This is a genomic window from Streptomyces sp. NPDC058051, from assembly GCF_042885475.1.
In the GTDB taxonomy this organism is placed as follows: domain Bacteria; phylum Actinomycetota; class Actinomycetes; order Streptomycetales; family Streptomycetaceae; genus Streptomyces.
The window spans coordinates 461,374-519,044 of the sequence record NZ_JBHVRW010000002.1 but is presented as its reverse complement, the minus strand read 5'-3'; the positions used below and the strand labels follow the sequence as shown (position 1 = coordinate 519,044).

32 protein-coding genes, 1 pseudogene and 1 CRISPR repeat array (2 of these 34 only partly in view) are annotated in these 57,671 nt (G+C 70.5%); of the genes and pseudogenes, 22 read left to right on the top strand and 11 right to left on the bottom strand.

Annotation, left to right across the window (positions count from 1 at the left end; translation table 11 throughout):
* The 4 genes from ACFVUT_RS05645 to ACFVUT_RS05630 all read right to left on the bottom strand — a co-directional run.
* Positions 1 to 913: the 5' portion of a hypothetical protein gene (locus ACFVUT_RS05645; protein WP_389647651.1), read on the bottom strand. 617 nt of this gene lie to the left of the window's left edge; the window shows 913 of its 1,530 coding nt (coding positions 1-913); the start codon lies at positions 911 to 913; the stop codon falls past the left edge of the window.
* A 260-nt stretch (positions 914 to 1,173) separates the two neighbouring features.
* The gene (locus ACFVUT_RS05640) at positions 1,174 to 4,830 is read right to left on the bottom strand and encodes a hydantoinase B/oxoprolinase family protein (RefSeq protein WP_389647648.1); all 3,657 of its coding nucleotides are present in this window, start codon (positions 4,828 to 4,830) and stop codon (positions 1,174 to 1,176) included.
* A gap of 171 nt (positions 4,831 to 5,001) precedes the next feature.
* The gene (locus tag ACFVUT_RS05635) at positions 5,002 to 6,420 is read right to left on the bottom strand and encodes a HEAT repeat domain-containing protein (protein WP_389647645.1); all 1,419 of its coding nucleotides are present in this window, start codon (positions 6,418 to 6,420) and stop codon (positions 5,002 to 5,004) included.
* A gap of 219 nt (positions 6,421 to 6,639) precedes the next feature.
* The gene (locus ACFVUT_RS05630) at positions 6,640 to 7,032 is read right to left on the bottom strand and encodes an ankyrin repeat domain-containing protein (RefSeq protein ID WP_389647642.1); all 393 of its coding nucleotides are present in this window, start codon (positions 7,030 to 7,032) and stop codon (positions 6,640 to 6,642) included.
* Between the two features lie 342 nt (positions 7,033 to 7,374).
* Here ACFVUT_RS05630 and ACFVUT_RS05625 point away from each other — a divergent pair, with 342 nt between their 5' ends.
* Positions 7,375 to 7,569: a hypothetical protein gene (locus ACFVUT_RS05625; RefSeq protein WP_389647639.1), complete on the top strand. Its 195-nt coding sequence runs from the start codon at positions 7,375 to 7,377 to the stop codon at positions 7,567 to 7,569.
* Positions 7,570 to 7,607: 38 nt separating this feature from the next.
* Positions 7,608 to 9,221: a hypothetical protein gene (locus tag ACFVUT_RS05620; RefSeq protein ID WP_389647636.1), complete on the top strand. Its 1,614-nt coding sequence runs from the start codon at positions 7,608 to 7,610 to the stop codon at positions 9,219 to 9,221.
* Positions 9,222 to 9,403: 182 nt separating this feature from the next.
* Here ACFVUT_RS05620 and ACFVUT_RS05615 read toward each other — a convergent pair whose 3' ends face one another.
* The gene (locus tag ACFVUT_RS05615) at positions 9,404 to 10,903 is read right to left on the bottom strand and encodes a PLP-dependent aminotransferase family protein (RefSeq protein WP_389647633.1); all 1,500 of its coding nucleotides are present in this window, start codon (positions 10,901 to 10,903) and stop codon (positions 9,404 to 9,406) included.
* A 103-nt stretch (positions 10,904 to 11,006) separates the two neighbouring features.
* Between ACFVUT_RS05615 and ACFVUT_RS05610 the strand changes: the two are divergent.
* The 4 genes and pseudogenes from ACFVUT_RS05610 to ACFVUT_RS05595 all read left to right on the top strand — a co-directional run.
* Positions 11,007 to 11,639 (top strand): annotated as a pseudogene (locus tag ACFVUT_RS05610) (YitT family protein); the annotation flags it as partial.
* A 203-nt stretch (positions 11,640 to 11,842) separates the two neighbouring features.
* Positions 11,843 to 12,607, top strand: a complete 765-nt coding sequence (locus ACFVUT_RS05605; RefSeq protein ID WP_389647630.1) for a glycerophosphodiester phosphodiesterase — start codon at positions 11,843 to 11,845, stop codon at positions 12,605 to 12,607.
* Between the two features lie 48 nt (positions 12,608 to 12,655).
* A complete protein-coding gene (locus ACFVUT_RS05600) occupies positions 12,656 to 14,029 on the top strand; it encodes an MFS transporter (protein ID WP_389647626.1) in 1,374 nt (457 codons plus the stop codon).
* Positions 14,030 to 14,294: 265 nt separating this feature from the next.
* Positions 14,295 to 14,669: an RNA polymerase-binding protein RbpA gene (locus tag ACFVUT_RS05595; RefSeq protein ID WP_007262928.1), complete on the top strand. Its 375-nt coding sequence runs from the start codon at positions 14,295 to 14,297 to the stop codon at positions 14,667 to 14,669.
* A gap of 339 nt (positions 14,670 to 15,008) precedes the next feature.
* On the opposite strand, the gene fxsA is transcribed toward ACFVUT_RS05595, so the two are convergent.
* The 4 genes from fxsA to ACFVUT_RS05575 all read right to left on the bottom strand — a co-directional run bounded on the left by fxsA (position 15,009) and on the right by ACFVUT_RS05575 (position 19,140).
* Positions 15,009 to 15,599: an FxsA family membrane protein gene (gene fxsA, locus ACFVUT_RS05590; protein ID WP_389647623.1), complete on the bottom strand. Its 591-nt coding sequence runs from the start codon at positions 15,597 to 15,599 to the stop codon at positions 15,009 to 15,011.
* 88 nt (positions 15,600 to 15,687) lie between these two features.
* On the bottom strand, positions 15,688 to 16,455 hold the full coding sequence (locus ACFVUT_RS05585) for a polyprenol monophosphomannose synthase (protein ID WP_389647620.1): 768 nt from the start codon (positions 16,453 to 16,455) through the stop codon (positions 15,688 to 15,690).
* A gap of 550 nt (positions 16,456 to 17,005) precedes the next feature.
* The gene (locus ACFVUT_RS05580) at positions 17,006 to 18,652 is read right to left on the bottom strand and encodes an amidohydrolase (RefSeq protein ID WP_389647617.1); all 1,647 of its coding nucleotides are present in this window, start codon (positions 18,650 to 18,652) and stop codon (positions 17,006 to 17,008) included.
* A gap of 47 nt (positions 18,653 to 18,699) precedes the next feature.
* Complete coding sequence (locus tag ACFVUT_RS05575; RefSeq protein WP_389647614.1) at positions 18,700 to 19,140, bottom strand: Lrp/AsnC family transcriptional regulator; 441 nt, start codon at positions 19,138 to 19,140, stop codon at positions 18,700 to 18,702.
* 203 nt (positions 19,141 to 19,343) lie between these two features.
* On the opposite strand from ACFVUT_RS05575, the gene ACFVUT_RS05570 reads away from it, so the two are divergent.
* On the top strand, positions 19,344 to 19,742 hold the full coding sequence (locus tag ACFVUT_RS05570; RefSeq protein ID WP_389647611.1) for a hypothetical protein: 399 nt from the start codon (positions 19,344 to 19,346) through the stop codon (positions 19,740 to 19,742).
* A gap of 467 nt (positions 19,743 to 20,209) precedes the next feature.
* Here the strand turns inward: ACFVUT_RS05570 and ACFVUT_RS05565 are convergent, their stop codons facing one another.
* A complete protein-coding gene (locus ACFVUT_RS05565; RefSeq protein ID WP_389647608.1) occupies positions 20,210 to 21,382 on the bottom strand; it encodes an acyl-CoA dehydrogenase family protein in 1,173 nt (390 codons plus the stop codon).
* Between the two features lie 373 nt (positions 21,383 to 21,755).
* On the opposite strand from ACFVUT_RS05565, the gene ACFVUT_RS05560 reads away from it, so the two are divergent.
* The 3 genes from ACFVUT_RS05560 (at position 21,756) to ACFVUT_RS05550 (ending at position 27,803) form a co-directional block, all read left to right on the top strand.
* Entirely contained in the window at positions 21,756 to 23,030 is a 1,275-nt protein-coding gene (locus tag ACFVUT_RS05560) for a glycoside hydrolase family 18 protein (RefSeq protein ID WP_389647605.1), read from the top strand.
* A gap of 214 nt (positions 23,031 to 23,244) precedes the next feature.
* Positions 23,245 to 26,568: a right-handed parallel beta-helix repeat-containing protein gene (locus ACFVUT_RS05555; RefSeq protein ID WP_389647602.1), complete on the top strand. Its 3,324-nt coding sequence runs from the start codon at positions 23,245 to 23,247 to the stop codon at positions 26,566 to 26,568.
* 71 nt (positions 26,569 to 26,639) lie between these two features.
* A complete protein-coding gene (locus ACFVUT_RS05550; protein ID WP_389647599.1) occupies positions 26,640 to 27,803 on the top strand; it encodes a S8 family serine peptidase in 1,164 nt (387 codons plus the stop codon).
* A 139-nt stretch (positions 27,804 to 27,942) separates the two neighbouring features.
* On the opposite strand, the gene eccCa is transcribed toward ACFVUT_RS05550, so the two are convergent.
* On the bottom strand, positions 27,943 to 31,872 hold the full coding sequence (gene eccCa / locus ACFVUT_RS05545) for a type VII secretion protein EccCa (RefSeq protein WP_389647733.1): 3,930 nt from the start codon (positions 31,870 to 31,872) through the stop codon (positions 27,943 to 27,945).
* Positions 31,873 to 32,167: 295 nt separating this feature from the next.
* On the opposite strand from eccCa, the gene eccD reads away from it, so the two are divergent.
* The 12 genes from eccD to cas3 all read left to right on the top strand — a co-directional run.
* The gene (gene eccD, locus ACFVUT_RS05540; RefSeq protein WP_389647596.1) at positions 32,168 to 33,568 is read left to right on the top strand and encodes a type VII secretion integral membrane protein EccD; all 1,401 of its coding nucleotides are present in this window, start codon (positions 32,168 to 32,170) and stop codon (positions 33,566 to 33,568) included.
* Positions 33,569 to 33,585: 17 nt separating this feature from the next.
* The gene (gene eccB / locus ACFVUT_RS05535; RefSeq protein WP_389647592.1) at positions 33,586 to 35,172 is read left to right on the top strand and encodes a type VII secretion protein EccB; all 1,587 of its coding nucleotides are present in this window, start codon (positions 33,586 to 33,588) and stop codon (positions 35,170 to 35,172) included.
* Between the two features lie 150 nt (positions 35,173 to 35,322).
* A complete protein-coding gene (locus tag ACFVUT_RS05530) occupies positions 35,323 to 35,688 on the top strand; it encodes a hypothetical protein (RefSeq protein ID WP_389647589.1) in 366 nt (121 codons plus the stop codon).
* 203 nt (positions 35,689 to 35,891) lie between these two features.
* Positions 35,892 to 36,215 carry a WXG100 family type VII secretion target gene (locus tag ACFVUT_RS05525; protein WP_389647586.1) on the top strand — a complete coding sequence of 108 codons (324 nt, stop codon included), beginning with the start codon at positions 35,892 to 35,894 and terminating at the stop codon, positions 36,213 to 36,215.
* A gap of 13 nt (positions 36,216 to 36,228) precedes the next feature.
* Positions 36,229 to 36,669, top strand: a complete 441-nt coding sequence (locus ACFVUT_RS05520) for a type VII secretion system-associated protein (RefSeq protein WP_389647582.1) — start codon at positions 36,229 to 36,231, stop codon at positions 36,667 to 36,669.
* A 154-nt stretch (positions 36,670 to 36,823) separates the two neighbouring features.
* Complete coding sequence (locus ACFVUT_RS05515; RefSeq protein WP_389647579.1) at positions 36,824 to 39,445, top strand: AAWKG family protein; 2,622 nt, start codon at positions 36,824 to 36,826, stop codon at positions 39,443 to 39,445.
* Entirely contained in the window at positions 39,442 to 39,948 is a 507-nt protein-coding gene (locus ACFVUT_RS05510) for a YbaB/EbfC family nucleoid-associated protein (RefSeq protein WP_389647576.1), read from the top strand. The genes ACFVUT_RS05515 and ACFVUT_RS05510 overlap by 4 nt, the downstream gene beginning before the upstream one ends.
* Positions 39,949 to 39,955: 7 nt before the next feature.
* Positions 39,956 to 40,300: a hypothetical protein gene (locus ACFVUT_RS05505; protein WP_389647573.1), complete on the top strand. Its 345-nt coding sequence runs from the start codon at positions 39,956 to 39,958 to the stop codon at positions 40,298 to 40,300.
* Between the two features lie 22 nt (positions 40,301 to 40,322).
* Positions 40,323 to 52,424 carry a hypothetical protein gene (locus tag ACFVUT_RS05500; protein ID WP_389647570.1) on the top strand — a complete coding sequence of 4,034 codons (12,102 nt, stop codon included), beginning with the start codon at positions 40,323 to 40,325 and terminating at the stop codon, positions 52,422 to 52,424.
* A 23-nt stretch (positions 52,425 to 52,447) separates the two neighbouring features.
* Positions 52,448 to 53,098 carry a type VII secretion system-associated protein gene (locus ACFVUT_RS05495; RefSeq protein WP_389647567.1) on the top strand — a complete coding sequence of 217 codons (651 nt, stop codon included), beginning with the start codon at positions 52,448 to 52,450 and terminating at the stop codon, positions 53,096 to 53,098.
* Positions 53,095 to 54,516, top strand: a complete 1,422-nt coding sequence (locus tag ACFVUT_RS05490; RefSeq protein WP_389647564.1) for a hypothetical protein — start codon at positions 53,095 to 53,097, stop codon at positions 54,514 to 54,516. The genes ACFVUT_RS05495 and ACFVUT_RS05490 overlap by 4 nt, the downstream gene beginning before the upstream one ends.
* A gap of 98 nt (positions 54,517 to 54,614) precedes the next feature.
* Positions 54,615 to 56,229: direct repeats of the CRISPR family, unit length 29 nt; unit sequence CGGCTCACCTCCGCTCGCGCGGAGACCAC.
* Positions 56,230 to 56,400: 171 nt separating this feature from the next.
* Positions 56,401 to 57,671, top strand: partial view of a CRISPR-associated helicase Cas3' gene (cas3, locus tag ACFVUT_RS05485; protein WP_389647561.1) — the beginning only. The gene runs 1,600 nt beyond the window's last position; 1,271 of the gene's 2,871 nt are visible here — the first part of the coding sequence; it begins with the start codon at positions 56,401 to 56,403; its stop codon lies beyond the right edge, outside the window.

The window sequence follows — 57,671 nt, the reverse complement described above, 5'->3', positions numbered from 1 at the left end:
GGCGGGACTGCAACTGGGTGTGGCGGCGGATGCAGTCCTTGACGATGTCGACGAGCTCGGCTGCGCGCCGCTTGTGCTCGGGTTCCTCGGCCTCGTCGCGCGCCTTGCGGATGTTGGTGAGGATCGCGTTCTCGTGACGGTAGCGGTCGGCGACGTGGTCGAGTGCTTCGGCGATCATGTCGGGCACGGCGTTGAGCCAGTCGACGGCCCGGACGTTGCGACGGGTGGCCTCCAGCGTCTTGCGGAGGGTCTCGGCGTACTGCACGGTGCGGTAGCGGGCCTGCTCGGCGGCGAGTTGTGCGTCCGCGAGGCGGCCCCGGCTGATGAGGACCTCCAGCTTCACCTCGGCGGCGATCTGGGCGCTGGTGACGTCCGTGTCGAGGGCGCCGACCAGGACGTTGACCGCTTCGTCGGTGGCCCGGAGATAGACGGTCCCGCCGTGTCCCGGCACCTCTTCGATGAGTTTGAAGTCGTAATCGCGACGGACATACACCCCATCGGGGCCGAAAGTGCCGTACACCGCACGGAATCCGCGGTCGACGCTGCCGACATTGATCAGGTTCTCCAGCACCCAGCGGGCGACCCTCTCGTGCTCGGCGACCGGACGGTTCGGGGCCTGGGCTGCGACGCGGGGAAGCAGCCTGGACACTATCTGGTCGTGGTCGGCGCCCGTATCGAAGTCCATGTTGAGGGTGACGAGATCGATCGCGGCGAGTGCGACCTCGGCCATCGCGTAGATGGTGTACTCACCGGCCAGATTCGCCTTGCGCACATCGAGGTCGTGCAGCGGCGCCGTGCAGGCGAGTGCGCGCAGCCGCCGCGAGAGCCCCTCGTCGGCGGCCGGTCCCGGGGCAGGCCGCGGCCCCGCGCTGAGCTGGGGCGCAGCGTTGTCCGTGTAGGCAGGCGAAGTCACGCTGCACAGATTAGGTCCTCATACTGACAACGGTCGAAACGGCGCAGAAGCCACCCCGTCATCCGGGCCCGCCACTGCCCGTGTCACGGCCCTGCCCCGGCGACGCCGCAGCCGTTTCCCGGCGCCGCCGCACACACCCGGCAACCTCACGCACGCCCGGCAGTCCCACACACGTCGCACCGTGCGCCCGGCGGCGTCGACGCGTGTGGTCCGGAACGCCCGGTGACGTCAACGCGTGTCGCCCGGAGTGCCCGGCGGCGTCACGCACGTCGCGCCGCACGCCCCCTGGAGTCGTTCGGAGCCGGCTCCGGCGGTCCGTAGCCACCGCCGCCTGGTGTGCGGAGCACCAGGACGTCCCCCCGCTCCAGTTCGGCGGCGTCGCAGCCCCGCAGCGGCGTGACCGTCCGACCGTCCGAGCGCTCGATGTACTGCTCGCCCAGCGCGCCGGGTTCACCGCCGGCCATGCCGTACGGCCGGACCCGGCGATGGCCGCAGAGCAGCGTCACGGTGACCGGTTCGAGGAAGCGGATGCGCCGCTCCACGCCGCAGCCGCCGTGCCATCGCCCGCCGCCCCCGCTGCCGTCGCGTACCCGGAAGCTCTCCAGCAGTACGGGGTAGCGCCATTCGAGGACTTCGGGGTCGGTGAGGCGGGAGTTGGTCATGTGGGTCTGCACGGCGTCGGCGCCGTCGAAGCCGTCCCCGGCGCCCGAACCGCTGGCCACGGTCTCGTAGTACTGGACCCGTTCGTTGCCGAAGGTGAGGTTGTTCATGGTGCCCGAGCCCTCGGCCTGGACGCCGAGTGCCGCGTACAGAGCGCCGGTGAGGGCCTGGGACGTCTCCACGTTTCCCGCGACGGTGGCCGCCGGGTGGACGGGGGCGAGCATGGACCCCTCCGGAATTCTGACGTCCAGTGGTTCGAGGCAGCCGCTGTTGAGGGGGATGTCGTCGGCGACCAGAGTCCGGAAGACGTACAGCACGGCCGCCATCACCACGGATTTCGGCGCGTTGAAGTTGCCCGGCTGCTGCGGTGAGGTGCCGGTGAAGTCGACGACCGCGCCGCGGGCGGCCCTGTCCACGGTGACGGCGACCTCGATGACCGCGCCGTTGTCGGTCTCGTAGCGGTAGGAGCCGTCGTGCAGTTCGGCCACGATCCGGCGGACGGACTCCTCGGCGTTGTCCTGCACGTGACCCATGTAGGCGGCGACGACCTCGGGTCCGAACTGCCCGACCATGCGCCTGAGTTCGGCGATGCCCTTCTCGTTGGCGGCGATCTGGGCGCGCAGGTCGGCAAGGTTGGTCTCCGGGTCGCGCGAGGGGTGGGCGGCGCCGGCGAGCACCGCGCGTGTCTCGGCCTCGCGGAGCCTGCCGTCCCGTACCAGCAGCCAGTTGTCGAAGAGCACCCCCTCTTCGTGGACGGTGCGGCTGAAGGCGGGCATGGAGCCGGGCGTGATGCCGCCGATCTCGGCGTGGTGCCCGCGCGAGGCCACGAGGAAGCGCAACTGCGGCCTGTCGCGGCCGGTCTCGTCGAACACGGGGGTCACCACCGTCACATCGGGCAGATGTGTGCCTCCGTGGTAGGGATCGTTGACGGCGTACGCGTCGCCGGGCCGCATCGCGCCGTCGTTGCGCCGCAGTACCTCCTTGATGGACTCCCCCATGGAGCCGAGGTGTACGGGAATGTGCGGGGCGTTCGCGATCAGATTCCCGTGTGCGTCGAACAGCGCGCAGGAGAAGTCGAGCCGCTCCTTGATGTTGACGGAGTGGGCCGTGTTCTCCAGGCGCACGCCCATCTGTTCGGCGATCGACATGAAGAGGTTGTTGAAGACCTCCAGCATGACGGGGTCGACACGGGTTCCGACGGCCGTACGGTCCGGGCGCGGGCGGGCCCTGGTCAGCAGCAGATGGCCGCTGTCGGCGAGAACCGCCTGCCAGCCGGGGTCGACCACGGTGGTGGCATCGGCCTCGGCGATCACGGCAGGCCCGGTCACGGTGTCGGCGGCGTGCAGATCCTCGCGCCGGTGGAGGGGCGCGTCCTGCCATCGGCCGTCGGCGAACATCCCCACGGTGTCGCGTGGTTGAGGCGTCGCGTTCTTCCGGGGCGTGCGGGTGACCCGGCCCGGTGCGTGCGCACCCGCCGAGCCGACCGCCCCGACCGACACCGCTTCCACGACGAGGGGTTTGTCCATGGTGAAGGCGTACCGTGCGCGGTGCTCCGCGGTGAACGCCTCGGCCATGGCGGACGCGGTGTCCAGATCGACGGGGAGGCTGGAGTCCGTACCGGCGTAGCGCAGGAGCACACGGGCGTGTGTACGGATCGCCCCGTCGGGGATGGCGTCGGCACGCAACTCGGCGCGGGTGCGGGCGGCGAGTTCGTCGCACAGCTCGCCCACCGCGGTCCACGTCGCCTCGTCCAGTTCCGCCTCGACGGACTGTTCGCGCATCGCGGTGGCGTCGGCGAGACCGATGCCGTACGCGGACAGTACGCCGGCCAGGGGCGGTACGAGGACCGTGTCGATGCCCAGGGCGTCCGCGACGGCGCAGACGTGCTGGCCTCCGGCACCGCCGAAGCCGGTCAGGGCGTAGCGCGTGATGTCGTGTCCGCGCTGCACGGAGATCTTCTTGACGGCGTTCGCCATGTTGAGCACGGCGATCTCCAGGAACCCGGCGGCGACCTCGGCGCCGGTGTGCGGCGTTCCGGTGGCGCGCGCCACGTCGCCTGCGAGTGCGTCGAAGCGTGCGCGGACGACGTCCGCGTCGAGCGGAAGGTCGCCGCCCGGTCCGAAGACGGCCGGGAAGTGCGCGGGCTGGACCCGGCCGAGCATCACATTGGCGTCGGTGACGGTCAGCGGCCCGCCGCGGCGATAGCAGGCGGGGCCGGGGATCGCGCCCGCGGAGTCGGGACCGACCCGGTAGCGGTGGCCGTCGAAGTGCAGGACGGAGCCTCCGCCGGCGGCGACGGTGTGGATACTCATCATCGGGGCGCGCATCCGCACACCGGCCACCTGGGTACCCAGCTCACGCTCGAACTCGCCCGCGTAGTGCGACACATCGGTGGAGGTGCCGCCCATGTCGAAGCCGATGACCCGGTCGTAGCCGGCCTGCTCGGACGTGCGGGCCATGCCGACCACGCCTCCGGCGGGTCCGGACAGCACCGCGTCCTTGCCCCGGAAGTGGGACGCCTCGCGCAGCCCCCCGTTGGACTGCATGAACATCAGCCGGATGCCGTCGAGTTCACGGGCGACGTCGTCGACGTACCGGCACAGGATCGGTGAGAGGTAGGCATCGACGACGGTGGTGTCGCCGCGTGGCACGAGCTTGATCAGCGGGCTCACCTCGTGCGAGCAGCTGACCTGCGTGAAGCCGGCGTCACGGGCTGCCGCGGCCACGGCGCTCTCGTGTGCGGGGTGACAGTAGCCGTGCATCAGGACGATTGCCGCGCTGCGCAGGCCGTCGGCCCGGGCGGCCCGCAGCCGCTCGGCGACGGTGTCGCGGTCGAGCGGTGTCACGACGCGGCCCCGGGCGTCGATCCGCTCGGGGACCTCGATCACCCGCTCGTACACGGCCTCGGGCAGCAGGATGCGCCGGTCGAAGAGCCTCGGCCTGTTCTGGTACGCGATGCGCAGGGCGTCCCGGAAGCCTTCCGTGATGACCAGGACGGTCGGTTCACCGCGCCGCTCCAGCAGGGCGTTGGTGGCGACCGTCGTACCGATCTTCACCGTGCCGACGCGGTCGGCGGGAACCGGGTCGGTGGGGCCGAGGCCCAGCATCTCCCGGATCCCGGCCACGGCGGCGTCGCGGTAGCGGTCCGGGGCGTGGGAGAGCAGTTTGCGGGTGACCAGGTTCCCCTCGGGATCCCGGCCCACGACATCGGTGAACGTTCCGCCCCGGTCGATCCAGAACTCCCAGCGTCCTGTCATCCCTCCATACTGGCGCGCGGCAGGGAAGCGGGCCCGGCGCCCCGCCCGTTCATGCCGCGCCACACGCGTACGCGGCGCCGCGCCGTACCCGTCCGCGCCGCCCCGCCCGTTCGCGTCGAACCGCCCGTCAGTGGCGCGCGCCCCCGACGCGCGCCACTGGGCGCACTCCGGTCAGATCGCGGAGGTGTCGGGCCCGATCCTGCTGCGTACCGCTGTCTGCACCTCGGCCTCCTCGGCCGGATCCGCGGCGAGCCGGCGCAGTCGCTCCGCGACCCTGATGTCACCGGTCTCCGCGTGGAGTGCGGCGACCTCACGGGTGGTCTCCTCGCAGTCCCACAGGCATTCGACGGCGAAGCCGGTGGCGAAGGAGGCGTCGGTCGCGGCCAGTGCGCGGGCCGCTCGGCCGCGCAGGTGCGAGGACGACGTCTCCCGGTAGACATGGCGCAGTACAGGGGCCGCGCAGGCGATGCCCAGCCGGCCCGTGCCGTCGACGAGGGTCCACAGGAGTGGTGCGTCCGGGCCTTCGCCCCGGACGGCCTCGCGGAGCGCGCCGAGGACCAGTGGGGCGTCCTGGGCGCCGCCCCGGCAGGCGAGCACACCGGCCGCGGAGGCGCCGAGCGCGTCGGGCCGCCTGGCCCATCGCCTGGCCCGCTCCACCGCCGCGTCGCCGCACATACGCTCGAAGGCGGCGACGGCCGCGTCGGCGACGGCGCGCGAGGTGCCGGCCACGGCGCTCTCGATCAGGTCGAGCACGGCCGGATCCCCGGCCTCGGCCAGGTGGTGCAGGGCGGCGCAGCGTGCGCCCTCGGGGCCGCCGCGGGCGGCCCCGATGATCGTGGGCCGGTCCTCGGGGCCGGCGACGGCGCCGAGGCAGCGGGCAGCCGGGACATGGAGGGCGCTGCCGCGTTCGAATGCCTGTTGGGCCCAGTCGAAGACGGCCTGGACGCTCCAGCCCGGTCGGGGGCCGCCGGGCCGCATCTGCCGCTGCCAGCGGTCGAAGGAGCCCTGTTCCGAGGCGGCCCTGATCCGGGCTCCGACCTCTTCGCGCGGGTCGTCCGCCCAGAGCCGCCAGGGGCGGGGTTCGTAGGCGTCCCGTACGGCGGCGGCCAGCTCGGTCGCGCCCTCCGGGGTGGCCGGGAACCGGCCGAGCACGGGTACGGCGAGGGCGCGGAGTCCCGCGTCGTCGTCGCGCAGGGCGAGTTCGTCGAGGGCCCAGGCCCAGTTGGCGCCGGTCGCGGCGTACTGCCGCAGCAGGGCCAGGGCGTCGTCCCGTCCGTACGAGGCGAGGTGGCCGAGCACGGCGAGGGCCAGCCCGGTGCGTGCGTCGTCGGTGTCCAGGTGGTCGTCGGGATCACACAGGTGGCGCTCGATCTCTTCGACACCGCCGTCGAGGTCGAGGTACAGGCGTGCGTAGTAGAGCGAGCGGTTCTCCACCTGCCAGTCGTGACGCGGATCGCTCAGGACGCAGTGGTTGAGAGCCGCCAGGGCCTCGGGGCGCGGCGCGGCGAGCGCGTGGAGCGTGCCGTCGCCACGGCCCCTCTGCAGCAGACCGAGCAGGGTGCCGCTCGGCGCTATGAACGGATCAAACATGGAAAAAGCCTCACATCAAGCTGTCGACGCAACCGGGACTGTGCAGTTCCAAGTGCCGCGTGGGGCACTACGCCGCGCAGCAACATGATCGGCCGACCGCCGTCTTCTGCTTGGTGTAGACCATCTTCCTCTGCCTCTCGTCGGTGGCCCGGACCGGGCCCGCGACGTCATGATGACCCAGCCATTTCGCCACCGCGACCACATTTCTGGCGTACCCGGTCAGCGGGCGCCGAAGAGTTCCAGCAGGTCGGCCTTGCCGAACATGCGTGCCGTGTCCTGTGCGGAGGGCGTTCCGGCCGTCGGGTCCGCCCCTGCGGCGAGCAGCGCTTCGATCACCGCGTCCTCGCCCTTGAAGACGGCTCCGGCGAGCGGCGTCTGCCCCCGGTCGTTGGCGCGGTCGGGATCGGCGCCCCGCCCGACGAGGGCGGTCACCGCAGCGGCGTGGCCGTGGTACGCGGCGAGCATCAGCAGCGAATCGCCCCGGTCGTTGGTGAGGTTGGCGGGGACACCGGCGTCGACGTAGGCGGCGAGTGCCTCGGTCTCACCTCGGCGGGCCAGGTCGAAGACCTTCGTCGCCAGCTCGACCACCTCGGGATCGGGGGCTTCGCTCATCGGACGGACCGCCTTCCTTCGACCGGTTTCATCAGTGTGGACGTCCTTCGGTGTCGACGTGCTTCGGTGTCGACGTCCTGGGCCGTACGCCGTCGGGGCCGCACGAATGAATCGACAGGGTACTGCTCGACGGCGCGCGCGGTCCGGCCCGCCGACGGCGGAGGATCACGTCCGGTGAGCCGAGGACGGCACGCCGGTGGGTTTTCGGCTCTCCGAAACCCCCATGCCCGCCAATCGAGTGAAAATACAGACTTTTCACTCTAATGCGACTTTTATCATATAGATACTTGCGGTGAAGCTGGAAGGACTCATGGTGACTGTCCCCTCTACCAGGAGAACCTCATGATCCTGTCCATGTCAGGCGTTGTCATTCTCGGCATCATCGTCTTCCTGTTCTTCAGGAAGGACGGCCTCAAGGCATCGCACGCCGTCGTCACCGCCCTGTTCGGCTTCTACCTGGCGGGCACCGCCATCGCACCGAGCATCACCGCGGGCGGCGCGAGTCTCGCCGGCCTCCTGGGCGGGATCAAGTTCTGACCCTCCGCGACCACTCCCACCCCTTTCAGGAGACCGACGTGGCCCGGCGACCACTCCCCCGCATTCTGAGCACCGGCAGCGCCTCGATCACCCGCAGTCGCGAGTTCGCGCGCACGGCCGCGGACAACGCCACCGACGTCCTCCATCCGCTGATGGTGGTCGCCCGTGGACTGCGGCTGCTGGCCGGAGCCGGACGGCAGAGGTGGGCCGCGACGCCCAAGGACAAGCGTGGACCGACGCTGTTCTCCGTCGCGGCCTGCGTACTCGGGGTCGCGCTCCTCCCGTACGGGTCCGTGCTCGCCCTGGTCGCGTTGATGGGCGCGGCCGCGTGGAAGGGGCGGGAGCGGACCCCCGTGAAGACCGGCCCCGACGACGCGGAGACCGGGCGGCTGCGGTCGCTGTACGAAGCGCTCGTGCCGTACTTCTCCGTGTCCGACGATCCCAGCCCGCTGTTCGCCCACGGCGGTGACTGGGACAAGGTCTTCAGCGATTACGAGTTCGACGGCGACGGGCGCCTGACCCGTCTGCGCGTGACGTACCCCGCCTACTTCACCGACAGCGAGGCCGCCTCCCGCATCCGGATCGAGCAGCTGCTGCACACCAAGTCCGGCCGCGGCCGCGAGTACCACTTCGCCTGGGACGAGGAGGGCAACCAACTCGTCATGAACGTGCTGGACGCCCTGCCCACGTCGATCGGGGCCCAGCGCTTCGTCACCGCCCCCGGCGAGACCGTGCTGGGGTTCACCGACGGCGACGCGGTGCAGCGCACCGTCCCCGTGACCGACGGCGACGCCACCCGCGACGCGCCTCCCGTCGTCTGGCGGACCGGCGCCCGCTCCACCGAGCCGCACCTGCTGGCCGTCGGACAGCCGGACAGCGGCACCACCACACTGATGCGCTCCATCGCCCTGCAGGCCCTCCAGCACGGCGACGTCCTGATCGTCGAAGGGAGCGGAACCGGCGAGTACGCGTGCCTGACCGGGCGCAACGGCGTCCTGGCCGTGGAGTGCGGTCTGGCCGGCGCGCTGGCGACCCTGGAGTGGGCGGCCCACGAGACGGAGCGGCGGCTGATCGCGGCGAACCGGGCCCGGCAGTCCGGCCACTCCGCACCCGACGACACCAGGCGCCCTCTCTGGATCCTGCTGGACCGGCCCAGCGTCCTCGGCCATCTGGCGGCCGTCGACGACAGGCCGGATCCCCAGGAACTCCTCCAGGTGCCGCTGCGGCACGGCAGGGCGGCCAACGTCACCGTGGTCATGGCCGAGCAGTTCGACAGTCTCGACACCCTCGGCGAGACCGTACGGACCCACACCAGGGCCCGGGTCGTACTCGGCCACTGCTCCCGCGAGCAGATCGAGTCGGTGCTCGGCACGCACCCGCACACGACGCCGCCCCCGGACGTCCCGCCGGGCCGGGGGTACGCGCGGCTCGGCACCGGTCCCGTGCTGCGGCTCCAGGTCCCGGCCACACCCGATCCGCACGACGAGGCGACCGGCGAGGCGCAGCGGCAGGCGGTCCTCGGTCTGCTCCCCGGGAGGCAGGCGCCGGACGACGGGCGGGCCGCGGCGGCCGAGGCGAGCGTCCCGGACCCGGCGATGCCGCGCACCGTGACGGCGGCCACGGCCGTCGAGAGCATGGCGGTCGGCGACTGAACGCGACGGCACGGGGGTGACGCGTCGACCGACATGACAGCGGGGGGTGACACGTCGGCTTACATGACGGCGCGGGGGTGACACGTCGGCTTACATGACGGCGCGGGGGTGACACGTCGGCTTACATGACGGCGCGGGGGTGACGCGTCGGCTGACACGTCACCCCCGTGCCGTCGCGTCGGTCAGGCGACGAACGTCCTCGGCGCCTCCACGCCCGCGGCCGCCCCCGAGCCGACCAGCCGCGCCGCCGCCGAGAGCCGTACCGCCGCCTCGTCGGCGACCGGCCCGCCGACCGTGAACGGCAGCCGTACGTACCCCTCGAAGGCGCCGTCGACACCGAACCGGGGGCCGGAGGGCACCCGGACACCGACCCGCTCCCCCGCCACGGCGAGCCGGGAGCCGGAGAGGCCGCCCGTACGCACCCAGAGCGTCAGTCCCCCGTGCGGGACCGAGAACTCCCAGTCCGGCAGCTCCCGGCGGACCGCTGCGACGAGCGAGTCCCGGTTCTCCCGCGCCTGTGCGCGGCGGACCCGCACGGCCTCCTCCCAGCCTCCGGTACGCATCAGCCAGTTGACGGCGAGCTGCTCCAGCACGGGCGTCCCCATGTCGGCGTAGGCGCGGGCGGCCACCAGACTGCGGATCACGTCCGGGGCGGCGCGCACCCAGCCGATCCGCATGCCGGCCCAGAATGCCTTGCTCGCCGATCCGACGGTGAGCACGGTGGAACCCGCCGGGTCGAAGGCGCAGACCCGGCGCGGCATCGGCACGCCGGCGTCGAGGCACAGCTCGCTCATGGTCTCGTCGACGACCAGGACCGTACCGGCGGAACGGGCCGCTTCCACCAGGTCGCGCCGCCGGTCCTCGTCAGCCAGCGCACCGGTGGGGTTGTGGAAGTCGGCGACGACGTACGCGAGCCGCGGGGCCGCGTCGCGCAGCACCTGCCGCCACCGGTTCAGGTCCCAGCCGCCGAGCCCCTCCTCCATCGCCACCGGCACCAGCCGTGCGCCCGCCTCCCGCATCAGCTGGAGGATGTTGGCGTAGCTCGGGGACTCCACCGCGATCCGTTCGCCGCGGCCGGCGAAAAGGTGGCAGATCGCGTCGATCGCGCCCATCGCCCCGGTGGTGACCATGATCTGTTCGGGCATGGTCGGGATGGAGCGCTCGGTGTAGCGGTCGGCGATCATCTGCCGCAGTGCCGGCAGCCCGGCCGGGTAGTCGCCGTGGGTGTGGGCGTACGGTGCCAGCTCCTCCAGGGCGCCCTGGACGGCCCGGGTCAGCCACGGCTCGGGAGCGGGCAGCGAGGCGCAGCCCAGGTCGATCATCGAACCGAGCGACTCCGGGGGCAGCGGTTCCAGACCGCGAGCGGGCAGCGGATTGCCCGCGGGCACGGCGGTCCAGCTGCCGGCTCCCCTGCGGGACTCCAGGAACCCCTCGGTCCGCAGTGCCTCGTACGCCGCGGCGACCGTGGTGCGGCTGACGGACAGGGCGAGCGCCAGTTCGCGCTCGGCGGGCAGCCGGGCGGCAACCGGCACCCGGCCCTCCAGGACGAGCAGGCGCACCCCGTCGGCCAGGGCGCGATAGGCGGGCGGCCTACGGGCACCCGGCCCGACGGGGCGGGGCTGCTGGGCATGGAGCTGCCGGGCGAGCTGTGCCGCACCGACCGCCGAAGTCCACTGCGCCATAAAAATCAGTCCACCTTCCTCGGATTGGCCATATTCGACAGCCAATCCCCTGCCACAGAGTGACATGCGGCAGTCCACTACCACCACTCCAGGGGGCACTCTCTTGTCCATCACCCCCGTCCCTCGCGGGGCGCACCTGACCCGAAGGCTGATTCAGCTGTATGCCGGCCTCGCGCTGTACGGAGCGAGTTCTGCGCTCCTGGTCCGCGCCGGTCTCGGCCTCGAACCCTGGGGGGTTCTGCATCAGGGACTCGCCGGGCGCACGGGGCTGTCCATCGGTGTCGTCTCGATCATCGTCGGCGCCGCCGTCCTGCTGCTGTGGATACCGATCAGGCAGCGTCCCGGCCTCGGCACCGTCTCCAACGTCCTGGCGGTCGGCCTGGCGATGGACGGCACGCTGGCGCTGGTGCCCGAGGTGCACGGCCTCACCGCGCGGATCGCCGTGATGGTCGCCGGTGTCGTGGTCAACGGGGCGGCGACGGGGCTGTACATCGCGGCGCGGTTCGGCCCCGGGCCGCGCGACGGGCTCATGACCGGTCTGCACCGGCGTACCGGCCGTTCCATCCGGCTCGTCCGCACCCTCATCGAGGCAGCGGTCGTGGTGACCGGCTTCGCGCTCGGGGGCTCGCTCGGCGCGGGGACGGTGCTCTACGCCCTGGCCATCGGCCCGCTCGCCCAGATCTTCCTGCGCCTCTTCGCGGTCGACGGAAGGCGGGCGGCGCGGGCCGGCACCGCACCCGACGACGAAGGGGGCGGCGCACCCGGCGGCCGAACCACCCCGGCACCCGACATCCAGGCCACCGCGCGCGTCCGGACCGCCACCGCACCCGAAGGCGAGGGCGGCGTCGCACCCGAAGGCGAGGGCGGCGTCGCACATGCGTCGGACGGCGGAGGGACCGCGGTCACCGCCCGGACACCGGAGCAGGCCATACTGCCGCGGTGACCTCCGTACACCACCCCTATCTGGACCATCCCGCGACGATCCCCTTCGCCCATCGAGGCGGTGCCGCGGACGGGATCGAGAACACCGCGGCCGCGTTCCGCCGGGCCGCCGATGCCGGGTACCGCTACTTCGAGACCGATGTGCACACGACGGCGGACGGCCGCCTGGTGGCCTTCCACGACAGCACCCTGGACCGGGTGACGGACGCCCGCGGCCGGATAGCCGAGCTGCCGTGGAGCGCGGTGCGGCAGGCCAGGGTGGCGGGCCGGGAGCCGCTGCCGCTGTTCGAGGAGCTGCTGGAGACGTTCCCCGAAGCCCGCTGGAACGTCGACCTCAAGGCCGAGTCCGCCCTGGTCCCGCTGGTCGACCTGATCCGCCGGACGGAGGCCTGGGACCGGGTGTGCGTCGGCTCGTTCTCGGAGGCCCGGGTCGCCAGGGCGCACCGTCTCGCGGGGCCGCGGCTCGCCACGTCCTACGGCGTCCGCGGCGTGCTGGGCCTGCGGCTGCGCTCATACGGCGTTCCGGCGGCGCTGCGGGCCGGTGCGGTCTGCGCGCAGGTTCCGGAAAGGCAGAACGGGGTCCGGGTCGTCGACCGTCGCTTCGTGCGCGAGGCGCACGCACGCGGACTCCAGGTGCACGTCTGGACGGTGAACGAACCCGAGCGGATGGCGGCGCTCCTCGATCTCGGTGTGGATGGCATCATGACCGATCACATCGAGACGCTGCGCACGGTGCTGAGCGAGCGGGGGGCCTGGGCCTGACGCCGGTCCGTGCCAGGTCTTCACGGGGAAAGACAAGGGGGGTGCGGGTTGAGCGCCGAGACCGCGGACACCGCTGAGCCGACGGGACTCACGACGGGTTCCGCCGAGGCCGCGAGCCGCAGACGCGAACAACGCGGCTGGTATTTCTACGACTTCGCGTGCTCCGTCTATTCGACGAGCGTTCTGACGGTGTTCCTCGGGCCCTATCTGACATCGGTGGCGAAGGCGGCCGCCGACGCCGACGGCTTCGTGCACCCGCTCGGCATACCGGTGCGCGCGGGATCGCTCTTCGCCTACGCGGTCTCCGTGTCCGTGGTGGTCGCGGTGATCGTGATGCCGATCGTGGGCGCCGCCGCGGACCGTACGGGGCGGAAGAAGCCGCTGCTCGCGGCCGCGGCCTATGTGGGTGCCGCCGCCACCACCGGCATGTTCTTCCTGGACGGTCAGCGCTATCTGCTGGGCGCGTTCCTGCTGATCGTGGCAAATGCCTCGATCTCGGTGTCGATGGTGGTCTACAACGCCTACCTGCCGCAGATCGCCGGACCGGACGAGCGGGACGCGGTCTCCTCGCGCGGCTGGGCGTTCGGGTACACGTCGGGCGCTTTCGTCCTCATCCTGAACCTGGTCCTGTACACGGGCCACGACTCCTTCGGGCTCTCCGAGTCCGACGCCGTGCGAGTCTGTCTCGCCTCGGCCGGCGTCTGGTGGGGTGCCTTCACCCTTGTACCTCTGCGCCGGCTGCGCGACCGGCGGACGACGGCGGGCGGCGAGGGCGCGGTCGGTTCGGGGTGGCGTCAGTTGATGGCCACCCTGCGTGACATGCGCCGCCATCCGCTGACGCTCTCGTTCCTGCTGGCATACCTCGTCTACAACGACGGCGTGCAGACGGTGATCTCTCAGGCCTCGATATACGGCTCGGAGGAACTGGGCCTCGACCAGACGACGCTGATCACGGCCGTGCTGCTGGTCCAGGTGCTCGCGGTGGCCGGAGCGCTGGGGATGGGCCGGCTGGCGCGGGTGCACGGCGCGAAGCGCACGATCCTCGGCTCATTGGTCGTGTGGACACTGATTCTCGTCGCCGGATACTTCCTGCCCGCCGGCACGCCGATCTTCTTCTACCTGCTGGCCTCGGCGATCGGTCTGGTCCTCGGCGGCAGCCAGGCGCTGTCGCGTTCGCTGTTCTCGCATCTGGTGCCGCACGGCAAGGAGGCCGAGTACTTCTCCGCGTACGAGATGAGCGACCGCGGACTGAGCTGGCTGGGGCCCCTGGTGTTCGGCATCGCGTATCAGCTGACCGGGAGCTACCGGGATGCGATCATCTCGTTGGTGATCTTCTTCGTGGTCGGTTCCGTGCTGCTCGCGAGGGTGCCGATCCGACAGGCCGTGGCGGCTGCGGGGAATCCCGTACCGGAGCGGATTTAGACGTTGAAGTGAAAGGCCGGTAGTGTACGCCTTTGGCCTGCCCGGAGGACCGTTACTGCGAGTGGAAGAAGAATGACCGCTGGGTGACAACTTCCGCCAGATGTGACAAACCGGGCATTGGCGGGTAACCCAACCCTGAAGAAGCAGCGGCACGACGGGCGACGCATGACCGGCAACGGGAATCTTTACCACCGACCGGACGTTGACCGGATGACGACGACAGCGACACCTGTCCTGTGGGCGACAAGCCCGGGAGGCACCATTCATGAGTGAGCGAGCTCTCCGCGGCACGCGGCTCGTGGTTACCAGCTACGAGACGGACCGTGGCATCGATCTGGCCCCGCGCCAGGCGGTGGAGTACGCATGCCAGAACGGACATCGATTCGAGATGCCGTTCTCGGTAGAGGCGGAAATTCCGCCGGAGTGGGAGTGCAAGGCGTGCGGCGCCATGGCACTCCTGGTGGACGGGGATGGCCCCGAGGAGAAGAAGGGCAAGCCTGCGCGTACGCACTGGGACATGCTCATGGAGCGGCGCACACGCGAGGAGCTGGAGGAGGTGCTGGCCGAGAGACTGGCGGTCCTGCGCTCCGGAGCCATGAACATCGCCGTGCATCCGCGGGACAGCCGGAAGTCCGCCTGACCGCAGGCCACCACGGTACGCAGTACGAGAGAGCCGCGGGCTGTGACACATCGCGTGTGTGTCACAGCCCGCGGCTCTGTCGCGTCGCGCCCCGGTTAGCCGGAACTCGTGGCGGCCCGGCGTCAGGAAGCCACCGCTGCCCGGCTCAGGGAGCCACCGCTGCCCGGCTCGGGGAGCCACCGCTGCCCGGCTCAGGAAGCCACCACTGGCCGGCCTCGGGGAGCCACCACTGGCCGGCCTCGGGGAGCCACCACTGGCCGGCCTCGGGGAGCCACCGCTGGCCGGGCCTGCCCCGGGGAGCCGCCGCGGTCCGGCATCCGGGAATCGCGGCGGTCGGCGTCAGGGAGTCAGCGGCGGCCGGGGGCCCTCTTCGCGCCGGGAGTCCGGCTGTGCGCCGTCCTGGCGGATGACCTCACCCTGCACGACCTTTCCGTCCGGCCGGTGCATACGGGCTTGCTGAAAAGCGTCGGAGAGGCCACCGGGGGTCGCAGTCCGTATCCGGCGCTCCAGCGACCGCTCCGCGTACCGGCCGAGCGCCGATCGGACCGGTGGCACGAGCAGCAGCAGACCCGCCACGTCCGAAATGACTCCCGGGATCATCAGCAGGAGTCCGGCCAGCATCAGGAAGCCGTTGCCCTGGCCGCCCGAGGAAGCGGGCTTCGGAGCGGCGGCGGCACCGGGCCCGCCCGGGGCCTGCTGGAGCGTCTCGGTGAGATTGCGGAAGGCCCGGCGGCCCGCCCGCTTCATGACCGCGGCGCCGAGCACGATGCCCGCCACGAGAAGCAGCAGCACGGTGAACCCACCCGCCGCGCCGGCCACGACGGTGAGCAGCCAGATCTCCAGCACCGCCCAGGCGGCGACGGCGAGGGGGACGAAGGTACGGGCGCGTGAGCGCCTCGGGGCGGTCGGGGGCGGTGTGCCGGTCGTCATGGTCCCAGTGTGCCGGTACGGGCGTCTGATCGGCGTATGGGGGTGATCATGTGCGGCGGCCGGGTGCCCGCCGCCCCTCGGCGGCTCCTCAGATCGTCTTGCGGCCGAGGACCCGGTTCGTACGGGTGGCGACACCCCAGGAGGTGACCCGCCAGAGCGCCTCGACCAGGATGTCGCGGCTCATCTTCGAGTCGCCGATCTCGCGGTCCACGAAGGTGATCGGGACCTCGACGACGTGATAGCCGGCTTCGACGGCGCGACGGGCGAGGTCGACCTGGAAGCAGTAGCCCTGCGAAGCGACGCGGTCGAGGCCGATGCCCTCCAGGGTCTCGGTACGGAAGGCCCGGTAGCCGCCCGTCACGTCCCTGGTCCGCAGCCCGAGGAGGAGCCGGGAGTACGTGCTGCCGCCACGGGAGATCATTTCCCGCGACTTGGGCCAGTTGACCACACGCCCGCCGGGCACCCAGCGGGAGCCGAGCACCAGATCGGCGCCCTTGAGCGCGGTGAGCAGCCGGGGCAGTTCCTCGGGCTGGTGGGAACCGTCGGCGTCCATCTCCACGAGCACGCCGTAGTCGCGTTCGATCCCCCAGCGGAAGCCCGCGAGGTAGGCCGCGCCCAGCCCTTCCTTGCCCTTGCGGTGCAGCACGTGGACCTGGTCGTCGGCCGAGGCGATCTCGTCGGCGGCCTTTCCGGTGCCGTCGGGGCTGTTGTCGTCGGCGACCAGGATGTCGGCTTCCGGGACAGCGGCGCGCACCCGGCTGACGATCGGCTTGATGTTCTCGGCCTCGTTGTAGGTCGGAATGATCACCAAGGTCCTGCCGAGCGGGCCGTACCGCCTCTGACCGCCGTCGTTCACTTACTGCCCCTTAAGTCCGTACGCAGGTGCACACCATATCGAGCGGGCGGGGGCCGGATGCCGACACGGTCGGACGGGAACGGGCACCGCCGCGGACAGAAGGAGGGAAGTGCGGACAGACCCCCTGACGGGAACCGACGGGAACTACGGATGGGGGCCCAGCGCCCTTCGGGCCGACCTGGGATCCGCCGGCTGCGGATCGACCTAGAGCCGTTGTCTACTGAACGTCCGGGCCCCACCCGGGTCGCACCTACCGTCCGGCTGAAACCTTCCCTCGCCCCCGAGGCGCGGGCGCTGAACCTGGCTGCCAGTGGTGGTGCGCCGGTGTGACACACCACCCCATGGCCCAGCGGCGTTCGACGACTGCGTGGAAGCTCAACCGGTCGGACGTCCTGTGGTGGACTCGGCCGAACCTACCGGCCGGTGGGCGCGTTCTGTCAATACTCCCCTGACCTGCAATGTTCCTGGAACTTGCCTGGTCAGTAGCGAAGATCCGCAGGTCGCGGCGGAACGGGGACACCTTCGATCGACGGTACGAAATGTCCGTACGTCACTCGTTCGGCCGTACGTAGACAGTTTGTCCGAAGACCACGGTCCTCAGGCAGACCGGGAGCTCTGCGCCCGGGGTCAGATCCGGCAGGCCGGGCGTCCCCGAGCGCGGGTCGGTCGACCAGCGGGCGACCCGGTCGTCCGGGGCCTGGACCACCAGGTCGGCGGTGCGCCAGATCGCGTAGTCGGCCGGGGCGCCGGGCACCAGGGTGCCCGCGTCGTCGCGGCCGACCGCCCGCCAGCCGCCCCTGGTGTGGGCGGTGAAGCCGGCCCGTACGGAGATCCGGTGCTCGGGCGTGCGGTGGAAGGCGGCGGCCCGTACCGTCCCCCACGGGTCCAGCGGGGTCACGGGGCTGTCGGAGCCGAAGGCCAGGGGCACACCGGCCCGCAGGAGCGCCGCGTAGGGGTTGAGGGTCCTGGCCCGCTCGACGCCCAGGCGCTGCGCGTACATGCCCTCCTCGCCGCCCCAGGCGGCGTCGAAGGCAGGCTGCACGGAAGCGGTCAGTCCCAGCTCCGCGAAGGCGGCGACGGTTTCGGGGGTGAGCATCTCGGCGTGCTCGACACGATGCCGGGCGGCTCGGATCCGGGCCGGGCCGAGTGTCTCGGCGGCTGCGCGGACGCCCTCCACCACGGCGGAGACGGCGGCGTCACCGATGGCGTGGAACCCGGCCTGCAGCCCGGCCTCGGTGCAGGCGGCGACGTGGGCGGCGATCCGCGCCGCGTCCAGATGGGCGGAGCCCGTGTGTCCGGACGGGCCGTCGGTGTAGGGCGCGTGCAGGCAGGCGGTGTGCGAGCCCAGGGAGCCGTCCACGAAGAGATCTCCGGCGGCGCCGACCGCGCCGAGTTCCCGGATGCGGCGGGCGTCCTTCTCGTCGCCGACCTCCTCGGCCCAGTAGCCGAAGACCCGCGGCCCGCTCTCCGTCGCGGCGAGCTTCAGCAGGGAGACGAAGTCCTCCTCGTCGGAGATGTCGGGGCCGCCGCACTCGTGGACGGTGCCGATGCCGAGCGACGCCGCGTGGCGCAGGGCCGCGCGCTGGGCGGCGGTGCGCTGGCGCGGCGAGACGGCGCCGTGCGCCGCGGCCCGCACCGCGTGGTGGGCGGCTCCGGTCAGCGGGGCGTCCGGGTGGTAGCCGGTCAGCCCGGCGACGCCGGGGACCAGATCGAGCAGGGCGGTGGTGACGACCGCGGAGTGCACGTCGATGCGGGGCAGGTAGACCGGCCGGCCGCCGGCGGCCTCGTCGAGTTCACCACGGGACGGGGGGCGCCGCTCCGGCCAGCGGGTGGCGTCCCAGCCGTGGCCGAGGACGACCCGGTCGGCGGGGTGCGCGGCCACGTGGGCGCGCAGCAGCCCGAGCGCCTCGCCGAGGGTCCTGGTTCCGGAGAGGTCGAGGCCGGTGAGGGCCAGGCCGGTCGACGTGGTGTGCACGTGGGCGTCGGTGAACGCCGGGGTGACCAGTGCGCCTTCGAGGTCGATCACTTCGTCGACGCCGCTCGCGAAGGCGTCCGCGGCCCCTTCCGAGCCGACCCAGGCGACATGGCCGCGCTCGACGACCATGGCGGTGGCGAAGGGATCGGCGGGGCTGTGGACGTCTCCACCGCGCAGCAGCACGGTGCGGTGTTCGCTCTGGGGGGCGGTGCTCTCGGTCATGGGACCAGTTTCGCGCCTGCCCGCGCGCGGGCGTGCCACGCCCCCCCTCAGATCTGCGGGGGCCGGGCCTCGTACGGCGTGGAGAGCACGACGGTGGTACGGGTGGAGACGCCGGCCAGCGAACGGATCCGGGTGAGCAGGTGCTCCAGCTCCAGCGGGGTCGCGACACGCACCTTGAGGATGTAGTTCTCGTCACCCGCGACGCTGTGGCACGCCTCCAGTTCCGGGACGCCCGCGAGCCGCTCCGCGATGTCGTCCGGCGCGCTCGGATCGAAGGGTTTCACCGAGATGAACGCGGTGAGCGGCAGGCCCACGGCCTCGGGGTCGACGACCGCGGCGTAGCCCCGGATCACCCCGCGCTGCTCCAGCCTGCGGACACGCTGATGAACCGCCGAGGTGGACAGGCCCGTGGCCTTGCCCAGGTCGGTGTAGCTCATCCGCCCGTCCCTGACGAGCAAATCCACGATCTGTCGGTCCAGCTCCTCCATACGGATCAACCTATGGCCCCAGGTCCCTCCCGGCACAGCGGTGGACACTCCGAAAGGACGCCTGCGGGGGCCATGTGACAAATGCCACAGGTTTACGCTGCGGTAGCCGACCCCCTCGCGGTTACGGCCGATACGCCACGGGAAGTGCTTGCTGTGGTCGAGGCCGTGGCGCCTTGTCGGCCCATCCGAGGGGGGAATTTCCCATGCAGAGCCTGAAGCTCACCGGACGTACCGAACCGGAGGCCATCGATCCGGACGAGGACGTCACTTCCGACGTGTACGACATGTTCGAGATGTACCGGGTGATCTGCCCGGACTGCGCGCAGCCGATCGCGCTCCTGGCGGACGAGGAGGAACTTCCGGAGCACGCGCTGTGCCCGACTCCGTGGAACCCGTTCGTTCTGACGGTCTGCGCCGGTACCGGCCGAGCGGTGTCCCAGGCGCGGCCCGCCGACGCGTCGCTCGCCCTCCAGGAGCAGGAGACGGCGCTGCTGTTGACGCTCCCTCAGGGGCTCGACTGGAGAATGCAGCCGTTCTCGCACGCCGGTGGCCCCGGATCGCGCCCGCTGCGGGTGCCGCAGATGCGGCGCGAGGCCGCCTGAGCCCCTTCCGTACCTGCGCGAAAGGGCCCGGACACGTCCGGGCTCGTCCGGCACACCGCTGCCCACCGCACCACGACGGCCCGTCCGGCGTGGTGCCCGATGCCGGAGAGTGTCCGCCGTGCGGGAACCCGGCGAACAGGCTCTCGAATCGGCCGGGCAGTGACCGGTGCGCGTCCCGCACCGTTGGCCGGGCATGACCTCGCTGCACTCAACGGCCGGTCCCGGTCACCGCCGTCTCGCTGCCCCGAACGTCGAAGAATCGGTTCCGCGCCCCGGTACGCAGCCGGTGCCTCAGCCGGTGTCGCAGCCCGTGCCTCCCCGGGCGGCGCCCCACTCCACCGACCCGCCCCTCTACCGGGCCCTGCTGCGTCGCTGGGAGAGCGCCGGACGGACCCTTCCGGGCCGCCACGACCAGGAGTGGAACCGGATCATGACGACGCCCGTGTGGTCGGATCGGCTGCTGCGCGTCAGCGGGTCTCAGGCCCCGCCAGGTGGCGCGCGATGACCATCCGCTGGATCTGATTGGTGCCTTCGACGATCTGCAGCACCTTCGCCTCGCGCATCAGGCGCTCGACGGGGAAGTCGAGGGTGTAGCCGTATCCGCCGAGCACCTGGACCGCGTCGATGGTGACCCGCATGGCCGCGTCCGTGCAGAACAGCTTGGCCATGGCCGCCTGGCGCGAGAAGGGCCGGCCCTCGTCGCGCAGCCGGGCCGCCTCCAGATAGAGCGCCCGGCCCGCCTCGATCTGGGTGGCCATGTCGGCGAGCATGAAGCGCAGGCCCTGGAAGTCCGCGATGGGCCGGCCGAACTGCTGCCGCCCGGACGCGTAGGCGACGGCTTCGTCCAGGGCGGCCTGGGCGACGCCGATCGCGCAGGCCGCGATACCCAGACGCCCGGAGTCGAGTGCGGACAGGGCGATCGCGAAGCCCTGGCCCTCCTCTCCGATCCGGCGCGCGTCGCCGACCCGTACGCCGTCGAAGTTCAGCTGGGCGGTGGGCGAGCCCTTCATGCCCATCTTCTTCTCCGGGGCGGCCGCGTTCAGCCCCGCGGCGTTGCCGGGGACCAGGAAGGCGGTGATGCCGCGGGCTCCTTCGGCTCCGGTGCGGGCCAGGACCGTGTAGAAGTCGGCGATGCCGCCGTGGGTGATCCATGCCTTGGTGCCGGTGATGACCCAGTCGCCTCCGTCCCGTACGGCCCTCGTGCGGAGCGAGGCGGCGTCGGAGCCCGAGCCGGGCTCGGAGAGGCAGTAGGCGCCCAGCAGGCCGCCTCCCAGCATGGCCGGGAGGTGTTCGGCCTGCTGCTCCTTGGTGCCGTATCCGGCGAGCGCGTGGCAGGCGAGGGAGTGGACGCTGACACCGAGGCCGACGGTGAGCCGGGCGGCCGCCAGCTCTTCGAGCACCTGGAGGTAGAGCTCGTACGGCTGGTCACCGCCGCCGTGGGCGGAGTCGTAGGGGAGTCCGAGCAGTCCGGAGGCGGAAAGCAGGGTGAAGACCTCGCGCGGGAACCGGCCCGCGTCCTCCTCCTCGGCCGCCCGCGGCGCGATCTCCCGCTGTGCGATGTCGCGGACGAGCGCGACGAGCTGCCTGGACTCCTCGGTGGGCAGACGGCGTTCCACCGAATGCGGGGCACGGTCGGTCATGACGGCGCTCTCCTCCCTGTCGGGCGTTGCGGCGGTCGCGCGCGCGGGGTGTGGGCGGCGCCGCCGGGGGATTCCGGGCTCGGCCCGGAGAAGCACTGCTTGCTCAGCCGATGCCGATCTCCCGGATTACGAGAGTCACTGGTCAGCGGCTGCGGCGGCTTGAGTATGCCCGATCGGACGATATCCGTCACGGGTGGAAGGAGCGACTCGGCGGCGAACGGAGCGATCACCGAAATTGGTCCGAACCATTGACCCAACTGGTCTAGTCCATCTACGGTTCCACCGGAGTCGGCATTCCGCGTTCATGTCAACCCCGCGGATCGCCGATCGCACACCCCCACAACCGAGTTCCCTCCCCCACGAGGAGACGAAGATGTTCGGACCGCACACTCCCCTCGCCCGCCTCCGGGCGCTCGCCGCAGCCGCCTGTACCGTCGCCCTCGGCGCCACCCTGCTGGGTGCCGCGGGCACCGCGTCGGCCGGCCCGGCCCCCGCCACCACACGGGCCGCGGCCCCCGCACCCGCCGGGGCGACCCCCACCGCCGCCGGCGACAAGGTGGTCGGATATTTCACCAACTGGGGCGTATACCAGCGCAATTACCATGTGAGGAACATCGAGACCTCCGGCTCGGCCGACCGGCTCACGCACATCAACTACGCCTTCGGCAACGTCACCGGAGGCGCGTGCGCGATCGGCGACTCGTACGCCGACTACGAGAAGGCGTACACGGCCGACCAGTCGGTCGACGGCGTGGCGGACACCTGGGACCAGGAACTGCGCGGCAACTTCAACCAGTTGCGCAAGCTGAAGAAGCTGCACCCGGACCTCAAGGTCATCTGGTCGTTCGGCGGCTGGACCTGGTCCGGCGGCTTCGGCGAGGCCGCGAAGAACCCGGCCGCGTTCGCCGAGTCCTGCTACAACCTGGTGGAGGACCCCCGTTGGGCCGATGTCTTCGACGGCATCGACATCGACTGGGAGTACCCCAACGCCTGCGGCCTGACCTGCGACACCAGCGGACGTGACGCCTACGGCGACCTGCTGGGCGCGCTGCGCGCCAAGTTCGGCGCGAACAACCTGGTCACCTCGGCGATCTCCGCCGACGCCTCCGAGGGCGGCAAGCTCGACGCCGTCGACTACGGCGGCGCGGCGCAGTACGTCGACTGGTACAACCCGATGACGTACGACTTCTTCGGCGCCTGGGACGCGCAGGGCCCGACCGCCCCGCACTCCCCGCTGACCTCCTACAGCGGCATCCCGAAGGAGGGCTTCAACAGCGCGGCCGCCATCGACAAGCTGAAGGCGCAGGGCGTCCCCGCGTCGAAGCTGCTGCTCGGCATCGGCTTCTACGGCCGCGGCTGGACCGGTGTCACCCAGGACGCACCCGGCGGCACCGCCACCGGCGCGGCCCCCGGCACCTACGAGGCCGGCATCGAGGACTACAAGGTCCTCAAGAACAGCTGCCCGGCCACCGGCACGATCGCCGGTACGGCCTACGCGCACTGCGGCACCAACTGGTGGAGCTACGACACCCCGGCCACCATCGCCACCAAGATGACCTACAAGAACCAGCAGGGACTGGGCGGCACCTTCTTCTGGGAGCTCAGCGGTGACACCACCGACGGCGAGCTGATCAAGGCGATCGGCTGACCACCGCACGGGGAACGGGGCGGCGGGCCGGACGGCTCTCCGCCCCGTTTCGTCCGTCATACGGTGATCCGCGGAGGGTTCGACCGGACCTGGTTCACACGGCGTTCCCGCTCCGGCCGAAGGTTCCGCGCCTCGCTCCGGCATGATGGAGCCACACCCGTTCCGATCATGTGTTCCCCGGACCGCGGTGTGGCCCCGAGGAGGAGGATTCCGCTTGTCACGCCAGGTCCTGACGGTCTCTCCAGAGCTGTCCGACGGCTTTCGAACGATCGGGGAGGCGCTGGCCAGGGCGCGCAGCGGCGCCGTGATCAGCGTCCGTTCCGGCACCTACGCCGAGAGTCTGGTCATCACCGTCCCCGTCACCATCGCCGCCGAACAGTCCCGCGGCAGCGTCGAGATATGCCCGCCGCACGGCAGTGCCGTGGTGCTCCAGACCGAAGCCGTGATGCTCACCGATCTGGTGCTGCGCGGCCGCGACGAGGAACTGCCCGTGGTGGACGCCCCACGCGGCCAGATCGCGATGGACGGCTGCGACATCACCGGCGCCGCGTGGACCGCCCTGCTGGCCCGCGGCGCCGGTTCGGTGGCCCTGCGGGACTGCCGGGTGAGCAATCCGCGCGGCGCGGGTGTGGTGGTGACGTCGGCGGTGGAGAGTTCCGCCGAGTCCTGCACCGTCGAACACCTGGGCACCTCCGGTGTGGTGATCGGCGAACGCGGCCGGATCACGCTGCGGGGCTGCACCATCCGCGACGCCCGCGCCAACGGGGTGCTCGCCAACGGCGAGGGACAGGGTTCGGTCGAGGAGTGCGACATCTCCTCGACCGACAAGCCGTCCATCGCGCTGGAGGACCGGAGCACCACCCGGGTACTGCGGACCGTGGTCCACGACACGGCTGTCGGCATCCATCTCTCCTCGTCGGCCCGGACGGTGCTGGAGGACATCCGGGTGACCGGCACGACCGGGCCGGGAATCGTCCTGTCCGGCGGCACCGACCCGCTGCTGCGCCGATGCCGTACCGCCCGCACCAAGGGGCCCGGACTCCTCGTCTCCGACCGGGCGCGGGGGACCTTCGAGGACTGCTGGCTGGACTCGGCCGAGGACGCCGCGCTGCACGTCCGGGGCTCGTCGTCGCCGGTACTGATCGGGCTGACGGTCCGGGACTGCGCGCAGACGGGCGTGCTGCTGGAAGAGGAGTCGGTCGCCGAACTGGACCGCCTTGAGGTGCTGGAAGCGGGCGGCACGGGCGTCCGGATACGCGGCGGCGCCAACCCGCTGGTGCGCAGGGCCAGGATCGGCGCCGCGAAAGGGCACGGGGTGGAGGTCGTCAAGGACGGCCGGGGCCGGCTGGAGGACTGCGAGATCGAACGCCCCGGTCAGGCCGGGGTCCGGGTCGCCGACGACGGCAACGTCTACGTCGGTGGGGGCGCCGTGCGCGGCGCCGCGCACGGCATGTCCGTCGCGGCGGGCGGCAGCGTCACCGTCCGCGACCTCGACGTCCAGGAGTCCACGGACACGGGGGTCCTGGTCGAGGAGGGCGGCGAACTGACCGCGACCCGGCTGCGGATCACGGCCGCGGCGGGCCACGGTGTTCTGCTGGCCCAGGGCGGCCGGGGCGCGTTCACCTCCTGCGAGGTCAGCGGTTCCGGCCGGGACGGCTTCCGGGTGGAGACCACGGCCGCGGTGTCGGTGGTCAACTGTGCCGCGCGGGACAACGAGGGCGGCGGTCTGGTGCAGGCCCTGCCGGGCGACCGGCTGGCGGTCGAGCAGCTGACCAGTTCGGGCAACGGCAAGCGGGACGCGTGGGGGCTCGGCGAGGCGGAGGGCACCGACCCGGCCGGGACGGGCGCCTTCGAGGGCGGTTCCGCGGCGGCGCGCGAGGACGGCCCGCTGGCCGAACTCGACGCGCTGATCGGCCTGGAGAACGTCAAGCACCAGGTGCGTACGCTGGTCAATCTGATCCAGCTCGCCCAGCGGCGCGCCCGCCTCGGGCTGCCGGCTCCGCCGATGAGCCGCCATCTGGTCTTCTCCGGGCCGCCCGGCACCGGCAAGACGACCGTGGCCCGGCTGTACGGGGCGATCCTCGCCGAGCTGGGCGCACTGCCCTCCGGTCATCTGGTGGAGGTCTCGCGCGCGGACCTGGTGGCGCAGATCGTCGGCGGTACCGCCATCAAGACCACCGAGACGTTCAAACGGGCGCTGGGCGGGGTGCTGTTCGTCGACGAGGCGTACAGCCTGCTGTCGGACGGGCGGGGCTCGGGCGCCGACTTCGGCCGTGAGGCCGTCGACACCCTGCTGAAGCTGATGGAGGACCACCGTGACGACGTCGTCGTGGTCGCCGCCGGCTACGCGGACGAGATGCGCGACTTCCTCGGCTCCAACCCGGGGCTGGCCTCACGTTTCTCCCGCACGGTCGAGTTCGAGAACTACGCGGTCCCCGAGCTGGTCGCGATCATCGAGAGCATGTGCGCCCATCACCGCTACGAGCTCGACGAGTCGACGCTCGCCGCGCTGGCCACGCACTTCGAACGGATGCCGAAGGACGCCGCTTTCGGCAACGGGCGTGCGGCCCGGCAGGTGTTCGAGGAGATGGTGGACCGTCAGGCGTACCGGCTGGCCGCGCTGCCCGACGCCGACGAGCACGACCTCACCCGGCTGCTGCCCGAGGACGTGGGCGAGGAGGCCGCGGCGGCCGGTCAGTCGGCCGACGGCGGGACGGAGAGCGACCCGCTGGCCCGGCTCGGAGACATGGTGGGCCTGGCCGCCGTCAAGCGTGATGTCACCGATCTGGTCAATCTGCTGGCCACCGCGAAGAAGCGGGTTGCGGCCGGACTGCCGGCGCCGCGGATCAGCCACCATCTGGTCTTCACGGGGCCGCCCGGCACCGGCAAGACCACGGTCGCCCGGCTCTACGGCGAACTGCTGAAGTCGCTCGGTGTGCTGCCGCGCGGCCAACTCGTCGAGGCGGCCAGGGCGGACCTGGTCGGACGGTACGTGGGCCACACCGCCCAGCTCACCCGCGAGGTGTTCGACCGGGCCCGGGGCGGGGTGCTGTTCGTCGACGAGGCGTACACCCTCACTCCCGAAGGGTCCTCGGGCAGCGGCGACTTCGGGCGCGAGGCGGTGGACACGCTGCTGAAGCTGATGGAGGACCACCGCGACGAGGTGGTGGTGATCGTCGCGGGCTACACCGATGAGATGGAGCGCTTCCTGACGTCCAACCCCGGTCTCTCCTCGCGGTTCTCCCGACGGGTGGAGTTCGCCGACTACTCCTCGGACGAACTCGTCACCATCGTGCGGGGGCACGCGGCCGCGTCCGGGTACGAGTGCGGTCCCGGTGCCGGTGCGGTGCTGCGGGAGTACTTCGACGCGCTGCCCAGGGACCGTTCGTTCGGCAACGCGCGACTGGCCCGGCAGGTCCTGGAGGGCATGATGACGCGCCAGGCGGGCCGGGTCAGCGCCATGGCGACGCCGGGTCTGGACGATCTGCGGCTGCTGCTCCCGGAGGACGTCGCACGCCCGCTGGCGGTGTCCGAGTGACGCCCGGCGCCGGTGCACGGGGAAGCCGGACGCGCCCCACCGGACGCGTTCTGGCCGCGGCGGCTCTCGCCATGGCTCTGGTGCCGGCGGCGGCCGGCCCGGCCGGCGCGGACGACGGCCAGAAGGTCAGTCTGCCGGTGATGCCCGCACGGCTCGAAGCCGGTGATCCGTGCACCGGCGGGTCGGACGCGCGGGCCACCGCGGTGCCGTGGGAGCAGCAGAACCTCCAGCTCGACCGCACCTGGGCGTTCGGCAGGGGCGCGGGGGTGAAGGTCGCCGTGGTGGACACCGGGGTCGCGGCCCGCGCCCCGGCGCTGGCCGGCCGGGTCTCGGCCGTGTCGGACGCCGGGGAGGACTGCGTCGGCCATGGCACGTTCGTGGCCGGACTGATCGCGGCGGCGCCCCTGAAGAACGTGCACGTGGCGGGGGTCGCCCAGGAGTCGCGGATCATCGCGGTACGGGGCACGGACGCGCGGGGGGCGGCGACCGCGGCCTCGGTCGCGGCCGGGATCCGGGCGGCCGTCGGCGCGGGGGCGAAGGTCATCCAGGTCTCCCCCGCACTGGCCTCCGGCTCGGCCGGGCTGAGTTCGGCCGTGAAGTACGCGGCCGCGCACGACGCGCTGATCGTGGCCGCCGCGACCCCCGACCCGGAGCGCTCGTCCGCCGGCCGGGAGCCCGAACCGGCGCGCGACTACTGGCCCGCTTCGGCTCCGGGGGTGCTCTCCGTCATCGACATGGACGTGCGGGGTACGCGTCCGGACGGTGCGCCGGCCACGTCGGGCGCGGATCTCGCGGCCCCGGGGGACGGCGTGGTGGGCATCGGGCCGCGCGGGAGCGGGCACTTCATCGGCTCGGGAGCGTCGTTCGCCGCCGCGTACGCGGCGGGCACGGCCGCGCTCGTACGATCGGCGCATCCGGAGCTCTCGGCCGCCGCGACGGCACAACGGCTGACCCGCACCGCCTACCCGGCGGACGTGCCACGGCTGGACCCGTACGCCGCCGTCACCTCCGTGCAGGATCCGGCGGAGCACACCCGGGCCGTGCGGGACGACTCCGTGGTGCTGCCGCCGGGCAACGGCAGCGGGGGCGCCACCCACAGGGCGCTGTGGATCGTGGTCGCGGGCGGCTCTCTGGCGCTGCTGGTCGCCTGGGCGGCGCTGGTCGCGCCCCGCGGCCGGGCGCGGGGCTGGCATCCCGCGGGCCGCCGTCGGGTGGCCGGTACACCGGGCGACTGAGCGGCGTCGGGAGACGACGGGCGTCCCGGGGCGTGACGCCCCGGGACGCCTGCCGCGCCCTCAGATCCTGTCGGGTGACCTCTGATCGGGCGGCCACGCCCTGGGGTGTCGGCCCGATCGAAGGTCACCCGACAGGCTCTCAGCCGTCGGCGTCCTCCGCCAGGGCGGTCTGCACGAGGGTGGCCTTCCGCCGGACGATGTACTGGGCGCGTCCGGGCGGCAGATTGCGCGGCTTCACGTTGCCGAACACATAGCCCTCCGACGGCGGGCAGGACAGCAGTATGCCCGGGGTGTTGGCCTCGTCCAGGCGGCGCAGCAACTGGTCGTTGAGGCCGCGGCCCGCCCCGGTCGCGGACCGTACCGCCACTACGTGCAGTCCGACCTCGTAGCCGAGCGCGAGGTGGTCCAGGAGCGGGGCGAACGGGTGGTCGTACGATCCGGTGCCGCCGACCATGTCGTAGTCGTCGACCAGGACGAACAGCCGGGGCCCCGACCACCAGTCGCACCGGCGCATCCGGGAGGGTGCGATGTCCGGTCCGGGGAGCCTGGTCTTGATGGCGCGGGCGGCGCCGCCGACCAGTTCGCGCAGGGAGTCGACCGCGACGACGTGCCCGAGGCGGTACTCCTCCGGTACGGCGTCGACGAGTTCCCGGCGGTAGTCGACGACCAGGATGCGGGCCTCGGCCGCGGTGTACCGCGCGGTGATGGCCCGCACCAGCAGACGCAGCAGATTCGTCTTGCCGCTCTCGCCGTCGCCGACGCCGATCAGGTGCGGGGTGCGTCCGAAGTCGTGCCAGACGGGCGAGAGGGTCTCCTCGTCCAGGCCGAGCGGGACGCGCAGCCCTTCGGTGCGCTCGGGTTCCGGGAGCCGGCCGGCCGGGAGGCGGTGCGGCAGCATCCGTACCGGTGGGGCCGGCGGCCCCTGCCAGTGCTCGGCGATCCGGCCGACCAGATCGGCGACGCCTTCGGCGAGGTCCTCGGCGCTGTCGCTGCCGTCGATGCGCGGCAGGGCGGTCAGGAAGTGGAGCTTGCCGTCCACGGTCAGGCCGCGCCCGGCGCCGCGCGGCACGGTGGCCGCCTTGCGGATGTCGATCATCGAGTCCATCGGGTCGCCCAGCTTGAGTTCGAGCCGGGTCAGGGACTGGTCGCGGACCTGTGCGGGCAGCTCGATCCAGCGGGCGGTGGTGACGACGAGGTGGACACCGTAGTTGAGGCCGCGGGAGGCGATCTGGTGGAAGGCGGGGATCAGCGAGTCGAAGTCCTGTTTGACGGTGGACCAGCCGTCGACGACCAGGAAGACGTCGCCGTGCGGTTCGTCCGGGAACTCCCCGGTGGCGCGGCGGCGCCGGTAGGAGGCCATCGAGTCGACGCCGCTGTCCTGGAAGAACTGTTCCCGTTCGTTGAGGACGGCGATGACCTCGGCCACCGTACGGCTGATCCGTTCGGTGTCGAGCCGTCCGGCGACACCGCCGACGTGCGGCAGCCCGGACAGCGCGGAGAGCGAGCCGCCGCCGAAGTCCAGGCAGTAGAACTGCACTTCGCGCGGGGTGTGGGTGAGGGCGAGCGCGCTGATCAGGGTCCGTACGGCGGTCGACTTGCCGCTCTGGGCACCGCCCGCGACGGCGACATGGCCGCCGGACGCGGAGAGATCCACGGTCAGCGGGTCGCGGCGCTGCTCGAACGGCATGTCCACCAGCCCCAGGGGCACCTTGAGCGTGCCGGGGCCCCGCGTGCCCGCGGGGGTGAGACCGCGGTCCGGGTCGGGCTGCGGGGACGGCAGCAGGAGGTCCAGGGCGGGCGGCAGGTCCAGCGGCGGCAGCCACACCTGGTGTGCGGGCGGTCCGGAGACCCGCAGCCGCTCCAGGGCGACGGACAGGAGCGTGTCGCCGTCGGCGGTCTCCTCCGCCGGGGCGGGCTCGGGGTCGGGGGTCCGGGCGGGGGCGCGGGGCACCACCCAGTCGGTGGTCCAGGGCATCACCTGACTGGCGACCCTGGCCTGGACGGCGGCTCCGCGCCGCTTGCGGTAGGGACCGGACACGTAGGCGGCCCGGAACCGGGTCAGTTCGTCGACGCCGCTCTTGAGGAAGCCGCTGCCGGGCTGGGACGGCAGTTGGTAGGCGTCGGGGACGCCGAGTACACCGCGTGACTCCATGGCGGAGAAGGTGCGCAGCCCCACACGGTAGGAGAGGTGGCTCTCCAGTTGGTGCATGCGGCCCTCGTCCAGGCGCTGGGAGGCGAGCAGCAGATGGACGCCGAGTGAGCGGCCGAGGCGGCCGATCATCACGAAGAGGTCCATGAACTCGCGGTGTGCGGAGAGCAGTTCGCTGAACTCGTCGACGACGACGAAGAGGCTGGGGAGCGGTTCCAGGTGTGCCCCGGCCGCCCGGGCCTTCTCGTACTCCAGGGCGGAGGTGTGGTTGCCGGCGCTGCGCAGCAGTTCCTGACGGCGTACGAGTTCACCGTGCAGGGCGTCCTGCATGCGTTCCACGAGGGCGACTTCGTCGGCCAGGTTGGTGATCACCGCGGAGGTGTGGGGCAGTTCGTCGAGGCCGAGGAAGGTGGCGCCGCCCTTGAAGTCCACCAGAATGAAGTTGAGTGTTTCGGAGGAGTTCGTGAGGGCGAGGCCGAGGACGAGGGTGCGCAGCAGTTCGCTCTTGCCGGAGCCGGTGGCACCGATCAGCATGCCGTGCGGGCCCATGCCGCCCTGTGCGGACTCCTTGATGTCCAGCTCCACCGGGATTCCGTCGGCGCCGACGGCGACCGGGACACGGAGCCGGGCGGCGCCGGTGGAACGTGCCCAGAGGGTGGCCGGGTCGTGCCGGTGCAGATCGGGAATGCCCAGCAGGGTGGTGAGTTCGACGTCGGTGTCGAGCGGCTGGGCGGCGTCCGACGACAGGCTCATCCGGTACGGGGCGAGCAGCCGGGCCAGCGCTTCGGCGGAGCCGGGGCCCATGGCGTCGGGGCGGCCGAGGAGCGTGGTCTGCTCCTTGCGGCTGCGGTCGGTCCGGACGAGGCGCAGGCTGTCGGGGCGGACGTCGAGGCGCAGGGTGGTGCGCCCGGGGCGCCAGTTCAGGGCGCCGGACAGATCGAGTACGACGACATTGCGCAGACCGGGGCCGTCCAGGCGGTGGCCGACGGGGACGGTGGTTCCGTCGACGACGATCACGGTGAACGGTTCGTCGCGGCCGGGAACGGCCTCGGGGTCGAAGGCGGGCCGCTCGGAGAATTCGGCGCCGAGGAGGTCCTCCAGGTCACGGAAGGCGGACGCGACGAGCCGCGACGGTCCCGCGCCGTCCTGTTCCTGGGAGTGCTGGCTGTGCGGGAGCCATTTGACCCACTCCCATTCGGCACGCCGTTCGTCGGCGACGCACAGGGCGATCCAGAGCTCCTCCGGCGGATGGAAGAAGGCCAGTTGGGACAGGACCGCACGGACGGTGTCCCGTACGGCCTTGTCGTCGCCCCGGAACAGGATCCGGGTCCAGGACCGCAGATAGAGTCCCGTGGGCTGCTCGGGAACCACTCCGTACGCCTTGATGAAGCGGCGCAGTGCGTGGGCGCAGAGCGGTTCGAGGTCCTCGACCGGCTTGGTGGCGGCCGGAGTGAGGCGCAGCCCGAGCTGCTGGTCGCCGACGGCTATCCGTACCTCGGCGAAGTCGTCGTCGGCGACCCGGCGTTCCCAGAGCCGGGTGGAGCGGACCATGGTGCGCAGCGTCCTGGGCTCGGGGTGCCGCCAGGCGAGGGCCTGCTGCTGGTCGGCGACGGCCTCGTGGACACGCCGCCGGATCTGCGCCAGATAGCGCAGGTAGTCGCGGCGCTCGCCGCGCAGCCGCTGCTTGCGCTCGCCGCCCTTGCGCATCACCTGGCCGACGAGCATGGCGGCCGACGCGGTGACCATCATGCCGAGCGCCAGGTACGTGAAGACGCTGTTGCCGCCGCCCGGACGCATGAACATCAGCATCATGGACACCGACATCATGGCCATCGGCAGGTAGGTCCAGATCGCCGAGGAGTCGGGAACGGTCTCCGGCAGGGTCGGTGGCTCCTGGAGGTTCAGCTCTCCTTCGGGCATGTCCGGGCCGCGGCGGCGGGCTGGGCGGCGGAAGAGAACCACACTCAACGAACAGACTCCTTCGACGACGGCGACGGAAGACCGCGGGTGGCGGCGACTGCCCGCCGTGACGGGTGGACCCGCCCGGCACGGACACACACCGGGCCGAGGGACGCACAAGCCGGACGGTTCCGGACCAACAGGGACTGACACGTGATCCGTTGACGACGGCCCGGATGATGATCAGTAGTCTGCATCCGATCGTCGGACGCGTCCACGTCGCATCCGACACGTCCCGAGAACGCGAGCCCTCACCGTGACCGACAGTTCCGTGGCGGGCCTGTGCCGCCTCACCATACGTGCCCCCGAAAAGACCATCGACCTCGCGGCACCCGCCGATGTGCCGGTGGCCGACCTCCTTCCCACCGTGCTGCGTTACGCGGGTGCGGAACTGGAGGAGACCGGCCTGGACCACAGCGGCTGGGTGCTGCAACGGCTGGGCGGCCCGGCCCTGGACGACGAGGGAACCCTGGAGACCCTCGACCTCAAGGACGGTGAGGTGCTGTATCTGCGCCCGCACACCGACGCCCTTCCCGAGGTGCGGCTGGACGATCTGGTCGACGGCATCGCCAGTGTGGTGCGCGACCGGCTGCACGGCTGGAGCGCCGACTCCAGCAGGCTGCTGCTGCGCGCCCTGTGTGTACTGACGCTGGTGGCCGGACTCGCCCTGCTGGCCTGGCCCGGCGGCCCGGTCGGCACGCGCGCGGCGGGGGCGGGCGCGGTGGGTGCGCTGTTGCTCGCGGGGGCGGCTTCGGCGAGCCGCGCGGTGGGGGACGCGGCCGCCGCCGCGGTGCTCGGTTCGCTGGCGAGTCCGTACCTGGCGCTGGCGGGCTGGCTGCTGCCGGGCGGCGACCTGAGCGGTCCCGATGTGCATCAGGTGCTCGGTGCCCGGTTGTTGGCCGCCGGGGCCGCCGGGGCGGGCGGTGCGGTGCTGGGGCTTGCCCTCGTCGCGGTGTATGTCCCGTTCTTCCTGGCGACGGCGGTGTTCTGGTGCGCCGTCGCGGTGGGCGGGGCGCTGGCGGGTCCTGCGGATCTGATGATGGACGGCGCCGCGACCGTGCTCGCCGCGCTGGCGGTGGTGCTGGGCGGCTTCGTACCGGCTCTGGCCTTCAAGCTGGCGGGGATGCGGATGCCCGCGCTGCCGACCAACCCGCAGCAGTTGCAGGAGGGCATCGACCCGTACGCCGGTGGTGAGGTGACCACCCGTACCGAGCTGGCGGGCGGCTGGATGACCGCGCTGTACGGAGCGGCGGGCGCCGTCTGCGCGGTCTGCCTCCTGGTGCTGGCCGACGACCCGAACCTGCCGGAGACCCTGACCGCTTCGGTGCTGTCGCTGCTCCTGCTGCTGCACGGGCGTGGCCTGGTCAACGTGGGGCAGCGCCTCGCCCTTCTGGTGCCGGGGGTCTGGGGTGCGGTGCTGCTGGTCGCGGCGCTGGCGGTGTCCCTGGCACCGGATGAGCGACCACTGCTGGTGGCGGGGCTCGTCGCGGCGACCGCGGTGCTGGCGATCGTGTCCTGGACGGTGCCCGGGCGCCGTCTGCTGCCGTACTGGGGTCGCGCGGCCGAGCTGCTGCACTCGGCGCTGGCGATCGGTCTGCTGCCGCTCGTGCTCTGGGTGCTCGGTGTCTTCGCCGCGCTCCGGGCGATCAACGGCTGACCCGGAAGGTATCCGACATGCAGTCCAAGCGTGACCAAGTCCAGGCCCACACCTTCGTGATGGGCCGGCTGACCTCGGGGATGCTGCTCGCCGAGCCGGACGCCCCGGAGAGCCCGCTGGGGCGGACCACTCGCGGGATGGTGATCGGCGTGGTGATCGCCGCGCTGGTGGCGGCCGGTTCGCTCGTGTACGGCTTCGTGTCCCCCGGCGGCAACGACGCGTGGCGGGCCTCGGGAACCCTCGTGGTGAACCGGGAGACGGGGGCCCGTTACGTGTACGTGGGGGGCCGGCTGCGTCCGGTGCGCAATTACGCCTCCGCGCTGCTGGTGGGCGAGGGGAAGCTGAAGTCCGAGGACGTGAGCACGGCGTCGTTGAAGGGCACGGCGGTGGGTGCCCCGGTCGGGATACCCGGCGCCCCCGACTCCGTACCGGGCGTGAAGGACCTGGAGACGGACCCGTGGCAGGTCTGCTCGGTCCTCGCGTCGGAGGCGGATACGGGAGGGGCGGGGGGTTCCGGGGGTTCGGAAGGTTCCGGGGGTTCGGAAGGTGCCGGGGGTTCGGGAAGTGCCGGGGGCTCCGGCGGCTCTGGAGGTTCCGGCGGCTCTGGAGGTGCGTTCACGGCGCTCGTGACCGGTGCGCCGGTGGCCGGGCGCGGGCTGGGCGCGGGGCAGGGCCTGGTGGTGTCGGGTCCGGACCGGGCGCGGTATCTCGTCTGGCAGGGCAGCAGGATGAGGCTGGACCGCAGCGCCGGAGCCGCGGTCTCGCTGGGGTACGGGGCGGTGACGCCCCGGCCGGTGTCTGCCGCGTTCCTCGACGCGCTGGTGCAGGGTCCGGATCTGGTGCCGCCCGCGGTGCCCGGACGGGGAGACCCGGGGCCCTCGTTGGGCGGGCATCCGTCGAAGCTGGGGCAGGTGTTCCAGTCGCACACGCCGGGGGCGGCTCGCCAGTACTACCTGCTGCGCAAGGAGGGTCTGGTGCCGTTGACGGAGACCGGGGCCGCTCTGGCACTCGGTGACGCCGCGACCAAGGACTCCGCGTACGGCGGTGCGGCGCCCGCGGCGGCGGTGATCGGCGCGGCCGAGGTGAAGGCACGTCTGGCACCCGGTGCGGAGGGCAGCGAGCCCGCGCCGGCCGGGCTGCCCCGGACGCCCCCGCGCGCCGAGGCCGTGCCCGCGGGCTGGGCGGCCTGTGCGCGGGTGCGGCCCGACCACGGTGACGGCACACAGGTGACCGGTGCGCTGGTCCCGCTGAGCGCGCTCCCTCCGGCCGCCGAGGCGGCGCCCGACGAGAGCACCCCCGCCTGTCTGCTGGTGGACGCGACCGTCGTACGCCCGGGGCACGGCTCGCTGGTGAAGGCGCTGGGCGCGGGTGGTACGGATGTCGGCGCCACCACCTACTTCGTCGCCGACAACGGGGTGAAGTACCGGCTTCTGTCCCAGACGGCACAGAAGGCCCTGGGGTACGACGGCGCCCCCGTACAGGCGCTCCCGTCCCCTCTCCTGGCGATGCTGCCGTCCGGACCCGATCTGAGCACCGAGGCAGCCGCGGCGGGACGGGCCGTGGGGACGACCGCGCCGTCGTGCCCGCGGCCGGCACGCGGCTGAAGCCACCGACCGGCCAACGGAACATTTCCTTTGAGTAAAAGAAGTTGATGGATCCTCAGGAAAAGCTCAGATGCCTCCGGGGATCATTGAGTACACCACGGATCTGATCATAAGATCGCAGCCATCCAGCACGTGAGGCAGGGAGACACCGTGGCAGACGCAGGCGCGCAGGCAGGGCCGGGCGGCAACCTCCAGCAGTCGAGCGAGAGCTCGACCCGGAACGGGATCCAGGCCCTTGAGGCCGCCTACAGCGGGATCCTGAAGTCCCGTCAGGATGTCGACGACACCCGCAACAACCTCAGCAAGGGCTACCAGGGCAGCGACGGCGGCCAGTACGGGGCCCTGCTGAAGCAGTGGGACGACCAGGTCAACATCATCCTGCGGAACCTGGAGGACATGGTCGAGAAGCTCAACACGAGCCTGGTGGAGCACGGCAAGACCCAGGGAGCGTCCAACGACGCCATCAACCAGGCGTACAGCGCCTCGCAGAAGGCGTTCGACGACCTGATGGCGTAGTCCGGCCGACCAGGACGACACCAACCCGTCGTTCCTGTACTACGCCAGTCCTTCCCGTAGGCCGGTGGTTCCCGTTGTGCGCCGGTCGTCCCCTTTGGCCGGTCGTTCCGTCGTAAGCCGGTCGTTCCCGTCCGCCGGTTGTCCGGCACCCTCGTCGCCACCGGCGGCGAGGCACCTTCCCAGGCAGCGAAGCGAGGCTCCCGATGTCCGAAAACCTGACCGACGGTTACATCCTGGTCGATTACGGCCACATGAACAACGCGGGCGACGACATGGTCCGCCAGACCCAGGCCATCGCCCGGACCCTCTCGTCGCTGGAGGCGGAGCTCGCCGAGCTGCGCAAGACGTGGTACGGCTCCGATGCCGACGTCTACCGGCAGAAGCAGGCCGCGTGGGACCAGGCCGTCAAGAACATGGAAACGCTGCTCAGCTCCCATGCGGCCCTGCTGTCCGACATCTCGGGCAACTACAAGTACAGCGAGAACTCGCTGTCGCAGATGTGGTCCGAGATCTCCATCGGCCGCTGAGCGGACGATCCCGATGGCTGATCTGACGCATCTCGACGGCAAGACTCTCCAGGCCTTCACCGACCACGACATCGCCGATTTCCTGAAGGATCTGCTGGACATCCGGAAGGACTCCCCGGTCGGCGTCAAGTCGCTCAAGACCATCCTGGACAACGTCCCCGACGCGGGGCACCTCAAGCAGAACCAGGTGCTGGCCATCGGCCTGATGGCCGCCGACGACACCGTGCACGGCAAGTCCCTGATCGACGCCGTCCAGAAGGCGGCGGGGTCGATCGACGACATCCTGCTGAGTCAGCACACGCTGTTCACCGACATCTCCAAGGACCTCCAGGAGACCATCACGACGCTGCTGGAGACCCAGGGCAAGAGCCTCGACTCGATCGACGGCGCGGCCTTGCTGGACATCTTCGCGGATGTCGACAAGGAGCTGCCGGGCACCAAGACCGGCGCCTGACGCTCTCCGCCCTTCCCCCCGTCGTCCCTCTCGCTCTCCTGCTCGCCGCGGGACGTCCCGGATCCGGTCGCCGCTCACCCGGTGCCGCGCCCCGGGGCGTCCTGCTGTCTCCGGTCCACCACCGGCCCCGTTCTCTCACCTCGGAGCGTTTCCCATGCCCGACCCCACCAATGACGCCGACGACTACTGGGGGCAGGCTGTCAAGCTGTTCACGGGATATCCGATGCCGGCCCGGTCGACTCTGTTCAAGGGGCTGATGACCGATCAGAACATCCCGCTGTTCCGGATGAGCATCGACGAGATCGGCGTCCAGGCCGTGGTGGACGCGGCGGAGCAGGGAGCGAAGCACACCGGCGGGCAGGACTACGACCTGTACTTCTACTCGAACGCGGGCGGCAGCGTGAAGATGTATCACGCGCGGATCGTGTTCATCGGTATTCCCATGGGCGAGAACGGCCGTGGCCGCCTTCTCGACGCGAACGAGTACTTCGCCTGGACCACGTTCAACGGCACGCAGAAGGACAGCAGCGGCAAGCTGAACGGATTCGACTACGGCCCGCTGGGCCAGTTCATGGGCGGCCCGAAGGCGGCCCTCGACGCGCTGATCGACGGCGGGACGACCCGCAATCTGTCGTACAACGGGGCCTCGGTGAAGGACGCCGACTCCGTCGACGCGGACTCCTTCCGGCGGACGGCCGACGCGTTCGACAGGGCCGCCCAGTTCTTCGTGGACCACGCCAAGATCCTCGCCGCCTGGGAGAAGTCGTTGGGCGGGGACGAAGCCGCCTGGCGGGGGCAGGCGGCCGGCCTCTTCCAGAAGCTGCTGCAGCAGTTGCGGAAGAACTACGACAGTTATGTGGAGCAGCAAGGGGCCGGCAAGACGCTGGCGCAGGTCCCCAACACCGCGTACACACCCAAGTCCCACTACGCGGATCACCTGATGCGGGCGCAGCAGAATCTGCTGGACCAGGCGAAGAACCTACGAGAGGCCTGGGGCACCTGGATACAGAGCCACGGGCACGACCCGCATTTCCACCTGGTGATGGCGCTCGACGACATCCTGAACTGGCTCAAACTGCACAACTTTCCCTTCATCGAGTCGTCCCCGGGCTACGGCGAGAACGCGGTCACGACGTTCTCGACAAAAGCCGGCTTCCAGGAACCGCATCCGGAATACGGAAACCTGGTCAACGTCGAATCCTGGGTGAAGGTCGGCCAGAAGGCCGTCGACTCGTGGAACCAGTTCATCGAGACGGGCACCTTCGCCGTGCCCACGTCCGAACCAGCCATGAGTCCCCCGATCGAGACCACGGCGCAGCAGGTGATCGCGACCCTCAACGCGTCCTGGGCCGATGCCGCCACCCCGTTCGAGACGCCGGTCACCACCAAGTACACGAGCTCGCTGTCCGAGTTCTACAACAAGGACCAGACCCAGATCGCGCAGGAGGCGGCGAAGAAGAACAGCGAGGATCTCAACAATTCGCTGAAGAATCTCAACGATGGAATCGAAAACATGGGCAAGGGCCTCGACGATTCCCTGAACGATGTCACCGAGAGTCTCAATGGCGATGGCCCGAACGGCCTCGACGACATCCTCGACGACCCCACGAAGGAACTGCTGAACGATCCGGCCGGCGAAACGAGCACGGGGCCCGGTGGGGGCGTCACCACGGACCTCAATCCGGGCCTCACCACGGACCTCGGCGGCGATTCGACACAGACGAATCCCAACAGTGTGCTGCCGCCGTCCCTGCTCAATCCCGGCGGTGGTACCGGCGTGAACGCGGGCGGCGGGACCGTCGCGCTCAACAAGGACGGCACCATCAGCCTGCCGAACTCGACCGGCGGCACGACGACGTACAACCCGAAGACGGGTGCGCTCACCACTGTCGGTCCGGACGGCAAGCCGACTGTGCGGACGCTCAACCCGGGTCAGAGCGTGACCGACGAGGACGGCAACGTCATCAGCCGTCGTGAGGACGGCACGCTCGCGATCACGCGTCCGGACGGCTCCCAGCAGGTGATCGATCCCGGGACCGGGAAGGTCACCACGACCGACGCGAACGGTCACACGACCGTGTCCGACCTCAACCCGGATACCGGGCTTGAGCGACTGACCGCGTACGACGATCTCCGGCAGGACCTGAACCGGGACCTCGGCAGCGCCCTGGACCTGAACGGGCAGTCGTCCCTCACCACGCCGACCGGCTCCGTCACGCACGACCTGAACGACACCGCGTACGGGGGTGGCGGGTCCGTGGGATCGTCCGGTTCGCAGGGGACGAGCGACTACGAGGAGTACGACAGCACGTTCCAGCCCGGTGGCACCTTGGGCGGGCCGCGCGATGTCACGACGGGCACCGGAGCGGCCACCACCGACGGGACCGACGCCGCGTCCGGTTCCGCCGGTGGCGGCGTACCGCTCAACTCGATGCCCATGGGTGGCGGGATGGGCGGCATGGGAGGGATGAGTGGCGGCGGGCAGAACGGCTCGTCGTCCGGCGAGCGGGTCCGCAACGTCCTGACCGAGAGCGGCAGCACGGGTGCGCGCGGCAGGAATGCCCGGCCGTCCGGCGGGCGCCGCGGCACCGAGGAGGACCGGTCGGCCCGACGCGGCACCACGGCCACCACCTCGTCCGGCGCCCCGGTACCCGCCGGTGGTGCGCAGGGCGACCGGGTCACCACCGGCGGGCGTGACCGCGTGCACTGGGTCGCCGAGGACGAGGACGTGTGGGGCACCGAGGACGGCGGCACTCCCGCGGTGATCGGACGATGAGCGGGGCGACGGCCGGAGCACCGGACGACACCGGGCGCGGCGAGGTGTCCCCTTACGCGCGTTCGGTGGAGGCGCGGCTCGCCCAGGCGATGGCGGAACTGGAGGCCACCCAGAACGCGGCGGCCGCGGCAGACGCCGAACTGCGTCGGACGTCTCGCACCGTGCGGTCGGACGACCGGTCGGTGGAGGTCACCGTCGGCCCTCAGGGCGAGCTGACCGATCTCCGGTTCCTGGACGGCAAGTACCGCACGATGGCACCCGCCGAGCTGGCCGGTTCCGTCCTCGGTGCGTTCGGCCGGGCCCGTACGGAGATCGCCCGGGAGGTGATGCAGGCCCTGGAGCCGCTCACCCGGCCGAGCACCTCCGTGCCGGAGCTCACCGGCGTGGACATCGACTGGGCGAAGGTCTTCGGTCCCGAGGTTCTGGAGGAACCCGACGACCGGGCCGGACGGGACGCGGGGCGCCGGCTCCGCGACGAGATCGACGAGGACCAGGAGGACTGAACAGCTCATGGGTGACGCCTACTTCGCCGAACCGGCCCGTATCCAGGCCGGTCTACTCCAGATGCACCAGATCAGCTCATCGGTCGAGGGCATGGTCGACGACTTCCTCTCCGAGGTGAAGGTGACCATGGGCTGGCCGGGCCTGGACGACAGCTTCGCCCAGGAGGTCAAGCCGCAGGAGCGCAAGGAACGCGAATCGAGCAGCACGGCGGCGACCGCCCTCTCGGAGGCGGTGGCGGGCGTGGTGCACGGCACGACGGTCAACCTGCGTGAGATCCAGACGAACCAGAACAACATCCTGGACGCCATCCAGGACCACAGGAACAAGACCGGCAACGGCCGCAGGCACTGAACACGAGGAGTACCGGCCCACTATGTCGATCAAGGCGTCGCCCGAGCTGAACAATCTGCTGTTCGTCCTCATCGGCGAACGGCTGCTCCAGGCGGACGAGGATCTGGCGTACGCGAGCCGGCGGCCCTACCACCGGCTGGGCGAGCGGATGTCCCAGTTGTCCACGGACATCGAGCGGTCGGTCCTGGGCATCAGCAGGTCGCTGCCGCCGGAGGTCGGCAGCAACTACCTCAAGTCGATGAAACTCTTCATCGACAACGGTGGCACGAACCATCTCAACGAGTTCTCCGACCAGCTCAGGACCATCGGCAACGGGCGCACCGACACGTCGATGAACATCACCGAGTCCAAGTGGCAGATCATTGCCGAGCTGATCAGGCTGCTCATCGAGCTGACCATCATCTTCGTGATGTCCTTCTTCACCGCGGGAGCGTCCGCGAGCGATGCCGCCGTGGCGAAGGCCCGCAGCCGCGTGGCCGTCCTCACCGTCCTCGACCAGCTCCTGAAGCGTACGCACCTGATGCCGACCGTGAGCCAGGCGCTTGAGGAGGCGTTCACGACGTTCGCCGTGCGGCTCGCCATGATGGCGGCCGGCCCCGACGGGCGGCGTCCCAAGGGGTTCGACTGGAAAGCCATCGTGCAGGACGGCATCATCGGTGGCTTCGGAGGACTGTTCCACGGGGGCCTTTCGTCCGGCTTCGACAAGATCCTCAAGAACTTCACGAGTCCGGCCAAGAACATCGCGGGCGACATCACCTCGAAAGCGATCAGGCCGTCCAGCTTCTCGGTGAAGAACCTGGGCAACACCACGCTGAACGACGCCAAGTCGTTCCTGGTGTCGGGTGGTTCGGAGACCCTCGCGGAGTTCGTGGGGGGCGGGCTCACGACCGGGAACTGGACCACGACCTGGGACACGTTCCTCGGTTCCGGCATCAGCAGCAAGGCCGAATCGGCGCTCAGCCACGCCGCGTCGAAGCCCGGAACCTGGGCGAAGAACAACTTCGCCGACGTGCAGGTGAACACATCGAGCCGTGTCGATGCGAACGCGCCGGAAACGGTCTCGGAAACCAGCACGGAACCCGCGACGAACCCGGAGACCGGCACGACCAAAACGCCGGCGGGACCGCTGGGATCGACGGGACCGGCGGGACCGCTGGGATCGACGGGACCGGCCCCTGCGAAGAACGTCAGCACCTCCAGCAACGGCGACGAGCACACGACGCTCGCGAACAGCACTGACGATACGGACGGCCGCAACGGCAACGACGGCAGCCACGAAGACGCGATCGGGAAGAGCCCTCAGCCTCCCGTCGAGCGGACGCTCCCCCCGACGTCGACCAGTGCGCATTCCGTCCCGTCCCCCACGCCCAACGCCCTCCGGGCGGACAGCACCGAGACGGATGTCGAGACCCGATCGAATGCCGAGGCCGATCCCGACAACGACACCGAACCCAGCACCGGGCTTCTGACCGAGAACGGCTCCTCGGACACCGGTCCCCCGCTCCCCGCGACGAATGCCCAGCCCGCGCCGCAGCACACGAAGGTGCCCGAACACCAGCTGTGGAAGGACTTCCTGAGCGCACCCGACGACCAGGCGCAGCAGATTCTCGCCGACATCGCCGACCACCGTCGGGGCGACGTCCCGACACAGGAGGAGATCACCCTTCGCAGCGAGGTGTACCAGCAGCTCAACGCCGTCGAAGGCGGCATCACGATCGTCATCGACGATGCGGCCAACTTCGGTCACCAGGCCGCCGCCACGATGCTCATGGACTCCCTGGACGAGCTCGGCTACGGCGGCCCCATCACCGCCATCGCGCCCGGCAACGTCCAGGACAAGTTGAAGCTGCTGCTCAGCGACGAGTTGAGGGCCCGCGTCACCTGGCAGACGCATACGTTCGACCCGGAGAACCCGGTGGCCGATCCACGGGCGTCGGGGGGTACCGGAGCTCAGGGACTGGTCCTGGTCGCGGCCAGTGACCGGCTCGACGCAGACAGCACGGCGGCGACCCAGTTCCTCGACTTCCTGGGCACGGACCGGGCGATCGTGCTCAAGCCCTACGCCTGGAACGATTCGCACCGCTACCTGTACAGCAGACAGGCCGCCGGCTTCGACGCCCAGGTCACCGACCTGGAGAGCAGCCCCACGTCCGAGGACGACGCCATCGCGTCCGGTGCTCTGTTCAACTTCCACACTCCCGTGCTCGGTCTCGACGCGCTCGCAACCCTCATCGACCACCGGGTCACCGACCGCGCCGTCGCCTCCGGGCTCAAGGCGGTCGCTCAGGCCGTTCACCGCCATGACACCGAGGTCATGCCGGTCTACGGTCTGCACAATGTGGACGATCCGGGGCGGGTCTCGGCGCTCAGCACCCTGGCCTCCGGCATCCATCAGGCCGGGATCGGCAAGCCGTCCGTGATCCTGTCGTTCGGCCGCACCACCGTCGACCACGCCCCCGCGTACACCGAGACCTGGCTGCACCGGACCCGGCTGACCGCCGATGATCTGGAGGAGCAGCTCGGACGTCTGGACCCGGGCGATGTCCTCATCGTGCAGTGCGACAACATTCCGCAGGACGTGTTCCGGCAGCTCTTCCAACTCGGCACGCTTCCGGCGGTACTGGAGGGCGCCAACACCACGAATCTGATGCAACTCGTGGGCCGTCCGTACTTCTCCGCCCTGACCAACCACACGCCCTACGACAGTCTCGATCCGATCGCCGTGAATCACCTGAAGCAGGTGACCAGAGCCATCACGTGGCCGAGCGCATGGGGGCGGAAGGCACAGCGGCTGACGGACGAGGCGTCCTCGACCGCGTGGAGCGGGTTCCAGAACGTAGGCATGGCGCAGTCCGTGCTGTCCGCTCTGCCCCGGTCCGAGAATGGTCGAGGTCTGACGAGGAGCGAGGTGGATCGCCTCACAGCCGCAGGCGTTCTGACGACCGATCAGCTTCGCGTCGTCCTCGGCCACAGCCAGTCACTTGAGGCGGTGATCTCGGACAAGTGGTACATCGGTCAGAGAACAGAGATCACGGAGGAGCAGCTCAACACGCTGCAGACCCGGCTGGAGACCATCCGCGCACAGCATCTCTCCGAGGTGCGCACGCTGATGGACACCCAATCCGTCATCCCGGAACAGGGCGCGACCGAGGTCGTCGCGGAGGCCATCCGTGAACTGACGGATCCCGGCTCCAGACTCCACACCTACTTCACGGCCCTGCGTGCCAAGGCGAACGACCCGCGCAACGACCAGACACTGCAGGCTCTCCGCCGCGTCCTCACCGTCCTTCCTCCCCTCCCCCGAACCACGTCACGCGTCGAGTACCGGAACCCGGACGAGGATTCGCAGGGCAGCCGCGAAACGCCCGTGCCCCGGTGGCAGACGGACTGGTTCACGGTGGACGAGTCCGACAGCGACACCGCCGACCACGTCGACGGTCACATCGACAGGGAGGACGACAGCGAGGACGACAGCGACAACGAGGGCGACAGGGCTCGCAACCGGTTCCCGTCCTCACAAAGCATCTCCACATCCAGCCGCTCGTCGAGTTCCGAATCCACCCGGTCGACGACCGGGAAGGTGGACGAGAACCACGGTGTCAGCGAGAACACAGCAGCGAACGAGGAATCGGGACCTGCCGAAACGACGACGAACCCCGCCTCCGACCTCACTGAGCCCATCGAGGACACCAACACCGACCACAACAACGACGACCAGGACGACGACCACAACGACAACGACTCCCTCGACGGCATCAACTTCTTCAGCTCCGACGACGAATCCGACACCCCATCGGACGAGAACCCTTCCCCGGCCCCCGAACCGCCCGTGCCCAGCACCTCTGCCGCACCGCAACGCCTCCTGCTCCGGTCCGCCCGCTCGTTCGAGGCCCCAGCAGTCGACGCGGACGACCTCGTCCAGCAGTCGGTGGGCGGCGGCGCCACCGGCTCGTCGCTCTTCGCCTCGTACACGCAGTCGGACTGGTCACAGCGGAGCGAGCGCTTCCGTACCGTGGCGGACACGACGACGTTCCAGGACCACCACCACAGCGAACAGTCTCTTTACCGCACACCCCGCCAAGTGCCCTGGGACGGCCAGAGAGTGTCCATCTTCGCCGCGCACGGCTCTCCCACCCGGGTGATCGTGACGCGTGACGACGACACCGCGGTGGAGATCAGCGGCCGGGAACTGGGCCGCTATCTGAACCACTCCGGCGATCCCGGGTCGCAGGACCGGCCCATCGTGCTGTACGCCTGCTCCACCGGTGCCTCACCCACGCACGGTGGATTGTCCGTCGCCCAGCATGTTGCCAATGTGACGCGTCGACCGGTGTACGCGCCGAGCACCACCACGGGCACGGCGATCGACTCCGAGCAGCAGGTGCGCCCGGTCCTCTTCCGTGACAGTGACAACACCCCCGGACAGTGGATGCTGTTCGTCCCGGAGCCGATGGGTGAGGAACTGGACGAACTCACCCGCACAGCAGGGCTGCACACCACCTCGGACGCCCCGGGACCATGGGACACCAGCAGAACACTCCAGTTGGTCCGAACCCTGCGCAACGTCTTCGGCCCCGGGATCGAGCAGTCCCCCGATCACGCCTCGTTGCTCGCCGCGCTCGGCGCACTGGACAGTGAGCGGTTCACCGGGGACGAGGCGGTCTGGGGCCCGTACGGTGACTCGCGCATGACGGCCGACCTGCTGCGACGCATCGCCCTGGGGCTGGAAGGAACGGACGCGCCCGGCCTGGCGCGGTACTCCGCGCTGTTCGACCGCGTCGTCACGGCGTCGAGCGAGCGGACCACGGCGCCGCCCCAGGAAGCCGCGCTGTCACCGGCCCACCACGTCACCCGAGAAGCGTCGCCACCGTCGCAACCATCGACGCAGCGGCAGGAGCAGGAGCCGGAGCAGCAGAACGAGCACCAGAACGAACAGGACAACGCGCAGACGCAGCAGGTAACGGCGCAGAGCCCGGTTCCGCCCACCAACGAAGTCCCGCTCGTGGTGGCGCAGCTCGACAACCAGCGGCCCGCCACCGTGGACGCGGCCATGCAACCGGCGCCGCCCGAAGGCGCCGTCCAGCAGTTCCCGGGCGGTCAGCACCTGCCCACCTACGTCACCGGCGACGGCGAGAACCCCCACTCGGGCTTCACTTACGGTCAGAGCCAGGTGGTCCAGCGGGGCATCAACGACGTGATCGACCAGATCTCCGCGTCGAACCTGCCCGTACCCGACCTGCGTGCGAGCTCCGACAAGAAGAATCCGCTCGCCGAACTGGAGCAGGCGCTGAACCAGACCCCCCACCTGTTCCACGGGGACGGCTGGATCTCCACCCCGTTCAAGGACACCAAGGGACGGCTGCGCCAACTGCGGGTCTTCCAAAGACCGCAGGGTCCGTGGTCCATGCTCACCAACGAGCAGGGAGAGCCGCTCACGCTCGATCCGGTGAAGGTGGATCAGATCCACCGCAGCCAGATCACCTCCGGTACGTCCGAAACCTCGAATTCCACTCGGCAGTTCGGCCTCTCGGCCCCCCTGGGTCCGCCCGGCGGGCCCGTGTCCGCGTTCGGACGGGTGGGCCTCTCGCTGGGCTTCATGAAGTCCGTCGACTTCAATCTCCAGGACCAGACCCTGAGCCAGGTGGAGACTCGGCACTCCGACGCCTCGCACCTGTATCTGGGCGATGTGATGTACACGGTCGAGCTGACGGACGCGGCTCCCGAACAGCGGGGCGTGCTGGAGCGCATAGCCGGCCGGTTCCGCAGGGCGACGCCTCCGCCCGCGGGACAGAATCCGGAGGGCGGGTCCGATTCCAGGATCACGTTCGGTGTGAAGAACGGGGTGCTGCTCCGTCTCTCGGACCATCTGACCGCCGAACTCGCCTCCGAGCACGCCCCGGCCACGATGCGGCTCGACGAACACAGCGACTACCGCACCGTGCACACCGAGGGCTACGGATCGGTGGCGGCGATCCACGCATGGGCTCTGAAGCAGGCGGGAGCGGTCGTCGGCTCGCGGATCCACCACGAGCTCACCCGGTTCTTCAGCTCCGAGAACTTCCTCCGGACCGCCGACCGGATGGCACACGGCCCGGTCACCAGCGAGCCCCTGTTCACCGACTCCGGCGCCCCGACCGGGGTGTTCGTCGTGGACAAGGTGGTGCCAGGAGAGGCCACGCTGCTCTCCGAGACGGACGCCGCCGAACTGCGCAACGCCATTCAGCGGGTGATCAAGAACGATCGCAGTGCCTCGTCGGCGTACAGCCAGGACCTTCAGTTCGCCCTCGGCCCCAGCTTCAATCCCACCGGGTATTCCACCAGCGCGGCACAGCCCCGTGTCCAGGTGGCCGGCTTCACGCAGCTCGGCAACCGTTCCACCCGTACCATCGGTTTCGGCGGTTCCGGCAGCCGGAAGATCGTCGGGCGTGCCAGGAAGGTCCGCACCGAGCTTTATCTGGTGCAGAAGTCCGTGTACGTCCGCATGTCCGGTCAGCGGGAGAGCAAGAAGTTCCTCGTGTGGACCCTCGACCGGATGACCCGTGCCGAGGCACGCCGTCTCGCCGGCTGGGACGACGGTACGAAGCTGCGCATCAGTACTCCGCGCCCGCCCGTCGACAACTCCGCGGAAGTCTCCTCGGAGAACCCTCCCGAGAACACGATCGACATCACCCGCGAGGTGAGCGACGACGGGGAGAACCACGCGGGCGAACTGCCGCATCCGAACGAACCGCTGCCCCCCGTCTACCTGCCCCGGGACAATCCGACGCTTCTCGGCATGGCCAGGCTGGAGGCGTTCCTCCCCGACAGTCCGCCGTCGACCGCTCCGAACCCCGACGGCGGCGCCGTGCCCCCGACCCCCACCTCGTTCCTCACGACCCTGATGGACGACGTGATCGCGGCCGTGGCCGAGAAGCACCCCGGGATCGTCGCCCCGCTCTCGGACTTCACCTCGCCCTCGGACACGTCGAAGGGCTGGCGGGGCAAGAATCACTTCAGTACGGCCCTGCTGAACACGCTCACCCTCATCGACGCCCTCAGCCACCACAGCATGGCGGGACAACTGGAGTCCTTCGCCTCGGACGGGCTGCGCATCCGACTGATCGACACCACGGGCACCAAGCGCAAGTACCGCTGGATCTGGGTCACGGGCACACTGACCGACCGCCGTTACGAGGGCACGCGCAACGAGCTGATCCTGCGGAGCAGCACACCTGGGACACAGCGGCTGGACAGCTCGGGCACGGTGTCCCACACGAAGGAGGTCGGCGTGGACATCGGTGTGTCGGCCCGTGAGACCGCTGCCGACTCCTTCGGCCAGCCCATCAACAGCGGTGTCATCACGCCGTCGGCCCGGTACGCCTGGCAGAAGACACGGCGCACCGGCTCCGGTGCCACCGTCTCGTACGAGCCGCTGCACGCGACATCGGGTCCGTCCCATGTGTTCAGCTATCAGCTGTCCATATCCGTGAGCAGCGGCGGGTTCTGGCGCTTCCGCGACCCGCTGCGCTTCCTCGGACTGCTCGGATCGGGGCTCTCCGTCGGACGCACCAAGGAGATCGATCTCATCGGCGGCACGTCACACCGCCCGCCGGTGACCGGCAAGGTTCTGCTCGACGTGCCCGACGAGCACATCCCGCCGACGGCACCGGAACCGGAGCACGAGCAGGAGCAGGATCCGGAGGCCACCGAGCTGACCACCGCGCAGGTCCAGGCACTGCTGGACGGCAGAGTCATTCCGCTGGAGCCGGATGCGAACGCTCACGAGGACACGGACCGGCGAACGGACCGGCACACGGACGAGGTCCTGGACACGGATACGGACAGGGTCGAGGAGGCAGACGCGAACACGGACGCGTCGTCGTTCACGGAGCGGACTCCGTTGCATCCGTTCACCGATCTGCCCCACCAGGTCATCGCCGTCTCCGGCGGATCCAAGCTGCGCCAGGGGCTGGAGAAGCTGCTCAAGAACGGATCGGGCGGCACCTGGCAGTTCAGCCTGTACGGGGCCGCGCCGCACGACGCGGTGATGCGTCAGTTCCAGCCGCAGGTCCTCGCCTCGTTCCTCGACCAGACGATCAGCCGAACGGGCTCACGCATGGTCCAGCTGTTCGGCGTCGGACCGTACGCCAACCGCATCGGCAAGCTCATCCACCGGGCCTCCCTGCTGCAGCCGGTCGTGCGGTCGAAACCCATCGCGGTGGAGACGGAGTCGACGCTCGGCACCGAGACCCAGGTGTCCCACGTGAAGACGTCGGTCACCGTGGGCAAGCTGAACCTCGGACTCGCGTACGCGCGCAGCCACGACCAGGGGCCCTCACTGATCGGCACCTACGGGCTGGTGGTGAACGGGACGTTCACCGACGGGCACACCGCAACGCTGACGAACACCGTCTCGGTGGAGAACGACCGGGACGACGAGAATCAGAAGTACCTGGTCACCGCCGATGTGCAGCACCAGATCGGGTTCATGACGCAGGCGAACGGACTGCTCAGTCCCCTGCGCAAGATGCTGCCCGCGCTGCGTTCGCGCTACGCGGGTCTCCAGCTGACCGTGCCCTCCGGCTGGCTCGGTCACGTGCCGGAGAAGACCGCCCACCGCCTGGGCCTGGTGGGCAAGCAGCTTCCTCCGGCACCCCAGTACGAGGAGGACTCCTGGTCCCCGTCACCCTGGTTGCAGGACACCCCGTTCGGTTCGTTCCCCGTCAACGCCCTGGACTCCGCCAAGGTCGCGCAGGACTTCGACCAGCTCCTCAAGGCACAGGGCGTGGACGACGCGGGACGGGACCACATCCTCGACATGGTCTCGCCGCGCGCTCTGCTGGCCCTCCGGCAGCAGATGGCGGCCACGCAGGGTGGGGTCACGGCGGTGACGCGTACCGCCTGGACCAAGCTCGGCAAGGTGTTCATCGGCTCGCAGCCCGCGACCGTACTCATAGAACTCATCCCGGAATCAACGGCGTTCGACGGAATCGACCACAGCGTCACCTTCCAGGAGACGCTCGGCATCACCGAGACGATCGAGGTGAGCGACTCCCGCGCCGTCACGACGACGGTCGCCGTCTCCGTCACGGAGGCGATACGGACCCAGAATCCGAGCGTTCCCACCGTCGGCCCAACACTCAACGACTCGCTGTCCGACACCCGTCAGAGGGCACTCACCACATCGGCGAGCCGGACGAAGAGCTACACGTTCTATCCGAACGAGCCCCACGCCGACTTCCTCACGGACTTCACCCTGCGCATGGTGCTGATCAAGCCTGACGGAACCCGATTCCCGCCGGTCGAAGGCCCGGTCGGCCTCCTGCGGGAGCAACTGCCGCTCAGCCTGGCCGTGCCGGACACGGACAACTCCGATACGGGGAACGACTCCTCGGACCAGGCGGTACCGCCCGTCAGCGCACCCGTCAAAGTCACGTTCCGGCAGACCGGACCGCTCACCGACGTGGAGATCGCGGCATGGCGCCGGGGAAGCGATTCGTCCGCGTTCACCATGCCGTCCAACGGCTTCATGCCGCGCCGGATCACCGACAACGGCACGGCGCTCGACGCCGCCCAGCTCGCCATGGCCAAGGCGTACGAGGGGAAGCTCCCGCACCTGCCCAAGAAGGGCGGCCCCGTCGATCTCACCGGAAGCAACCTGTCGGAGGCATTGCGGAAGGCCCGGTTGTCCGGTCCCGCCCGCCAGGGACGGCCCTCGGGACAGGCACTGTCCGACGGGCTGTCGAGCACGCAGACGGCGGCCTTCTTCGGCAACACCACGTCGGACAGCGGATACCTCGCGGCCACCGTGCACGATGCCGCGGTCGCCCTGGACACCGAGGGCAGCTACCGGCTGTTCTCCCGGCCTCTGCTGAAGGAGGCGGTGCTGCTGAGCGTGGCACCGGAGGCCACGATGGAGAGCCCCGAGCGGCAGACGGTGAGCGCGGACGCCGCCGTCACGTTCGGTGGTACGCAGAACACCACGACCGGTCTGGTCATCGGGACGTCGCCACCGCTGGTGGGTGCGGTATCGCCCGCACCGACCGGCGGCGGGATGAACACCGGCGAGTCGGGGACTCTCAAGATCGCATCAGCCGACGGCACGCAGCTGAACGTGAAGCCGAAGACGGGACGGGCGCTGTTGTTCTCGATCCCCACGGACTGGCTGGGCGAGGCGACGATCGTCCGTGGCAAGGTCGTCAGTGCGCTCGGGCTGCCCAGGAGCACGTCACAGGTCGTCGAGTACCGGACCAACGTCCTCGCGTGGGTGCGGGAGGACGTGGCCCGCGAACTCGGGCTCATCAACGACACGGACTTCCCGTCCGACGTCACCGACGCCTGGACCGCGGTGGCGGCGGCGAGCAAGGAATGGGTGAACGCGGACAAGGCGTACTGGCAGGTCAGGCGTACCGTCACGGAGGCGACGGGCAACGAACCACCCGGCCCCGAGCAGCTGCGACAACTGGATGAGTCGGCCACCACCGCTCGTGAGGCGATGAGGGAGTTCCGCAGGGTGCGGGCTGCGGCGGATCGGCTCACCCACTGGTACCGCGGCACGCCCCGTCCCGTCGGCACCCCACCTCCTCCGGTGACGTTCACACCCCCCGCGAGCCCGACCGGCCCGGTGATCCCCACGTACACCGGCACCGCGTTCGTCCCGGAATCGGAGGCCGAAACGGGCGCTCCGCCGACGCTCGTCTCCCCGTCCGGCGACACGTACGCGTTGCACGACGTCCCCGAGGACGGCGACGCCTTCTTCCACGCGCTGACGCTCGGGCTCCGTCACACCGGAACCTGGCCGGCGGGGCTCGGCCACGACGCCGACGACACCGACACGCCCCTGGCCGGTCTGCGCGGGCGGATGACGGACACCCTGACGAACGACGCGGACGATCTGCTGGACTTCACGACGCCGGACCTCCTCGACAGGTTCGACCCGCGGGAGCTGGAGAACGGCGGCCCGACGTTCGAGGAAGGATCCCCCGAGGCCCGCGAGTTCGCGGATCCGGCCCACACACTGCCGTTGTACGCGAGGTTCTCCGCCGACGAGCGCCGGGCTCTCGCGCTCGCGCAGTTGGGGCGCTACGGCACCTCGACCGACAGCACCGGCTGGGACCACGGGACCGCCGACCTGCTGCCCGCGCTCGCCGCCCGGACCTTCGGCGTCACGGTGACCGTCGTCCGGGACGACGGCACGTTCCAGCAGTTCGCGCCGCCGAGCAGCACCCCCTCCACCGGCCAAGTCGTGCTGTACCTGAAGGACCGTCACTACCAGGCGGCCCTGCCTCCCCGGTCACCGGACCTGGACACCACCGACGCGGATGACGGCAACGATTCGGAGACGGGCTACCTACCGGACGACGAGTCGAGCACGTACTCGCTGGACTCGGCATGGTCCGACGAACCGTCCGTCACGGAGTCGGATGACGATGGCGATGACGATTCGGAGACGGGCTACGCACCGGACGACGAGTCGAGCACGTACTCACTGGACTCGGCATGGTCCGACGAACCGTCCACTTCCCGGAACCGGACAGGGGCCGAGGACAACGTCGAGAACAACAACACGAAGAAGAACGCGAACGCGAACGAGAGCGAGAACGAGTCCAGCACTGATGACGAGATCAAAGCCGAGGCCAAGGACGAAATCGAGGCCGAGGCCGAGACCGAGACCAAGGACGCAATCGAGGGCGAGGCCAAGGTCGAAGGCAGGGCCGAAGACAAGGCCGAGCGCGAGAGCGAGGGTTCGACCGGCGGCGGTACACCGACCCCGCCCGTTCAGCTCACCCCGTCCCTTCCGCCCACCAGCAACGATGACACCCTGGGCCCGAGCATTTCCGACCCGGACGTTCTCGGCCAGGTCCTCGACATGTACGGAGTACGGGACATCGTCGTGCAGAAGGTGAATCTGCGCCCGCTCGGAGGCTCGCATATGTCGGCGAGGGCGGCCCTGGACCTGACACCCGGAGGTCTGTCCATGCGCGATCTGGAGTTGACCGACCATCAGATACTGACGGTGCTGGCCCACCACCGCCAGCTGGCTCCCGAGGCGGTGGAGGAGCTGCTCAAGCACCCGTCGTACGCAGGTGTCCTCCGCCACACCAGCACGACGCCGTTCGTGCCGGCACAGGCCACGACGGAATGACGGACACGGACAGAGGCACACAGATGCAGAACACCGACGGGCCGGCCGGCCAGGCCCTCCCGCCCATACCCGATCACGTCCGTCAGGCCGCGCGGGAGGCCCCCGACCACTGGATCGGTGTGGTCGACCCCGGCTGGCCGGCCACGGCCCCGCCCCCGCCCTGGGCCGTGGCCGGGGAATGGCGTTCGGGGCTCGACGGCGAGGTCGTCGCGTGGCAGCCCAACGACGACTATCGGCCGTCGCCGCTCGCACTGGGCTGGCGGGATCCCACCGATCCGGTGGATGCCGCCGTGCAGCTGGCCGTCACCGGATACGGGCCACTGGACGATGTCGTGGAAGCACTGGCCGGAGCGGAAGTGACGGTGCTCCGGGCACCGGACGGCGGCCCGCTGACAGTCTCCGGTTCGGACGGCGCACCCGCGGTGCCGGTCTTCACCGCCCCGCCCCACCAGCCGTTCGAGGGGGCGCTGGCACACGACACCATCGCGGTCGCCGACCTCGTACGGCGCATCGCTCCCGACGAAGGCCGTCTCTCGGTCAACCCGGCAGGCCCCGCACGCCTCTTGCTGGACACCCGTCAGCTGCTCGACGCCATCGGCACCGCCGCTCCTGCCGGTTCCACCGGCTCACTCCACCCCCTCCCCACCAGTTCTGTCACCCAGAGGACCCCATGACCACGTCCAGGAACGAAGAATCAACGACCGCCTCCGCGCCGGAGACCCACGCCACCGCGGAGGCCACCGGCGCGGCCGGGCCCTCAGCACGGACCGCACCGGCGAAGCGCGGCACGACGAACGCGGCACGACCGTCAGCTCCCCGGGAAGAGGCGGCCGAGGGAGAGGCGAAGACGGCGTCCGCGTCCGTGGGGACGGCCGCCGGCGCGTCCGAAGCCGGGCGGGCGCCTGAGACGAAGGGGGAAGGAGAGGAGGAAGCACAGAACAAGACCGGAAGCGCAGAGGCTTCCACCGCAACCGCCACCACTGCCACAGCCACCGCCGCCGCCGCCGGAAGCACAGCGGAGACCGCCACCTCGGAGGAGGAGGAAGAGTCCACTTCCACCGCCACCTCCACCACGACCGACGCCGAAGCACCCGAGAAGGCGGGCCGGCCGAACAAGGCGCTGCTCGCGGGAGCCGCCATCGCCGGTGTCCTGCTCGTGGCGGTCCCGTTCCTGGTCCACGTGGGCGACGGCGACGACGGCAAGCGTGACGCCGCGAACGGCGAGGCCCCCGGTACCGTTCTCGGCTCGGGCCAGAGCGGCATACCAGGCGCCTACGCGTCCGCGACCCCCTCGCCGCGCGACTCCCCCGGCAAGGAGTCGGCCGCCGGGCGTGACGGCAAGGCCGACAGCTCCTCCGCCGACGGCGCGCACGGGTCCGGACCGATCAACGAAGGCGGGAGCTCGGCAGGCGGGAGCTCCGCAGGCGCGGATGCCTCGGGAGAGAAGTCCACCGGCGACGTGAAGACCACGACCGGGAAGGCCGGCACGGGCACAACCGGAACAACCGGCACGGGCAGCACATCGTCCAGCACATCGACCGGCACCACACAGAAGAGCGCCCCCGTGTCGACCGTCGTCTACACCGGCGTCGCGGGTCACGGCTGTGCCACCCCCGCCGGTGGCGGCTACCAGCAGGACGGCTACTTCACCGAGGGAACCGGCGGCTGGTACACCCGCTCGTCCGGCGGCTGGACGGGGGACGGGTGCAACGGAAGCTACGCCGCCGTTCCAATGTCCGGGGACACCGCCGTCGATGCCGACAGCCGCGTCAAGTGGTGGTGGAAGCCCGGCACCACAGCCCGTACCTGCCAGATCTCCGTGTTCGTCCCGAACAGCAACACGACGCTGTACGTGGGCGGGCACCCCACGACGTACCACGTGCTGGTGAACGCCAACGACCGTACGACCAAGTACAGCAGCTTCACGATCAACCAGGTGGCGCACCGCGGCCAGTGGGTCAACGCGGGCACCTTCACCATGAAGGGCTCCACAATCGGTGTGAAGCTGCTCGACCGGGGTGACGACTGGTCCAACGGCTGGGAAACGGCCCATCACGCCGCCGCGCAGATGAAGGCAACCTGCCGCTCCTGACCCCACCACTCCCCACCGTTCCCGCCTTCCGGGCCTCGACAACCGAACCGGGCCCGGAGAGCGGGGCATCTCGCCGGGCCGACGGGAGGTGCGCCGCGCGGCTCACCTCCGCTCGCGCGGAGACCACGCCAGGGCGTCAGACCAACCCTTGAACTCGTCCGGCTCACCTCCGCTCGCGCGGAGACCACTCGACACCGAGTTCCTTGACGGAGGTGATGAGCGGCTCACCTCCGCTCGCGCGGAGACCACGTAGAGGCGATCACCCCGAGAGTGGTCATGACCGGCTCACCTCCGCTCGCGCGGAGACCACTGGCATCCCAGGCCCGCAGCGCCGCCGGGGAACGGCTCACCTCCGCTCGCGCGGAGACCACGACGCCAGCGCGGCCTTGTACTCGGGGAAGAGCGGCTCACCTCCGCTCGCGCGGAGACCACTACTCGTGCGACGTGCCCCGCTGGTCACCCATCGGCTCACCTCCGCTCGCGCGGAGACCACTGCGTCTGCAGGTACGCGTCGCTGGTGGCCTGCGGCTCACCTCCGCTCGCGCGGAGACCACGCTTGCCGGGCTCGCTCGTGCTGTTCGCCGAGCGGCTCACCTCCGCTCGCGCGGAGACCACACCGCCGTTGACTGCGGCGAGGAAGCTCTTGTCGGCTCACCTCCGCTCGCGCGGAGACCACGAAGTCGCCCCACCACTCCGAAGGCGAATGGGCGGCTCACCTCCGCTCGCGCGGAGACCACCTGGCGATCCTCACCGCGGACATCGGTAGCTACGGCTCACCTCCGCTCGCGCGGAGACCACCGACTTCTACGGGGTGCCCAACGGTGACGACGCGGCTCACCTCCGCTCGCGCGGAGACCACACGGCGGTGTCGTCCCAATCGGGGTGAAGGATCGGCTCACCTCCGCTCGCGCGGAGACCACGCCTCCGGGATACCCGCGGCCATGTATCCGGCCGGCTCACCTCCGCTCGCGCGGAGACCACTTCGACGAGAGTGTCTCCGTCTTCATCTTCCACGGCTCACCTCCGCTCGCGCGGAGACCACGACACCACCCGGGCGCAGCACGGTGTGCACGTCGGCTCACCTCCGCTCGCGCGGAGACCACTCCGGCGGCAGCTTCGTCATGGCCTGCTGGTACGGCTCACCTCCGCTCGCGCGGAGACCACAGGTGGTGCGTATGTGCCGGCTGGGCGGGATGGGGCTCACCTCCGCTCGCGCGGAGACCACGCAGGACAGGGGCATGTCCACGAACAGCCCCAGGGCTCACCTCCGCTCGCGCGGAGACCACAAGTAGCCCTTGCTGCCTTGTCATGGGCGAGTCGGCTCACCTCCGCTCGCGCGGAGACCACGGTGTTGGCGGCGTCGAGGGCCGCGTGCGTGGGGGCTCACCTCCGCTCGCGCGGAGACCACTCCCGCAGCTCCTCGCGAGGCGTCCGCTCCCGCGGCTCACCTCCGCTCGCGCGGAGACCACGGCCGTCGTCCTATTGGCGAAGTCGCCGGCCGCGGCTCACCTCCGCTCGCGCGGAGACCACGCTTTGAGCGCTGCGTCCAGATAGTGTCCAGACGGCTCACCTCCGCTCGCGCGGAGACCACCTGGCGACCGGCGCCCTGGCGACGCTCGCGAACGGCTCACCTCCGCTCGCGCGGAGACCACTCGGACGACCCGGGTCGGCCGACGACGTCCCACGGCTCACCTCCGCTCGCGCGGAGACCACCCTTCGCGACCTGCCCTTATCTGACCACTTTGCAGTTTCTTTGCCGAGTCTCGTCGTGCATGCATCTCAATTCTTCGTCGTCGCGCAGCGAGTGTAAGGCCCGGTCCTCAAATCGCAAGCACATTGGGCTATTTGGGGCTGTTGTCAGTACGGGGTGCTATCTCTGAGGACATGGTGAAGCGCGACCGGGCTGGAGACTCGGGAGACTGTTTTCTGGATGCTCGTATGTGGGGGAAGGAGAACGGGCTGTCGCGGCCCTATCCGGTGATGTGCCATCTCCTCGACACCGGGGCGGTGTTCCAGGAGCTTTGGGATGTCATTCTGAGCGACAGGTCCAGAGCTGCCATTGCAGATGCACTCGGCCTGAGCGCGGTGGAGGCGCGCACGGTGGTTTCGTTCTGGGCAGGGTTGCATGACATCGGCAAGATCACGCCCCCGTTCCAGGCTCAGGTTCCCGCCTGCTACGCACCAGTTCGCGACGATCCCGCCTACGTCAGCGCGCCGGGCGCCGAGAACGAGAAGGCCTTTCGCCACGAGATCGCATCTCACTGGTCCCTTTCCGAACTGTTCGAGGAGGCGGGCTATCCCAGTGGCGGGCGCCTGCTCCGAAAGTCCGTGGGGCATCAGATCGCACAACTGCTGGGTGGTCATCACGGCCTTTTCGGGGCGGTGTTGCAGGCGAAGCAGGTAGCGCAGGCCGGCGACTACAACCCGGGCCTGGGAAAGCGGGGTTGGGCTGGTCAGCGTCGAGCGCACTTTCAGGAGCTTCGGCGGGCCATGGGTGCGTTCACCGTTCCTCTGAGCGGGCTGCCGGCCGGGTTGGCGGTGGTGGTGAGCGGCTTGGTCGTGGTGGCGGACTGGCTGGCGAGCCAGACGTCCGCAATCGAGCCGCGTATCCCAGGCCCTGGCTGGTCGGGTACGGCTGCGGAGGTCGACGCGCACTGGCGGGCAGCGGTGAAGGCCGCGCCGGAGTTGGTGCGGGCGGCACGGTTGGGCCGGGCTCGGTTCTCGGCCGAGGAGTTCGGTGCGATGTTCCCCTTCGCTCCCAACAGCCTGCAGCGGGATCTTGTGGAGCATCTTCCCGGGATGGTCGATGAGCACGGGTCGGGGCTGGTGCTGGTGACGGCGCCAACGGGTGACGGGAAGACCGAGGCGGCGTTGTTCGCGGCCTCGTTGCTGGGGCGGGAGGCGGGTGCACGGGGGGTGTACTTCGCGCTGCCGACGATGGGTACGGCGGACGCGATGCTGCCGCGGGTAGAGGCGTTCGCCTCTCGGGCCCTGTCCGGGGAGCGTGCGTTGATGCTGTTGCATTCGATGGCATGGCTGAGTACCGCGGGCAGCGGGGACACGTCGGCTGCGTTCGAAACCCCGGTCGGCGAGGGCCTGGTGAGCACTGAGAGGGGGTCGGCGGTCGAGGCGGACGGGTGGCTGCGGGGCTCGAA

What these genes read in the sequence shown, in the direction of transcription:
- ACFVUT_RS05640 (WP_389647648.1), bottom strand. Translation starts at nt 4,830, where the DNA reads ATGACAGGACGCTGGGAGTTCTGGATCGACCGGGGCGGAACGTTCACC.
- ACFVUT_RS05635 (WP_389647645.1), bottom strand. Translation starts at nt 6,420, where the DNA reads ATGTTTGATCCGTTCATAGCGCCGAGCGGCACCCTGCTCGGTCTGCTG.
- ACFVUT_RS05630 (WP_389647642.1), bottom strand. Translation starts at nt 7,032, where the DNA reads ATGAGCGAAGCCCCCGATCCCGAGGTGGTCGAGCTGGCGACGAAGGTC.
- ACFVUT_RS05625 (WP_389647639.1), top strand. Translation starts at nt 7,375, where the DNA reads ATGATCCTGTCCATGTCAGGCGTTGTCATTCTCGGCATCATCGTCTTC.
- ACFVUT_RS05615 (WP_389647633.1), bottom strand. Translation starts at nt 10,903, where the DNA reads ATGGCGCAGTGGACTTCGGCGGTCGGTGCGGCACAGCTCGCCCGGCAG.
- ACFVUT_RS05595 (WP_007262928.1), top strand. Translation starts at nt 14,295, where the DNA reads ATGAGTGAGCGAGCTCTCCGCGGCACGCGGCTCGTGGTTACCAGCTAC.
- fxsA (WP_389647623.1), bottom strand. Translation starts at nt 15,599, where the DNA reads ATGACGACCGGCACACCGCCCCCGACCGCCCCGAGGCGCTCACGCGCC.
- ACFVUT_RS05580 (WP_389647617.1), bottom strand. Translation starts at nt 18,652, where the DNA reads ATGACCGAGAGCACCGCCCCCCAGAGCGAACACCGCACCGTGCTGCTG.
- ACFVUT_RS05575 (WP_389647614.1), bottom strand. Translation starts at nt 19,140, where the DNA reads ATGGAGGAGCTGGACCGACAGATCGTGGATTTGCTCGTCAGGGACGGG.
- ACFVUT_RS05570 (WP_389647611.1), top strand. Translation starts at nt 19,344, where the DNA reads ATGCAGAGCCTGAAGCTCACCGGACGTACCGAACCGGAGGCCATCGAT.
- ACFVUT_RS05565 (WP_389647608.1), bottom strand. Translation starts at nt 21,382, where the DNA reads ATGACCGACCGTGCCCCGCATTCGGTGGAACGCCGTCTGCCCACCGAG.
- ACFVUT_RS05560 (WP_389647605.1), top strand. Translation starts at nt 21,756, where the DNA reads ATGTTCGGACCGCACACTCCCCTCGCCCGCCTCCGGGCGCTCGCCGCA.
- ACFVUT_RS05550 (WP_389647599.1), top strand. Translation starts at nt 26,640, where the DNA reads ATGGCTCTGGTGCCGGCGGCGGCCGGCCCGGCCGGCGCGGACGACGGC.
- eccCa (WP_389647733.1), bottom strand. Translation starts at nt 31,872, where the DNA reads ATGCCCGAAGGAGAGCTGAACCTCCAGGAGCCACCGACCCTGCCGGAG.
- eccB (WP_389647592.1), top strand. Translation starts at nt 33,586, where the DNA reads ATGCAGTCCAAGCGTGACCAAGTCCAGGCCCACACCTTCGTGATGGGC.
- ACFVUT_RS05525 (WP_389647586.1), top strand. Translation starts at nt 35,892, where the DNA reads ATGTCCGAAAACCTGACCGACGGTTACATCCTGGTCGATTACGGCCAC.
- ACFVUT_RS05520 (WP_389647582.1), top strand. Translation starts at nt 36,229, where the DNA reads ATGGCTGATCTGACGCATCTCGACGGCAAGACTCTCCAGGCCTTCACC.
- ACFVUT_RS05515 (WP_389647579.1), top strand. Translation starts at nt 36,824, where the DNA reads ATGCCCGACCCCACCAATGACGCCGACGACTACTGGGGGCAGGCTGTC.
- ACFVUT_RS05510 (WP_389647576.1), top strand. Translation starts at nt 39,442, where the DNA reads ATGAGCGGGGCGACGGCCGGAGCACCGGACGACACCGGGCGCGGCGAG.
- ACFVUT_RS05505 (WP_389647573.1), top strand. Translation starts at nt 39,956, where the DNA reads ATGGGTGACGCCTACTTCGCCGAACCGGCCCGTATCCAGGCCGGTCTA.
- ACFVUT_RS05500 (WP_389647570.1), top strand. Translation starts at nt 40,323, where the DNA reads ATGTCGATCAAGGCGTCGCCCGAGCTGAACAATCTGCTGTTCGTCCTC.
- ACFVUT_RS05495 (WP_389647567.1), top strand. Translation starts at nt 52,448, where the DNA reads ATGCAGAACACCGACGGGCCGGCCGGCCAGGCCCTCCCGCCCATACCC.
- ACFVUT_RS05490 (WP_389647564.1), top strand. Translation starts at nt 53,095, where the DNA reads ATGACCACGTCCAGGAACGAAGAATCAACGACCGCCTCCGCGCCGGAG.